The sequence below is a fragment of the Variovorax rhizosphaerae genome, assembly GCF_037889975.1.
Taxonomy (GTDB): domain Bacteria; phylum Pseudomonadota; class Gammaproteobacteria; order Burkholderiales; family Burkholderiaceae_C; genus Variovorax; species Variovorax rhizosphaerae.
Genome location: NZ_JBBKZT010000009.1, coordinates 225997 through 281580, shown reverse-complemented (window position 1 = coordinate 281580; position 55584 = coordinate 225997). Strand labels below are relative to the sequence as shown.

The window sequence follows — 55584 nt, the reverse complement described above, 5'->3', positions numbered from 1 at the left end:
GCAGCTTCAGGACCAGTCACGCCGCCAGCAAGCAGCACAGGCGCAACAGGCCCAACAGGCGCAAGCCCGTCAACGCCAGACGCAGCAGCAAGCCCAGCACCAACAGCAGATGCAGCAGCAGGCGCAGCGCCAGCAACAGATGGCCCAACAGCAGCAACGCCAGCAACAGGCTCAGCAGCAACAAGCGCAGCAGCTTGCACAGGCGCAGGCCCGCCAGGCCCAGGCGCAGCAGGCGCAACAGCATCGGGAGCAACAGGCGCGCGGCACCCCGGGCCGACCCGGCCAACGGCCGGACGATCCGAACAAGCCTTGACGCCGGCGTGAGCCAGCAACAGGCACTGCCTACCCCTTGCGCACGTGCTCCGGCCGCACCCCGATACCGACCGCATACGCCGGGATGCCCTGCAAGATCGGATAGCGCTGCGCGAGCCGCAGGATCCACGGCACCGTGAATCGCTTGCCCTTGGCCGCGGTACCCTGCAGTACCGGCGCGAGCACCCGGTTCTGCACGGCCACCTGCACCGCCTGCGTCACCTTGGCCGGAAATTCCCGCCGCGCCTGCACCGTTGGCAGCAGCGCCGTGATCGCATCCGCGCTCTCGTTCGGGTCGAGCAGCACATCGCGCAAGATGTTGGCCGCGGCCACAGCGTCCTGCACCGCGAGGTTGATGCCGACACCACCCACCGGTGACATCGCATGCGCCGCATCGCCGATGCACAGCAGACCCGGCTTCCACCATGTCTCCAGCCGGTCGACCGTCACGCTCAGGAGCTTCACGTCATCCCAACTCGCGATCTGGTCCACCCGGTCCGCAAAGGGCGGCACGATGGCCGCGACGTCGGCGCGAAAGGCCTCGATCCCGCGCGCCTGGATCGCCGCAATGCCGCCCTTGCCAATGACATAGGCGCACTGCCAATACGTCGTGCGGTCGATGGTCGCCATGAAGTGGCCCGCGTCGATGTAGCCGCCCGATCCATCGGGGTCGTCGGGATGCTTGGGCAGGCGCATCCACAGCACGTCGATGGGCGCGCCGATGTCGCGCACCACCAGCCCGGCCGCACCGCGCAGCACCGAGCGGCGCCCATCGGCGGCCACCACCAGGTCGCAGGCCATCTGCGACACGCCCTCCGCGGTCTTGACCTCCACGCCCACGACGCGTCCGTCACGCTCGACGAGTCCCGTGGCCTCGGTGTTCAGCATCAGCCGGAATTCGGGGTACCGCTCGCCTTCGTCGCGGATGAAATCCAGGAAGTCCCATTGCGGCATCAGCGCGATGAACTTGCAGCGCGTCGACAGGTGCGTGAAATCGGCCAGCCCGACCTCCTGTCCCGAAATGTGCGCGCGCAATCGATGCGCCTCGTCATGCGGCCGGGCCAGGAAGCGGTCGAGCAGCCCGAGTTCGGCCATCACGTCGAGCGTGGACGGATGCACCGTGTCCCTCCGAAAGTCGCGCAGGAAGTCGCCATGTTTCTCCAGCACGACCACCGGCACGCCGGCACGCGCCAGCAGGAACCCGAGCATCATGCCGGCCGGTCCGCCGCCGACGATGCAGCAGCGCGCCGGCGCCATGGCTTCACCGTGGCGATCTCTTGGGGCCATGCCGGATTGGGCCGCAACGCCGAACAACTGTCTGTCGGCGTGTACTGACAGCGTCATCGGTCATAAGATGGATCGAGGTCATCTTTCCAACCCGACGGAGACACCATGAGCACGCACATCTACAAGCACATCGAACTCACCGGCTCATCCCCGAGCAGCAGCGACGAGGCGGTGAAGAACGCGATCGCCAAGGCCAGCGAGTCGGTGCGCAACATCCAGTGGTTCGAAGTGCTCGAAACGCGCGGCCATGTGAAGGATGGGAAGGTCGCGCATTGGCAGGTGACGCTGAAGGTCGGCTTCACCCTCGAGTAGCCGTCACCCCCTCTCAGGGGCTGAAGCGCAGGCTGCGGAATGTTCGTTCCGCTGCCGGTCGTGCCTTGCACTCGACACCGCCGGTGGTCAGGCCGCCATCGTCGCTGAGCAGTTGCATCTCGCCGCTGCCCGGAACGGTGAACAGTGCCTCGGGGCGCAAGGTGCCGAGGTCCACGTTCTTCAGTGGGACGGGCCCATCCGCCGGCTGCCCCGACCAGCGGAAGAGCGCGAAGCTGCCCGCGTCGGCGGTCGGGCCTGCCACCAGCAGGTAGCCCGCGCCCATTGTTTCCATGCTGCGCAGGCCGCGCCGGCCCAGCGGCAGTTGAATCGGCGCGCCCCATGTGGACGGCCGGCCCTCCAGCACATCTTGCGGGTTCAGCAGCGGCATCACCAACGCTTCGCGCCCGATCAGCGGATTGCGAAATCCCACCAGCAGCGGCCCTTTCGGCGTGGCCGCCAGGCTCTCGATGTTGAAGCCGCCTTCCGCCTCCGGTGCGCGTTGCGCGGCTTGCGCCAGGCCCAGCCGCTGCCCTTCCGGCGTCGCCAGCAGGTCCGTCTGCAGCCCCGCATAGGCCTTGCCGACCGGCCGCAGAGTGGGTGGCGTGGTCGACACGTCGAAGTCGGTCGCGAAGAAGCGCTGTCGCGCCGGGCGTGGCTTGGCATTCTTGTTGCGCCCATGCGAGGTGATCCAGTAGATGCGGTTGCCGACCGTGGCCGCGCCCTCGATGTCGGATTCCTCGTCACCGCTGCCCAGGAACGCCGCGAGCGACAAGGTCGACACCGGCTCCGGCTGGCCGTGGCGGTAGATGCGCAGGATGTTGTCCTCGTCGCTCGCCATCACGAAGTGATCGGGGCCCAGCGCCGAGGCGGCCGATGCATCGCAGGTGCCCCGGTAGACCAGCACCTCCTGCGTCGGCGCCGCGGCAACACACAGCATCGCCATGCCCGCAAGAGCGAAGGAGACGCCACGCATCGCGAAACTGGCCATTTGCGGATGCTATGTCCCCGGTATATCCGCCGACTCCCCTGCAGAAGGGATGCCGAAAGGCGCCAGCACGCGCACGCTGGATGCTCCATTCACCCCATGTCGGCGGGCGGCATTGCCATGTCTCGAAAAAAGATTCTCTGGGTCGTGCACTGCGACGACGTCAACGGCTTCCTGGAAAGCGCGCGGCAGTACGGCGCAACCGGCGTGGCGATCCACGCCGACAACAATGTGAAGAAGGCCATCGGCGTGTTCCACGCGGCGGGTATGGCGGTGTACGGATGGCGCCGACCCTCGGCCCTGCGGGACGCGGCCATGCGGGAAGCGCGGCAGGCCGTCGACCTGTTCGCGCATGGCCTCGACGGCTATTACGTCGGCCCTGAAGGCGCGCCCGGCCAAGCCAACTGGGACTGGGACCGCCCAGGCCTGGCCGAGCTGGCCACCATGTTCTGCGAGACGGTATGCGGTGCGGCCAATGGCCGGCCTTTCGGTGTGACCTCGCACTACCGGGCCATGGCGAAACATCCTCACCTGCCCTGGGCCGCATTCTTCGAGCATGCGACGGTGCTGTTGCCGCAGGCGTGGTGGTGTGGCGGCCGGGGCAAGGCGGGCCATGGCAATCCGGCCGAGCACTACGCCCTGTCCATCAAGCTGTGGGAGGCGGCTGGCGGCGAACACGACCTGATCGTGCCGATGGCAGGCCAACTCGACAAGGCGACCGCGGCAGAGATCACCGCCTACGCGGCCAAGGCCACGTCGGAAGGCGTGGAAGACCTTCACTTCTACGCCGACCAGCCCTCCGTCAAGCCCGCCGTACGAGCGGCGGTACGCAAGGCCTGAGGGCTGGAACTAGTCGGGCGCCTGCATCACGCGATCGAATTCCTCGTCGATCGGCACATTGTCGGCATCGAGTTCGCTGGCATCGGTCAGGTCGATGCCGGTTTCCTCTTCCAACTCGCCGGCCAGGTCATCGTCGGACGCGTCCAGGCCATCGCCAAGCATGGGAACGTCGGGCGCGCCAGGGGGCGGTTTGACGGTACGGCGGGTAGATGGGGCCCTGCTCATGATCGTGCTCCTTGGATTTTTCCTCTCAGACCCCCCGATAGTGCGCCTGATTTGGCTCCAAAGGTTAAATCCGGGCAGGGTTCAATGTCGTCGGACGATACGCCGCGTGCGGTTCGCCATGGCCATGGCCGTGGTCATGGTCATGCCCGTGTCCACCGTGCGCCAGCCGGCTCACGCCTGTGACAAGCACGATGCCGACCGCCAGCCAGGCGATCTGCGTCACGGTCTGGCGCGTGGTCAGGCGCTTCTGCAACTGCGGGATCAGGTCGGCCAGTGCCACGTAGATGAAGCTGCTGCTGGCCAGCACCAGGAAGTAGGGCAGCAGGCCGTGCAGCGAATCGACCAACGCCCAACCGATCACGCCGCCCAGCGCCGTCATGGTGCCGGCCAGCGACACCTTCACCAGCGCCGCACGCGGATTGGCCGAGGTCTGGCGCAGCACCACCAGGTCGCCGATGTGGTGCGGCACCTCGTGCGCCAGCACCGCCAGTGCGGCGACCATGCCCAGGCGCAGGTCGGCGATGAAGGCCGAGGCGATCAACACGCCATCGCCGAAGCAATGCACGCTGTCGCCGGTCAGCACGGCCCAGCCTCCCGAACGCGGCGCAGGGTCGTGGTGGTGATCCGCGTGGCCGTGATCGTGCCCGCGATGCGCGTCGCCATGATCGTGGTGGTGCTCATGGCCGTGATGCCACAGTTCGGCCTTGTCGAGCAGGAAGAACACCACCAGCCCGAACAGCAGCATCGCGAACAGCGTGGCCGGCTCCAGGCCGCTTTCGAAAGCCTCCGGCAGCAGGTGCATGAAGGCCGTGGCCAGCAGCGCGCCTGCCGCCAGGCTCAACAGATATTGCGCGCCCTGGGCGCTGTCGTCGCGCTGCACGCCCAGGCGCAGCAGCAAGGCGGCGATCCAGACGCTGCCGATGCCGGCGACCAGGGTGGCAACGATGATGGCAATGAGATTCATGGGTCAAAACAAAAGCCGCCCCGAAGGACGGCTCATATGCGCTCAGCGCGAATGCCGTGGGTGGCAATTGTCGTCGTCAGCCCACGCCGTTGGCCTGGAACCACTCCACCGCGCGCCGCCAGCCATCGTCGGCCGCGCTCTTCACGTAGCTTGGGCGGTAGTCGGCATGGAAGGCGTGGCCCGCTTCGGGGTACACGACAAATTGCGAGGCCCTGGCAGCCGGCGTGCCGATCGCCAGGACGGATTTCATCTTATCAATCGTGTCAAGCGGGATGCCCTGGTCCTTGCCGCCACAGAGGCCCAGCACCGGCGCCTGCAGCATCGCGCCGATCTCGACCGGCTGCTTCGGCGTCAGTGTGCTCTCCTGCCCTACCAGCCGGCCATACCAGGCCACGCCGGCCTTGACCTTGCCGGTGGCCGCATAGAGCCACACGATGCGCCCGCCCCAGCAGAAGCCGGTGATCCCCGCCTTGGCCACGTGCCCGCCATTCGCGCCGGCAAAGGCAATCGCGCCGTCCAGGTCGGCGATCACCTGCGCATCGGGCACCTTCGAGACGATCTCGCTCATGAGCTTCGACGTGTCGGCGACCTTGCGCGGGTCGCCTTGGCGCGCATACAGCTCCGGCGCGATCGCGAGGTAGCCCAAGTGGGCGAAGCGGCGGCAGGTATCGGCGATGTAGTCGGTCACGCCGAAGACCTCCTGGACCACCACGATCACCGGCAGGTCCGTCTTGCCGGCGGGCGCGGCCATGTAGGCCGGCACGTCGAAACCATTGACCGTGTACTTGACCGGTCCGGCCTTCAAGCCTTCGCTGGCCGTGTGGATGACTGTCTGCGCCGCAACCGGCAACGTGGCCGCTGCATAGCCCACGCCGATCGCGATCTTGAGCGCGGTGCGGCGCGATGCGCCTGCTTCGTTCGAGTTGCCGGGGTGCAGTGAATCGAACTCGTTCTTCAGGTCTGGAAGCAGCATCGGCGTTCCTTTGCGCGGGGGATCTGCCCCGCATCATGAGAATTGGTAGTCCGCATCCTTTCAGCCATCCGCACCGGACGATCAGTGCGCCTTGTCCCAGTTCGGCCCGAAGCCGATCTCGGCCAGCAGCGGCACCTTGAGCGCTGCAACGCCAGCCATGATGCGCGGGATCTCGGTGCGCACCCAGTCGGCCTCGGCCTCGGGCACTTCGAAGACCAGTTCGTCGTGCACCTGCATGATCATCTTCGTGGCGCGCTGTTCAGCGTCCAGCACACGCTGCACCTCGACCATGCTGAGCTTGATGAGGTCGGCGGCAGTCCCCTGCATCGGCGCGTTGATGGCCGCGCGCTCGGCGCCGCCGCGGCGCGGGCCGTTGGGCGAATTGATCTCGGGCAGGTAGAGGCGCCGGCCGAACACGGTCTCGACATAGCCCTTCTCCTTGGCCAGCGCCTTGGTCTCGTCCATGTAGACCTTCACGCCCGGATAGCGCTGGAAGTACTTGTCGATGTACGCCGCGGCCGCCTTCGTCTCGATGCCCAGGTTGCGCGCCAACCCGAAGCTGCTCATGCCATAGATCAGCCCGAAGTTGATCACCTTCGCATAGCGCCGCTGCTCGCTCGACACCTGGTCCGGCGTGCTGCCGAACACCTCGGCGGCGGTGGCGCGGTGCACGTCGATGCCGTCGGTGAACGCACGCAACAACGACGCGTCATCGCTCAGGTGCGCCATGATGCGCAGCTCGATCTGCGAGTAGTCGGCACTGGCGATCACGCTGCCGGCCGGCGCCACGAAAGCCTCGCGCACGCGGCGGCCTTCGGGCGTGCGGATCGGGATGTTCTGCAGGTTGGGATCGTTGCTGCTCAGGCGCCCGGTCACCGCCACGGCTTGCGCGTAGTGCGTGTGCACGCGACCGCTTCGCGGGTTGGCGAGCTGGCCCAGCTTGTCGGTGTAGGTGCCCTTGAGCTTCGACAGGCCGCGGTGCTCAAGGATCTTCGCCGGCAGCGGATAGTCCTCGGCCAGCTTCTCCAGCACTTCCTCATCCGTGCTCGGCGCGCCGCTCGGCGTCTTCTTGATCACCGGCAGGCCGAGCTTGTTGAAGAAGATGTCGCCGATCTGCTTGGGCGACCCAAGGTTGAAGGGCTGCCCCGCGATCCCGTAGGCCTCCTGCTCCAGCGCCATGATGCGCGTTCCGAGCTCGTGGCTCTGCGCCGACAACTGCGCCGCGTCGATCAGCACCCCGTTGCGTTCGACGCGATACAACGCCTCGCTGCTCTGCATCTCCAGCTGGTAGACGAAGTTCAGCTTCTCGTCGGCCTGCAATTGGGGCCACAGCGCGAGGTGCACGTCGAGCGTCTGGTCGCTGTCCTCGCACGAGTATTCGGCGGCCTTGTCGATCGACACCTGGCTGAACGAGATCTGGTGCGCGCCCTTGCCGCACAAGTCTTCGTAGTCGATGCCGCTGCGACCCAGATGCCGCTCTGCCAGGCTCGCAAGACCATGCGGCTTGTGCACTTCGAGCACGTAGCTCTGCAGCATCGTGTCGTGCGCATAGCCCTGCACCTCGATGCCGTGGTTCGCGAACACATGGCGGTCGTACTTGACGTGCTGGCCCAGCTTCTTCTTCGCGCCATTCTCGAGCCAGGGCTTCAACTTCGCCAGAACCTCGTCGCGCGGCAGTTGCTCCGGCGCATCGGGATAGTTGTGACCGACCGGGACATAGGCCGCCTCGCCCGGCTTCACGCTGAAGCTGATGCCGACGATCTCGGCGCGGCTCTCGTCAAGCGAGGTGGTTTCGGTGTCGATCGCGACCAGCTCCGCCGCCTCCACCTTCGCCAGCCACGTATCGAACAGCTCCCAGGTCATGACCGTGTAGTAGGCCAGGTTGCTGACCTTCTCGGCGGCCGCCATCGCCGGCTCGTCGAACAAGCCGGGATTGGGGTTGGCAGACTTCTGGCCCTTGTTGCTTTCCTCGATGAGTTCTGGCGGGACGGCATGCGTTTCAAGCGTCTTCACCAGGCTCTTGAAACCGTACTTTTCGTAGAAGGTCTTCAATTCTTCGACCTGCTGAGCACCCGGCACCAGCGCATCGAGCGCCGGCAGGCCGGCCACATGCTTGGCCAGGTCGCAATCAGTGCGGATCGTGACAAGCCGCTTGCCCTGCGGCAACCAATCCAGCGCCTTGCGCAGGTTCTCGCCCGCCTGGCCCTTCACCTCGGAAGCCCGCGCGATCAGCCCATCGAGCGACCCGTATTCCAGCAACCATTTGGCGGCCGTCTTCGGCCCGACCTTCTCCACGCCCGGCACGTTGTCGACCGAATCGCCGACCAGCGTCTGATAGTCGATCATCAGCTTCGGCGGCACGCCGAATTCCGCCGTGACGCCGGCCACGTCGCGCTTCTTGCCGTTCATCGTGTCGATGATCGTGATGTGCTCGTCGACCAGCTGGCTCATGTCCTTGTCGCCGCTCGACACAATGACTTCCACTCCCTGGTCCGCGGCCGTGCGGGCCAGCGTGCCGATCACGTCGTCGGCCTCCACGCCCGGCACCACCATCACCGGCCAGCCCAGCAGCCGCACCACCTCGTAGATCGGCGCCACCTGGCTGCGCAGGTCGTCGGGCATGGGCGAGCGGTTGGCCTTGTATTCGCCATACCAGTCGTCGCGGAAGGTCTTGCCCGGCGCGTCGAAGATGCAGGCGGCGTAGTCGGCACGTACCTCACGCTTGAGCGCCTGGGTCATGTTGATCATCCCGCGGATCGCGCCGGTCGCGGGGCTGGTCGCGTCGCCGGGCACGGCGCGCAGGTCCGGCATGGCATGGAAGGCACGGTAAAGGTAGCTCGATCCGTCGACGAGCAGCAGCGTTTTCTTGTCGGTCATCGGCCCATTTTGCCCCGCGCCAGAAGCGCCTCCGGCCGCCATCGGCCACTGGCACCTTCTTACAACGCGGGCATGCACAGCGGCCTACAATCCCGCCCATGCGCCGACTCCATTTGCTGCCCGTTCGCCATACCCTTGCGGTATTCGCCTGTGTATTGCCGCTGGCCGGCGCGCAGGCCCAGACCCCGCCCACGGCGCCCGCACAGGCCGCGCCGCAACAGTCGACCGTTCCCGCCGGCGTTCCAGGCCGACCGGACCAGAAAATCGAGAACATCCGCATCGAGGACAGCAACGCCACCGTCGATGAAGTGCGCTACGGCGGCCAGACCCAAAGCATCACCGTCAAGCCCAAGGGCACTGCCCCCGAGTACGAGGTGCTGCCGGGCACCGGCGCCCGCTCGCAGCAGAACCAGCCTGGGCAGTCCGACGCCGGGGGCAATGGTCCGCGGGTCTGGAACGTCTTCAAGTTCTGAACGTCCGTGGCTGTCTTCACGGAAGTCGCGCCGGATGAAGCGCGCGCGCTGCTCCAGCGCCTGGACCTGGGTGAACTGCGCGAGTTGCGCGGCATCCAGGGCGGTATCGAGAACACCAACTACTTCGCCACCACCGACCGCGGCGAGTACGTGCTGACGCTGTTCGAGCGCCTGCACTTCGACCAGCTCCCCTACTACCTCTGCCTGATGCAGCACCTGGCGGAGCGCGGCATTCCGGTGCCCGCGCCAGCTGCTGATCCGGCCATCCATCTCGCGCCGATGGGCCATGCGCTGGAACGCGCTGCCAACGCGCCTTGCGAGCTGCTGCATACGGTGCAGGGCAAGCCCGCCGCCGTGGTGCAGAAGCTGGCCGGCCACAGCGAATTCCAGCCCACCGCCGCACATTGCAACGAGCTGGGCCGCCTGCTCGCCCGCATGCACATCGCGGCGCGCGACTTCCCGCGCATCCAGCCCAACCTGCGCGGACTGCCGTGGTGGAACGAAACCACCCCGGTCGTGCTGCCCTACCTGGACGCCCCTCAGGCCGCCCTCCTGCAGAGCGAACTGGCCTACCAGAACCATGTGGCCGAGTCTTCCGCCTACCAGGCCCTGCCGCGCGGGCCGATCCATGCCGACCTGTTCCGTGACAACGCCATGTTCTCGGTGGACGACGACGGTAATCCGCACCTGACGGGTGTCTTCGACTTCTATTTCGCGGGCACCGACACCTGGCTGTTCGACCTCGCCGTGTGCCTCAATGACTGGGCCATCGACCTGCCCACCGGCACGCCCGACGCGCACCGTTCCGCCGCGCTGCTCGACGCCTACTGCGCCGTGCGCCCCCTGAACCCGGCCGAACGCAAGCTGCTGCCCGCCATGCTGCGCGCCGCCGCGCTGCGCTTCTGGATCTCGCGCCTGTGGGACTTCCACCTGCCGCGCGAAGCCAGCATGCTCAAGCCGCACGACCCCACACACTTCGAGCGCGTCCTGCGCCAGCGCGTCCGACAACTGGACGCTCCGATCCACGTGCGGCCCCCATTGCAAGCCGCCTGACCATGAAACTTCACCTCGTACCCGCCCGCTCAGGCGTCGAATGGGTCCGGCTTGGCCTGCGTACCTTCTGGGGTCAGCCGCTGGCCTTCATCTCGCTGTTCTTCGCCTTGATGGCACTGATCTCGATCGTCGCGCAAGTGCCCTTACTCGGCGGTTTCCTGCCCTTCCTGTTCGTTCCCGTCCTGACGCTGGGCATGATGGTTGCCGCCTCGGTGGCAAGCAACCCCGAGACACCGAAGCCCATCGGTCCCGCCATGTTCCGCGCCGCCATCGAGGCCTTGCGCCTGCGCTGGCGGCCGATGATGGTGCTGGGCGTCATCTCGGCCCTGTATTTCGCGGTCGTGGTCGGGTTGTCCGCCATCATCGACGGCGGCCTGGTCGCGGGCGCCTACCTGCTCAACAACAACCTCACGCAAGAAGTCATGGCCGGCAAGCGCTTCCAGCTGGCCCAGTTGTTCGTGATGTGCCTCAACCTGCCGCTGTCGCTGGCCATGTGGCATGCGCCGGGGCTCGTGCATTGGCACGGCGTCGAGCCGGTCAAGAGCCTGTTCTTCAGCCTGGTGGCGCTGTTTCGCAACTTCAGCGCGTATGCGATGTTCCTGCTGTGCTGGTTCGGCGTCTGCATGATCGCCGCGGTCGGCTTTGCGCTGATTGCGACGCTGCTGGTGGGTGTCGGCGCGCTGGCGCTGGGCGACGCGGCTTCGGTACTCGGCGGCGCGTTGATGATCGCCTGCGCGCTGTCGCTGGCGGCGATGCCGCTCAGTTCCACCTGGTTCAGCTTCCGCGACACCTTCAACGCGGATTAGCCCACCCCCGCGGCGCCACGGGCGGCCGGCATAGCCAGCTGCTATGCGGGCCGTCCAAACCTGCGCAGGCAGGCTTGGAGCCGCGGCCCCCAGCCCTCAAGGGGGCGCACGCGGTGGCCCGGCAAAGCCGGTTCCACGGGTGCCCGCGAACAGAGTACGACGATTGTTCAGCCTGGCAAGAGGGGCGCGGTCAAACCGGCGTCAACTTGGCCACCGACAGCGCCAGCCACTTGATCCCGTGCCGCGAGAACTTGATCTGCGCGCGCGCATCGTCCCCGCTGCCTTCCAGCGCCATCACCGTGCCTTCACCGAACTTGCTGTGGAACACCTGCTGGCTGATGCGCAAGCCGTGCGAGGGTGCGGCTTTCTGCACCGGCACGGGGCCGCTGCCATAGGTTTCGGGGGCGCGGCTGCCGCCGCCGTAGCCACCGCCGTAGCCGGAACCCGATCCATAGCCTGATCCCGACCCGTAGCGGCTACCCGACCCACCGCCACCCGCACGCCCCGCGCCCGCCGAGCCACCGTATTGCCCGAAGCCCTGCTGCTTCGGCGTCAGCCACTTGAGCGCCCCCTCCGGAAGCTCCTCGAAGAAGCGGCTGCGAAGGTTGTACCGCGTCTGGCCATGCAGCATCCGCGTCTGCGAATGACTCAGGTACAGCCGCTTGCGTGCACGCGTGATCGCGACGTACATCAGCCGGCGTTCTTCCTCCAGGCTGTCGCGATCGCTCATCGAGTTCTCGTGCGGAAACAGCCCCTCTTCCATGCCGGTGATGAAGACGCAGTCGAATTCCAGCCCCTTGGCCGCATGCACTGTCATGAGCTGCACCGCGTCCTGCCCGGCCTTCGCCTGGTTGTCGCCGGACTCCAGCGCGGCATGCGTCAGGAACGCGGCCAGCGGGCTCAGCGTTTCGCCGGTATCGGCGTCGGGCGCAAGGTCCGCCAGCGGGATGTCCAGCAGCGGCCGGCTCGGATCAATGCCCTGGCTGGCGGCGCTCTGGCGCAGTTCATCCACCGGCAACGCGATCGCGTCGCGGCCAAATCCTTCCTGGGTGACGAAGCTCTCCGCCGCGTTCACCAGTTCGTCCAGGTTCTCCAGCCGATCTGCGCCTTCGCGGTCGGCCTTGTAGTGCTCGACCAGCCCGCTGTGGTCCAGCACCAGCTCGATGATTTCCTTGAGCGAGATGCCCTGCGTCTGCTCCCGCAATACGTCGATCTTCGCGACGAAGGCGGACAAGTTGGAGCCCGCCTTGCCCGGCAACGCCCCGACCGCGTCGTGCAACGACTGCCCGCGCGCCCGCGCCGCGTCCTGCAACAGCTCGATGCTGCGCGCGCCGATGCCGCGCGGCGGAAAGTTCACCACGCGCAGGAAGCTGGTGTCGTCATCCTTGTTCTCCAGCAGGCGCAGGTACGCCAGCGCATGCTTGATTTCCGCGCGCTCGAAAAAGCGCAAGCCGCCGTACACCCGATACGGCACCGACGCATTGAACAACGCCGTTTCAATGACCCGGCTCTGCGCATTGCTGCGATACAGCACAGCCATCTCGCTGCGGTCGTAACCGTCGCGCACCAGCTGGCGCATCTCTTCCACCATCCATTGCGCCTCGGCGAAATCGCTGGTCGATTCATACACACGCACCGGCTCGCCCGGGCCCTGCTCGGTGCGCAGGTTCTTGCCCAGGCGCTTGGTGTTGTGGCCGATCAGCGCATTGGCCGAGTCGAGGATGTTGCTGTAGCTGCGGTAGTTCTGCTCCAGCTTGATCTGCTGCTGCACATCGAACTCGCGCACGAAGTCGGCCATGTTGCCCACGCGCGCGCCACGGAAGGCATAGATGCTCTGGTCGTCGTCGCCCACCGCCACCACGCTGTTGCCGCCGGGCCGGAAGGTGCCTTCGACGGTCGCACCGGACAGCATCTTGATCCAGGCGTACTGCAGCCGGTTCGTGTCCTGGAATTCGTCGATGAGGATGTGGCGAAAGCGGCGCTGGTAGTGCTCGCGCACCGGGTCGTTGTCGCGCAGAAGCTCGTAGCTGCGCAGCATGAGTTCGCCGAAATCGACCACGCCCTCGCGTTGGCATTGCTCTTCGTAGAGTTGGTAGAGCTCGACCTTCTTGCGGTCATCCTCGCTGCGCACTTCGACGTCGCGCGGACGCAGGCCGTCTTCCTTGGCGCCGGCAATGAACCACTGCGTCTGCTTGGCCGGAAAGCGCTCGTCGTCGACGTTGAACTGCTTCATCAGCCGCTTGATGGCCGAGAGCTGGTCCTGCGTGTCGAGGATCTGGAAGGTGGATGGCAGGCCGGCCAGTTTCCAGTGCGCGCGCAGGAAGCGATTGCACAGGCCATGGAAGGTGCCGATCCACATGCCGCGCACATTCACCGGCAGCATGGCCGACAGCCGCGTCATCATTTCCTTGGCGGCCTTGTTGGTGAAAGTCACGGCCAGGATGCCGCCCGAAGACACCTGCCCCGTCTGCAGCAGCCATGCGATGCGCGTGGTCAGCACTCGGGTCTTGCCCGAACCGGCGCCGGCCAGGATCAGCGCGTTGCCCGCGGGCAAGGTGACTGCGGCCAGTTGCTCCGGGTTGAGGTTCTGGAGCAGGGGCGAGCCAGTCTGTGGCGCAAGATCGGTGAGCATCCTTCGATTGTAGGAAGCGCTGCCGCCCCGGTCGCGGCGCATCTGCGCGACGTATAGGGGGTATACGACGCGGCCTTTGGCCCACCCCGCCGCGGGGGCGTAGAATCAGACACCGGGCCCAAGTTTCTTGCGCCCGGTTTTTTGTGGGCGTCCCTTCGCGGGGCGCCGCAAAGACCGGCCGGACCAAGCGCTCATTCGTTCAATCAAACGATCCTTTCAGGAGCCTGGTTCATCATGGAAATATTCGACTACGACAACATCCTTTTGCTCCCGCGCAAGTGCCGCGTGGAAAGCCGTTCCGAGTGCGACGCCAGCGTCGAGCTGGGTGGCCGCAGCTTCCGCATCCCGGTCGTCCCGGCCAACATGAAGACGGTGGTCGACGAGACCATCTGCCTCTGGCTTGCGCAGAACGGCTACTTCTACGTGATGCACCGCTTCGACCTCGACAACGTCAAGTTCGTCCAGGACATGCAGGCCAAGGGCGTGTTCGCCTCCATCTCGCTCGGCGTCAAGAAGGCCGACTACGAAACCGTCGACCAGTTCGTCGCCAAGGGATTGGTGCCCGAGTACATCACCATCGACATCGCCCACGGCCATGCCGACAGCGTGAAGAACATGATCGGCTACCTCAAGGAGAAGCTGCCGAAGTCCTTCGTCATCGCCGGCAACGTCGGCACGCCGGAAGCCGTGATCGACTTGGAGAACTGGGGTGCGGACGCGACCAAGGTCGGCATCGGCCCGGGCAAGGTCTGCATCACGAAGCTCAAGACCGGCTTCGGCACTGGCGGCTGGCAACTGTCGGCGCTCAAGTGGTGCGCACGCGTGGCCACGAAGCCCATCATTGCCGACGGCGGCATCCGCGACCACGGCGACATTGCAAAGAGCATCCGATTCGGCGCTTCGATGGTGATGATCGGCTCGCTGTTCGCCGGCCACGAGGAATCGCCCGGCAAGACGGTCGAGGTCGACGGCGTGCTCTTCAAGGAGTACTACGGCTCGGCCAGCGACTTCAACAAGGGCGAGTACAAGCACGTCGAAGGCAAGCGCATCCTGGAGCCGATCAAGGGCAAGCTGGCCAACACGCTCGTCGAGATGGAGCAGGACGTGCAGAGCTCCATCAGCTATGCCGGTGGCAAGAAGCTGATGGACATCCGCAAGGTCAACTACGTCACCCTCGGCGGCGACAACGCCGGCGAACACCTGCTCATGTAGCTTGCAGGAGCTCCATCGACAGTTGATGGAGCCTGTGGTCCGGGTTGGCCAGCGCGTCGACGATGCTGAAGTGGTCGAGCCCGGGCAACGCCTCGCAGACCGGAACGGTTTGCGCGCCCCAGGCATCGCGGATCAGTGCGTTGTGGCGCAGGAACTCTTCGCTCTCGTTGCCGCCCACCACGCTGTAGAGCGCCCCGCTGTCAGGCGCCGGCCACAGGGCCGGGCTGGCGCGGCGCACGTCTGCTTCGTTCAGCCGCAGGGCACCCTGCAATGACGGCGTGAACATCAGGGGCTCCAGGTCGAACAGCCCCGAGATGGACAGCGCGTTGCGCACCGTCCTCGCAGGCAGCCCGAGGGACTGCCAGTCGCAGGCCAGCACCATCGCCGCCAGGTGACCACCGGCCGAGTGCCCGGCGACAGTGATGCGCGCCGGATCGCCGCCATGTTCGGCGACATGCCGTGAAGTCCAGGCCAGCGCCTTGACCATCTGCAAGGCGATGCCGGGGATCGTCACCGGCTGCTCGACGGTTCCAGGGCATAGCGCGTAGTTGGGCACCACCACGCAAACGCCGCGCTCGGTGAACGCGCGTGCGATGAACGAATGGTCGCTCTTGTCGAGTGATCGCCAGTAGCCGCCGTGGATGAAAACCAGCACCGGCGCATCGGATTCTGCGGCGCGAAAAACGTCGAGCGTTTCGTTCACGCCGTCGCCGTAGGGCAGGCCCATCCACTCAGGGTTAGCCGCCCGCACCGCAGCAGACTCGGTCGCCCACCGCGCGAAATACTCGGGATGCTCCGGCACCCGCGCGCGGTTGTTGTACATGCGGTCGAGCCAATCCGGATCGTCGAGCGGCACCATGCGTCAGTCCTTCTGAATCCCAAAGTGCCACGATCCTCGCATGCATCACAAAAGTAGTGAATCGCGCTACACTCGCACCGCGTTGGGGGGGTAGCTCAGCTGGGAGAGCGCCGCGTTCGCAATGCGGAGGTCGTGAGTTCGATCCTCATCCTCTCCACCAACGAATCCAGAAGGCCTTGGCATCCGCCAGGGCCTTTTTCTTTTTTCCAGTCCTTTGTCAGTCCAGCAGCAGGTGCTGCCCGTGCACCGCCGCCGCGCCCGCCGACGCAAGGTACGCAACGGTCTGCGCGGCGACCGCCGTAGACACCCAATCGGCGGGATTAGCATCCGGCATCGCCTGCCGATTGGCCGGCGTGTCCAGGATCGTCGGCGCGATGCTGTTGACGCGGATGCCATGCGGCTTCAGTTCCGCCGCCGACGCTTCAACCAGCCGCTGCAGCGCGCTCTTCGATGCCACATACGCTGACATGGCAGCCAGGCCGCGCGATGCCGACCCGGCAGTGACCGCGACCACGCAACCACTCTTGCGTTCGATCAACGCCGGCACGAAGGCCTGGCTCACCGCGACGAAGGACCAGGCATTGAGGTTCATCATGCGATCCCAACTCGCGCGCTCCAGCGCATGCACCGACGCCCCCATCTCGAAGCCTCCCGCAACGTGCACCACCGTGTCGACGTGCTGGAACGACGCCAGCACTTTCGCCGACACCTCCTGCATCGATTGCGTCGAGGTCACGTCGCAGGCCATCATCAAGTGGTGCGAGTTGTCGAGCCCGGGAAAGGCCTCGGCCAACTTGTCGGCATGGTGATCGAGCAAGGCAATGCGTGCGCCCATGTCGAGGAACTGTTGCGCCACCGCACGGCCCAGTGCGCCTGCGGCGCCCGTCAACACGACGTGCGCGGGAGTGGAAGAAGATTCGGTCATGCGGGCATCCTTGAAGTGATGGTGTGGCAAAGGTGTGGCAAAGGCGCGCATCGTAGCGCTGCGCCTCTCATGCCCGACGTCGGATGCGATGTCGAACCGGATGCTCCCGCATGCGCCGCGTCACGCAAGGCCGGATGCCGTCCGTTCGAAATTTGTGAGGCGCGGACGGCCAGAGACTTGGCCTCTTATAAAACCATGCTATACTAGCGGGCTTGGATGAACAGCAAGCTGTACTTGTTACGGCACTGTGAATTCAGGGGCTCTTAGCTCAGTTGGTAGAGCAGCGGACTCTTAATCCGTAGGTCGAGTGTTCGAGTCACTCAGGGCCCACCACCAACAAACCCTTGTGGTACTTGAAAAGCCTGCTATCAAAACGGTAGCAGGCTTTTTTCAATGGCCGGCGACACGTCCGATGCGGCCTCGCAACCACGATACCTCGGGCTGCTCCCGAACGCCCTACCGCCGGGGAAAACGCCTGAGCATACTGCGCCCCAGCGACGTGATCGAAGCCACCACCGCGGGCGGCTGGTCGTACCCATCCAGCGTTCGCACCGGCTTCGGGATGGACGCCTTGATGTGCCCGGCAAGCGTTAATACCCGCACCGCATCCACATCCCGTCCATGCGTGACGGCGACTGGAAGCTTCTGTTCAGACAAGCGGTGCAAAAGGTTCAGGGGCACGACGCCAGTATGCTGGCGAATTCATTGTTTCCTTGTCCAAACTTGGTCAATTGATCAAGTTGGAGGGCCATTTCATTGAACTTGTTAACCAAAGACCACGGATGCGAACCGGACATGTTGGAAGCCCGCATCTCTGAGCTGCGGGAGGCCACGCCGAAAGGCGCCGACGCCTGATCTGCGACGTGGTTTGGCGTCCTGCGCACGTTGCGCGAGCACCTGAAGATGGGCGCGGTGTTTGTCTCCGAGTTCGTGGACAACCGGCGCGTATCCGGCGTTTCCGGCGCGTGGAGACAAGCGACCCATTGAAGTCGGCCAGTCCGATCCGCTTGAACAAAGCTTATGCCAACGCGTCATCGACCGCCGCCCGCCGAGCAGGGCGGACAATGGTGCCGACCACGCCACCTCGGCTGGCCTGCCCGAAACGCCCTTCCCCGTCGGCGCACACCTGAGCACACCCATCATCCTGAACGATGGCCACGCGTTTTACGGCACGCTCTGCTGCTCCAGCTACGCCCCCAACGACGAACTCACGCAACGCGACCTAAAAAACTCGAGACTCGGCCCAGCTCGCCGCGCGTCGCATCGACCAGGAGCACGCGCGCGCAACCGAACGGGCCACGGCCAACCGGTCGCTCGAACCACTGGAAGAACTTGCGCGTCGGCGCTGAGTTCTAGAACGCGGGTACGGCGTCAGAACGCAAAGGTCGCAAAGGTCGCAAAGGTTTCTCGGAAGACGCAAAAGAGAAACCCTGAATCACCGACTTCCTTCTGCGACCTTCGCGTGCTTTTGCCTCCCTTCTGCGTTCGGCTGTCCGTATTCAAAAGCGCCAAATGAACAAAGGCCCGCTCCTTTCGGAAGCGGGCCTTTGTCATGGGTGCTGTCGCTGATCAGCGGCTGGGCTTGAAGCCACGCTTCTGCTGCGCGTCGCGCGGCACGAAGACCTTGCCGCCGCCGTTGCCACGGGGCGCGCCGCCGAAGCCTTCATTGCGGCCACCGCCACCGAAGTTGCCACGCGGCGCGGCGTTGTCGCCCCAGCCCGGCTTGCGGCCGAACCCGCCTTCGTCACGCTCGCGGCCACCGCCGAAACCGGCGTTGTGACCGCCGCCACCGAAACCACGCGGTGCCGGAGCGCCACCCATCGGGGGACGCGAGCCGCGGTCGTTGAAGCCGCTGGCACCGCCGTAGCCGCCGCTCGGGCCGCTGCGATGACCACCGCCATTGCCGCCGCCGAACTTGCGGTCACGCGAATGGAAGTCGCCACGCGGAGCGCCACGGTCACGGTCGCCGCCGAAGCCTTGCGGGCGCGATTGCGGCATGCGTTGTTGCGGTTCCAGGCCAGGAATCGTCTCGGCCTTGAAGTTCTGGTGGCTGTAGTGCTCGATGTCCATGATCTTGCGGCGATCGCGGAACTCGGCAAACGTGACGGCGATGCCGTCGCGGCCAGCACGGCCGGTGCGGCCGATGCGGTGGGTGTAGTCCTCGGCCTTCATCGGCAGGCCGAAGTTGAACACGTGGGTGATGGTCGGCACGTCGATGCCGCGGGCAGCCACGTCGGTCGCGACGAGGATCTGAACCTGGCCTTGGCGCAGTGCCATCAGGCGACGGTTGCGCAGGCCCTGGCTCAGCGCGCCGTGCAACGCGACAGCGCTGAAGCCGTCTTGCTGCAGGTCGTTGGCGAGGCCGTCGCACTCGACTTGCGTGCTGGCGAAAACGATGGCCTGGTTGATCGTGGTGTCACGCAGCCAGTGGTCGAGCATCTTGCGCTTGTGGACCATGTTGTCGGCCCAGTACAGCGACTGCTTGATGTTCGCGTGCTTCTCTTGCGGCGAATCGATCTGCACCTTTTGCGGCGCGCGCATCACGCGGGCGGCCAGTTGCTGGATGCGCGGCGCGAAGGTGGCGCTGAACATCATCGTCTGCTTGCGCTCGATGGTCAGTTGGTTGACTTCGGCCAGGTCGTCCGAGAAGCCCAGGTCGAGCATGCGGTCGGCTTCATCGACGACGAGGAATTGCACCTGGTCGAGCTTGATCTGCATCGAGCGTTGCAGGTCCAGCAGGCGACCCGGCGTGGCGACCACGAGGTTGGCGTTCTGCAGCTTGGCGATCTGCAGCTGGTACGGCATGCCGCCGACCACGCTGGCGACGCGCAGGCCGCGGCAGTGGCGAACCAGGTCGATGGCGTCATGCGCGACTTGCTGCGCCAGTTCGCGCGTCGGGCACAGGATCAGGGCGCCCGGCGTGGCGGCCTTGAAGTTGCGGCTGTTGGTCGGGTCCTTGCGCTTGGCCTTCTTCGGGGGCGCTTCGCCGCGGGCGATGGCTTCTTCGGAGAGGCGCTGGAATTCGGCCTTGGCGGCGGCTTCGGCTTCGGCTTCCTGCTTCAGCAGGGTGTGCAGCACGGGCAGCAGGAAGGCGGCGGTCTTGCCGCTGCCGGTCTGGCTCGAGACCATCAGGTCGATGAACTTGGCGGCGCCGTCAGCGCTGCCCATGGCCAGGGGAATGACCTTGTCCTGCACGGTGGTCGGCTGTTCGAAGCCGAGGTCGGAGACGGCAGCAACCAGCTCTTGGGCCAGGCCAAGGCGGATGAAGCCGTTGGGCGCCTTGGGCGCGGCTTCGACTTGTTCTTCGGCCGCGACGTCGAGCGTGTCGAGCAAGGTGATGTCGGAATGCGATTCGGCAGGCGCGAAATCGTTGTTGGAAGCGGATGCGGATTGCACAGGCGCGAACTCGCCCTGCACTTCAAAAGCGTCAGTCATGTAACTTTTTTCTCTACGCGAGCGCTACCGTAGGCGGCGCCCCGTCGGGTGGTTAAGAACATCAACCATCCAACGACATACAGCGATCGCTTTCGCGAAGGCCGGGCCCATTCGTTTGGGCGCTAGTGCAAGACGGGGAGATGCAAGAAGTCGCTACAACGTGTAGCGAAGACTTCGATTATGACACAAATCCGGGTATTTACCTAATCAATCAAGCTTCAGTAACGTTTGTCGATAGTGAACTAGTTCATCGATCGACTCATGAACGTCCGCCAGCGCCGTGTGAGCCTGCTGTTTCTTGAAGCCGTTGTAGGCCGCCGGCTTCCAGCGCTTGGCGATTTCCTTGAGCGTGCTGACGTCGAGATTGCGGTAGTGGAAGTAGGCCTCCAGCCTTGGCATGAACTTGACCAGGAAGCGACGGTCCTGGCCGATGGTGTTGCCGCACATGGGCGAGCCCTGCTTGGGGATGTAGGCCTTGATGAACTCCAACAACTGTTCCTCGGCAGTGGCCTCATCCAGCGTGGATGCCTTGACCTTGTCGATCAGCCCGCTGCGACCGTGCGTGCCCTTGTTCCAGGCGTCCATTGCGTCGAGCACCTCGTCGGCCTGGCGGATGACGAGCACGGGGCCCTCGATGCGCGGCGTGAGGTCGGGGCCCGTGACGACCACGGCGATTTCCAGCAGGCGTTCCTTCTCGGGGTCGAGGCCGCTCATTTCGCAGTCGAGCCAGACGAGGTTCTGGTCGCTTTTCTTCAGGGTCGGGGGAGTCTGTTCAGTCGATTCGGGCATCGTGGGATTGTCGTCGAAGGCTCGCCGACGCCGGTCGCGACGACTAAACTCGGCGGCCCATGAATGCCTCCCTCGTTTTCACTTCCGCCTTCGCGGCCGCACTGGTGGTCGACCTGCTGCTGAAGTTCTGGCTCGCTTCGCGGCAGATCCGCCACGTCGCGCAACATCGAAACGTCGTGCCTGCCGACTATGCCTCGGCGATCTCGCTCGAGTCGCACCAAAAGGCGGCCGACTACACCATCGCCAAGGCGCGCTTCGGCCTGATCGAAGTGGCCTGGGGCGCTGCGCTGCTGTTGGCATGGACACTGCTCGGCGGCGTCGACCTGCTCAACAAGGTGCTGCTCGCCTGGCTGGGCGGCGGCATGCTGCAGCAACTGGCGCTGCTCGGCGCGTTTACGCTCATCGGCAGCCTGCTCGAACTGCCGTTTGCCCTGTGGCACACCTTCGTGCTGGAAGAGCGCTTCGGCTTCAACAAGATGACGTTGAAGCGCTGGGTGCTGGACCTGCTGATCAAGACCGGTTTGTTCATTGCGTTCGGGCTGCCGATCACCGCGCTGGTCCTGTGGCTCATGGGCGCGACCGGCGCCTTGTGGTGGTTCTGGGCCTGGGCCGCGGTTGCCATCTTCATGCTGCTTGCGCAACTGATTTATCCCAACCTGATTGCGCCGCTGTTCAACAAGTTCAAGCCGCTGGACGACCCGACCATCAAGGCGCGCGTCACCGCCTTGTTGAAGCGCTGCGGCTTCGTAGCCAAGGGCCTGTTCGTGATGGACGGCAGCACACGCAGCACCCATTCCAACGCCTACTTCACCGGCTTCGGCGCCAACAAGCGCGTCGTGTTCTACGACACGTTGCTGCGGCAACTCAGCGCCGGTGAAATGGAAGCAGTGCTGGCCCATGAACTCGGCCACTACAAGCGGCACCACATCATCAAGGCGCTCGTGCTGAGCTTCACGATGAGTCTCATCGGATTCGCCCTGCTGGGGTGGCTCTGCGCGCAGTCCTGGTTTTACACGGGACTGGGCGTCCAGCCGAACATGAGCGCGCCCAACAATGGCCTTGCGCTTCTGCTGTTCATGCTGGCGATTCCGGTGTTCACCTTCCTCATCGGGCCGCTGTTCGCGCAGTTCTCGCGGCGCAACGAGTTCGAGGCGGATGCCTATGCCGTGGCCCAGACCAACGGCAACGACCTGCGCGCCGCCCTGCTCAAGCTCTATGACGACAACAAGGCGACGCTGACACCCGACCCGGTGTTCGTGAAGTTCTACTACTCGCACCCCCCCGCTTCCGAGCGCCTGGCGCGCATGGCCGCGCCCACTTGATCCGAACGGAACCCCGCGAATGTCCACCAGCATGTTCAAGGCCAAGGAATGGAAAGGCCAGCCGCGCCGGGCGCTGAGCGCCACCGAAGTCGTCGCCAGCCTCGCGCGTCTCGATGGTTGGAGGCTCACCGGCGACGGCGCCAACGTGGCGATCGAGAAGACCTACACCTTCGCCAACTACTTCGAGACGATCGCCTTCGTCAATGCGCTGGCGATGATTGCGCACCGCGAGGATCATCACCCCGATCTCTCCGTGCACTACAACCGCTGCGTGGTCCGCTTCAACACGCACGATGTGGGCGGCATCTCGTCGACCGACTTCGACTGCGCTACGCAAGCCGACGCGCTGCTCGCACCTTGACCACCGCTGCGACCATGGAACACGCCGGTGGCTAAACAGCACAGTGCGCCAGCGATGGCGGAGCTGGACGTCGGCATCGTGATCGCCAGCCATGGCCGGCACTGCGTGGTCGAGACGCCCGATGGCGAGCAGGTGATCTGCCACCCGCGCGGCAAGAAGAGCCAGGCCGTCGTGGGCGACCGCGTGCGCTGGCAGGCGAGCGAGGACGAAGGCACGATCGAGCGCGTCGAGACGCGCCGCAACCTCTTCTATCGCCAGGACGAGATCCGCACCAAGTCCTTTGCCGCGAACCTCGACCATGTGCTGATCCTGATCGCGGCCGAGCCGGAGTTTTCCGAGCATCAACTGGCCCGTGCGCTGATCGCGGCCGAGGCCGAGCGCATCGCGCCGATCATCGCGCTCAACAAGAGCGACCTCGTCGCGCCCTTCGAACGCGCCTGGGCCCGGTTGGCGCCGTACCGACGCATGCACCACGGGGTGCTGCCGCTGTCGCTGAAGGCCTCGGGCGAGGTGGACCACGCGTCGTTGCTCAAGCTTCTCGCCGGCAAGACCACCCTGGTTCTCGGGCCGTCGGGCGCGGGCAAGAGCACCCTCATCAACTTGCTGGTGCCGGGCGCGCTCGCGCAGACCGGCGAGATCTCCAGGGCGCTCAACTCCGGCAAGCACACGACCACCAGCACCAGCTGGTACTGGGTCGACAAGGCTGGCGAGACGGCATTGATCGATTCGCCGGGCTTCCAGGAATTCGGGCTCAACCACATCGAGCCGATGCGGCTGGCCAGCCTGATGCCCGACATTGCCGAGCATGCGTCGAACTGCAAGTTCTACAACTGCACGCACTTGCACGAGCCCGGCTGCGGCGTGATCCCGCAGGTGGAAACGGCGGCCAGTCCGGGGCCGATCAGCGCGACGCGCTATCGGATCTACGGCGAGTTGTTTGCCGAGCTGAGCCAGCGACGATTTCCCTGAGCGTGCGCCTTGAACCCTTGCGAGGGGGCCGTCCAGTCACGACCCGGACCAAGCGTTCAGCCAGCGAGGATGTCGTTCAACGCATCGACAAGCGCGCCGCACTGGTCGCGCGTCCCTATGCTGATTCGCAGGTACTGCGCGATCCGCGGCGCTCGAAAGTGCCGCACCAGCACGGCCCGCTCCCGCAGCGCGGCGGCAAGCTCGCCAGCGTCACGTTGCGGGTGCCGTGCGAACACGAAGTTCGCCTGCGATGGCAGCACCTCGAAGCCCAGGTCCTCCAACTGCAGGCTCAACCCTTCGCGCGTGTCCATCACCGCCTTGCGGGTCTGGTCGAACCAGGCTTCATCCTCCAATGCGGCCACGGCGCCTGCCAGCGCGGGACGCCCCAGCGGATACGAGTTGAAGGTGTTCTTGCAGCGCGTCATGGCCTCGATCAGGTGCGCCTGGCCGCATGCGAAGCCGACGCGCAAGCCCGCCAATGAACGCGACTTGGACAGCGTCTGCACCACCAGCAGGTTCGGATATTTCGCAATCAGAGACAGCGCGCTGTCGCCGCCGAAATCGACGTACGCCTCGTCGACCAGCACCACGCGATGCGGGCAAGCCTGCAGCAGGCGTTCGATCTCGGCGAGCGGCAGGCCGATGCCGGTCGGCGCGTTCGGATTGGCCAGCACGATGCCGCCACAACCGCGAGCGGCGCGGGCCACCAGTGCGTCGACATCAATGCGCAAGCCATCGTCCACCGGAATCAACTCGCACGCGATGTCGTAGCGCTGCGTGTAGACGCGATAGAAGCTGTAGGTCACGTCCGGGAACAGCAGCGGCTCGCTCTGGCGAAAGAACGCGAAGAAGGCATGCGCCAACACTTCGTCGGACCCGTTGCCGGCAAACACCTCGTCGGCGGCGAGGCCGTGCCGCCGGGCCACTGCCTCGCGCAAGGCCAGCGACTCCGGATCGGGATAGCGCTCCAGCCCCTCGGCCGCAGCCCGCTGGACGGCGTCGATCGCCAAGGGCGACGGCGGGTACGGGTTCTCGTTGGTGTTCAGCTTGACAAGGTTGGCGATGCGCGGTTGCTCGCCGGGAACGTAGGGTTCGAGCGCAGCCAGGCGCGGGCTGTAGAAGCTCGGCAAGGATGCGGCCATCGATCAGCCGAGCAGGCGGGCCAGGGTCAGCAGCGCCAGCAGCAGCATCCACATCACGACCGAGCGCCAGACCAGCCCCACCACGCTGCGCAGGTGTCCCGGCTCCGGCTCGCGACCGGGCGTGCTGCCGCTGTCCACCCCATGGATGCTCGCGACCGACTCGCCGGCCTGGGCGCGCGAGAGCGGGTCTGTCACCGGCGCGGGCCGCAACCCGCCGCCGCCGAGTCGAACGTTGACCGCACCCGAAGTCGCAGCCAGGATCACGCCGTCGTTGATGTCCGGGAAGCGGCTGGCATCGTTACGCCAGCAGTCGATCGCATCCTCGAAGCTGCCCACCACCGCGAAGCCCAGCGCCGTGATGCGCGCCGGCACCCAGTCGATCGCACGCCACGCGCGCACCGACGAGCGCTGGACCCACACGCTGGATGGCTGCACCGAAGCGCCATCCTTGTGAACCCAGTAGCGCGCCACAAATTCGCTCATGCGGTAGAACACTGCGCCGGCCGGCCCCAGGCCGAAGGCCGCAAGAATCGAGAACCAGGCCAGCACGCCGAACACATGCCGATGCGCTGCGATCACCGAATGCTCGATGACCCGCCGGATGACTTCGCTGCGCGACAGGTTGGCGGCATCGACACGTTGCCATTGCGCCAGCAGCGATCGCGCGAGCGGGTCATCGCCACTGTCGAGCGCATCGCGAATGCCGGTGAAGTGATGGCTGAACTGCCGGAATCCCAAAGTCGTGTAGACCACCGCAATGCTCCACAGCACCGCAAAGGGCAGGCCCAGAGTGAGCACCAACGACCAGTAGATGCCGAATGAAAGCAGCGTCGGCAGGCCGACCGCCAACCCCCAGGCAATCCAGCCGTGATGCGGCTTGCCAGCGTCGAAGTTGCGGCTGACCCAACGCGTCCAGGCCAGCACGCCGCCATAGACAGGGTTGTGGTACGCAAGAGGCCGCACCTGCTCGATCAGTAACGCGCACAGGATGGCGAAGAAGCTCATGATTCGATGATAGCGAGCGCGGTCAATTTTCGGATCGAGGACGGATCCGGCAACTGCTGCGGCCATTCACGGCAGGCGAACAGAAGGCGGAGCCTGCTCGTGAGCACACGTGGAACCGGCTCTGCCGGGCCACCGGGTGCGCCCCCTTGAGCCCCGAAGGCGCATTCGGGGGTGGGCCCATTGCATCAGGCGATGAGGAAGCGATACAGGTTGCGCAACATCCCAGCCGTGGCGCCCCAGACGAATCGTTCGTTCGCACCATCCTGGTAGGGCATCGAATACCACTCTCGCGCCTTGCGCTCGGCGTCTGGCATCGCATGTCGACGATGATTGGCGGGGTCCATCAGGAACGCGAGCGGCACCTCGAAGGCATCGGCGACTTCGTCGGGATTGGGCAGCAACGAAAAACCCGGTTGCACCAGCGCGACCACCGGCGTGACGATGAACGAGGTCACCGTGGTGTAGGTCGGCAGGCTGCCCAATACCTCGACGTACCCGGCCGACAGCCCTACCTCTTCCCAAGCCTCGCGCAACGCAGCGGCCGCGACGTTGGCATCTTCCGGATCGACCCGCCCCCCCGGAAAGGCGATCTGGCCCGAATGCGTCGTCATGCGCGACGCGCGCTCGGTGAGCAGCACCGTGGGTTCGCCGTCATGCAGCACGATCGGCACCAGCACCGCGGCCTGGGCCGGCGCGCGATCCATCAGGCGCGGCTCACGCCGCAGTTCCGGCACCCAGTGGGGAGGCGTGGCGAAGCGTGCACGCAAGGCCTCAGGCGTCAGCTCGGCGCGCGCAACCGCGGGCAGGTCGCGGTCGACCGCAATCACCGGCACGGCGCGCGGGTCGAAGGAAAGCAACGACGCAGGCGCAACAGTGGTAGCGGGTTCGACAACAGCAGCGGACGCCGTCGGTGATCGGTCGGTCAGGTGAGACTCCTTGGAATTTCAGAAAGCAAGTGATGGGCCGGGCCCAATGCAAAAAGCCGCCCTTGTCGGCGGCTTCTTGGCACCACGGCGCAGCAGCAGATTACTGGGCGGCAGCAGCGTTGCTCGACTTGCCCGGCAGCTTTTCCTTGATGCGTGCCGAACGGCCGCTGCGCTCGCGCAGGTAGTACAGCTTGGCGCGGCGCACATCGCCACGACGCTTGACTTCGATGCCGGCGATCAACGGGCTGTAGGTCTGGAACGTACGTTCCACGCCTTCGCCGCTGGAGATCTTGCGCACGGTGAAGCCGCTGTTGAGGCCGCGATTGCGCTTGGCAATGACGACGCCTTCATAGGCCTGGACGCGCTTGCGCGAGCCTTCGACGACGTTCACGCTCACGATGACGGTGTCACCGGGCATGAAATCGGGGATCTTCTTGTTGAGCCGGGCGATTTCTTCCTGCTCGAGGGTCTGGATGAGGTTCATGATTTCCTGTGTTTGATCTTGTCCGCGCTGCACTAAAGGCGTTCGCTGATCGAATCCAGCAAAGTGGATTTGATGCGGACGCGGCCGGCCAGAGGATCGGAGAGCCAAAGATTATAGCTTTTTTTTGAGAAGGGCCTCATCGGCCTTGTTCAGGCGGCCGGCGGCGCGGGCCGCTTCGATCAGTTCGGGCCGGCGCGCAGCGGTGAGGCCCAGGCTTTGGTCACGCCGCCAGCGCTCGATCTGGGCATGATGCCCCGACACCAGCGGTGCCGGCACCGGCCGGCCCTGCCATTGCTCCGGTCGGGTGTAGTGCGGGCAGTCAAGCAGGCCATCGAGCGCGGGATTGAAGCTGTCCTGCACGTGGCTGGCTTCATCGCCGAGCACGCCGGGCTGCAGGCGCGCGACAGCATCGAGCAAGGCCATGGCGGGAATCTCGCCGCCCGACAAGACGAAGTCGCCCAAGCTGACCTGGTGCGTGACGCGGGCGTCGATGAAGCGCTGGTCGATGCCCTCGTAGCGGCCGCAGATGAGCACCGCGCCTGCGGCGGCCGACCATTGCTCGACCGCCGCGTGATCCAGCTTTGCGCCGATGGGAGAGAACAGCACGACCGGCACGGGCGCTGGCGCGTCGCCACGCGCGGCCAGCACCGCGTCCAGGCAGGCAGACAGCGGCTCGGCCATCATCACCATGCCCGGGCCACCGCCAAAGGGCCGGTCGTCCACGCGCTTGTAGTTGCCTGCGGCGTAGTCGCGCGGATTCCACAGCACGACCTCGACCTGCTTCGATTCGTAGGCGCGCCGCGTCACGCCACTCACCAGGAAGGGCGCGAACAGTTCAGGAAAAAGCGTGATGACATCGAAGCGCATGTGCGCCGGATGCCTAGTAGTCAGGCTGCCAGTCGACCGTGATGGTCCGGCCAGCCAGGTCGACGCCGTCGACGAATGCGGAGACGAAGGGCACCAGCCGCTCGACCGCGACGCCACCCTCTTCCGCTGCCAGCACCAGCGTGGTCTGTGGACCGGCGGCGAGCAGTTCACGCACCGTGCCCAGCTTGATGCCTTCGCGGTTGACGACTTCCAGGCCGATCAGGTCGACCCAGTAGTACTCGTCGGTGCCAGCCGTCGGAAAGCTCGAACGCGGCACGAACACGCGCGCGCCGCGCAGCGCTTCGGCCGCGGTGCGATCCACCACGTCTTCGGAGCAGGCGACGATGCAGTCGGAATGATCTTTCGCTTCGCGGATGGGCAAGCGGAAAACGCCGGCGGCTGCACCGGGGGCTTGCAGGAACCAGCGTTTGGAAGAAAAAAGCGCCTCGGGTTGGGCGCTGTGGGGCAGGACCTTGAACCAGCCCTTGATGCCCCAGGCATCGGCGATGCGCCCCACCTCGATCGCATCCGCCGGCAATTCGGCGGCTTCGAGTGTCGGCAACATCGCCTGGACAGCTTAGGCTGCTGCCGCGGGAGCCGCAGCGGCGGCTTGCTTGATCAGGCGTGCCACGGTGGGCGAAGCCTGGGCGCCGACGCTCTTCCAGTAGGTCAGGCGGTCTTGCGCAATGCGGATGCTTTCTTCGTTTTCCTTGGAGATCGGGTTGTAGAAACCCAGGCGCTCGATGAAACGGCCATCGCGGCGAACGCGCTTGTCCGACACGACGATGTTGAAGAACGGACGGCCTTTGGAGCCGCCGCGGGAGAGTCGAATGACGACCATGTTTTATCCTTGGGGTGGTGGAATTTCTTCCAGCGAGTTCTTTCAGCGTTGAGACACGCGCAATGACCACCCGGCCAGCGACACGCTGAAAAGCCTTCTATTATAGCCGGCTCCGGCAATGGCTCCTTTTTCCCGTTTTCAGCTTCCCCATGCCTACCATTCGCCCGAGCCGCGACGAAGACGTCGCCGCCATCACCGCCATCTACGCCCACCACGTCCTGCACGGCACCGGCACCTTCGAAACCGAGCCGCCGACCGAGGCCGACATGGCCGCCCGCCGTGCCGATGTGCTCGCGAAAAACCTGCCTTACCTGGTCGCAGAGAAAGACGGCGAAGTGCTGGGCTTTGCCTACTGCAACTGGTTCAAGCCGCGTCCCGCGTACCGCTTCTCGGCAGAAGATTCGATCTACCTGGCCGACTCAGCACGGGGTCAGGGTCTGGGCGCCAGACTGCTCGCCGAATTGTCGAAGGCGGCCGAAGCGGTCGGCGTGCGCAAGTTGATGGCGGTGATCGGCGATTCCGCCAATCTCGGCTCGGTCGGCGTGCATCGCGCACAGGGCTTCAGCCACGTCGGTGTGTTCAAGGATTGCGGCTGGAAGTTCGGCCAATGGCGCGACATCGTACTGATGGAAAAAGTGATCGGCGAAGGCAGCACGACAAGCCCTGAATGAAAAACAAGACCCTGGCCGCCTGGCTCGCCTTTCTCGGCGGGCCGCTGGGCCTGCACTGCTTCTACCTGCGCGGCATCGCCAGCCTGCCCGGTTGGTTGCTGCCCATCCCGACCGCGCTGGGCGTCTACGGCCTGGAGCGCGCCCGGATGTACGGCATGGACGACGCATGGAGCTGGGTGCTGGTGCCGCTGCTCGGCTTCACCATCGCAGGCTGCGCCTTGACGGCCATCGTCTACGGACTGATGACGCCGGAGAAATGGAATGCCCGCTACAACGCCGGCGCGCCGCTCGATGCGCCACAGGGCCGCACCCAGTGGCTGACGATCGGCGCGGTGGTGTTGGCCCTGCTATTCGGCAGCACCATCCTGATGGCCAGCATCGCGTTCAGCTTCCAGCGCTATTTCGAATACCAGGTCGAGGAAGGCCGGAAGATTTCGCAGTAGGGCCCTTTGGGCGCCTTGAGAATGCGTGAAGATTTCGCAGCAAGGGCACCGCGGTCGGGTCGCGGAGCGGCATTGCGCGCAGCGTGGTCATGCCGGAGCCAACCCCAAAGGCCCGAGATCAGTGGCCGCAATAAAAGGATTCACTCCTTCTTCAGAACAGCTTCAAGCTGAACCAATACGCAACCGCCGCCACGAAGGCCGAAGCCGGGATCGTGAAGATCCATGCCCACACGATCGTGCCCGCCACGCCCCAGCGCACGGCGCTGGCGCGCTGCGCCGAGCCCACGCCGACGATGGCGCCGGTGATGGTGTGCGTCGTCGACACCGGGATGCCCAGCGCAGTGGCCAGGAACAAGGTCAGCGCCCCGCCCGTCTCGGCGCAGAAGCCACCCACCGGCTTGAGCTTGGTGATCTTCTGGCCCATGGTCTTCACGATGCGCCAGCCACCGAACATGGTTCCCAGCGCGATCGCCGCATAGCAACTGATGATGGTCCAGTTCGGCGGGCTGGGATCCGAGGCGTTCGCATAACCGGTGGCGATCAGCATCATCCAGATGATGCCGATGGTCTTCTGCGCATCGTTGCCGCCGTGACCCAGGCTGTAGGCGCCCGCCGAAACGAGTTGCAGCCGGCGAAACCAGCCGTCCACGCGTGACGGCGTGGACTTGCGGAAGATCCAGGCCACCGCCACCATCATCATCGAGCCGAGGAAGAAGCCCAGCAGCGGCGAAACGAAGATGAAGGCCACGGTCTTCCAGATGCCCGCAGCGACCAGTCCACTGGAGCCGGACTTGGCGATCACGGCGCCGACGATGCCGCCGATCAGCGCATGCGAGGAACTGCTGGGGATGCCGTAGTACCAGGTCACGAGGTTCCAGCTGATCGCCCCGACCAGCGCCCCGAACACCACGTGCACGTCGATGACACCCGGGTCCGCGATGCCCTTGCCCACGGTCGCGGCCACGCTCAGGTGAAAGATGAAGATCGCGATGAGGTTGAAGAAGGCCGCGAACACCACGGCCTGGCCCGGCTTGAGCACGCCGGTCGACACCACGGTGGCAATGGAATTGGCCGCGTCGTGGAACCCATTCATGAAGTCGAAGCCGATCGCGAGCGCGACCAGCAGGGCGACCACCCAGAAACTGACCTGGACCGCTTCCATCAGGAGTTCTCGAGGATGATGCCTTCGATGACGTTGGCCACGTCCTCGCACTTGTCCGTGATGGTTTCGAGCAATTCGTAGATTGCCTTGAGCTTGATCACTTCGCGAACGTCAGGCTCTTCGCGGAACAACTTGCTCATGGCGCTGCGCATGACGCGGTCGGCGTCGGATTCGATGCGATCGATTTCCTCGCAGCCCTTCAGCGCCGCCTCGGCAATGGCCGGTTCTGCGATGCGGCCCAGGTGCTTGACGGTGTCCTTGAGCTTGTCGCAGCATTTCACGCTCAGCGCGGTGAGGCGCACGATCTCATCGGTCATGTGACGCACGTCGTAGAGCGCCATGGTTTCGGCCGAGTCCTGGATCAGGTCGGCCACGTCGTCCATCGTGTTGATGAGCTTGTGGATCTGCTCGCGATCGATCGGCGTGATGAAGGTCTTGTGCAACATCCGGTTGACGTCGTGCGTCACGCGATCAGCGGCACGCTCGGCATTGTCAACGTCGCGGTTGTACTGCTCACGCAGGTGCACGTCGTTGTAGTTGGCAACCAGTTGCTCGAAAGCGCGTGCCGCTTCCACGATGCGCTCGGCATGCTGGTTGAACATCTCGAAAAAATTCCCCTCGCGGGGCAGCAGCTTGCCGAACATTGGCCTCTCCTGGGGGTGGGGCGGCTACCAAACGTCAGTGACGCCGCTGTGAAAAACCGCGCAAGTGTAATAGGGTTAGGCCGGAGCCCTGGACGTTGACAACGACCCCGCTTGCGTGTAACAAAATGAAAACAGTCGTTACCCAACCCAAATTCATGCCGGAATCCGCTCGATGAGTTGCCCCGCCACTGCCGCAATCTGCTGCGGCGTGACCAGGTCCGGTGCGATCTCCGCAAGGGGCAGCAAGACGAAGGCGCGCTGATCCATGCGCGGGTGCGGCAGCGTCAACGAGGGCGTGTCGAGCACAGCGTCCCCGTGCAACAGCAGGTCGAGATCGAGGGTACGCGGCGCATTGCGGTAGGGGCGCTCGCGGCCGGCCTGCAATTCCAGCCGCTGCAATTCGGCCAGCAGGCCGAGTGGGTCCAGCCCCGTTTCGAGGGCTGTGACGGCGTTGAAGAAGTCCGGACCGGTGGCCTCGAACGGCGCGCTTCGGTACATCGAGGAACGGGCCACGACGCGCGTCTGCGCAAGGCCGTCCAGCGCCACCATGGCCTGTTCCACGGTGGCCTTCGCGTCGCCCAGGTTGGCGCCGATGGCGACGTAGGCGCGCACGCTCACTCGCTTGGTGACGAGGCTTGGTCTCCGCCACCGCCCTCCGGTCGCGGTTTACGGCGACGCCTGCGCTTGCGCGGCGCGACGGCCTCGCCGTCAGGCGGCACGGCCATTTCCGGCTCCGGCATGGACGCGGACGCTGGCGCGGCCGCGCGAGGCTGCGACTGCCCCTGCTTCGGCTGCTGCGCCTGCGGCGAACGCACACGCACGCGCGGCCCCTTCTTCTGCTCGTCGCGCACCTGGTCCATCAGGTCCTGCCGCCGCAGGTCATCGGCAGTGCTGAACTCCTGCCACCACTCGCCAATTTCCTCGCTCACTTCGCCCACGTCGGCGCGCAGGCGCATGAAGTCGAAGCCGGCACGGAAGCGCGCCTGCTCGACCAGGCTGTAGGGCGTGGCGCCGATGCGCTTGTCGAAACGCGGCTGCATCATCCAGATCTCGCGCATGTCGGCGGCCAGCTTGCCGCGGCCCGACACATCGCCGATGCGGGAATTGAACACGTCGTCAATCGCGTCCTGCAGCGCCGGGTACGAGGGCTGACCGCGCTGGCCGTGCTGGCCCGCAATGCGCGCGGCCCAGCCGTCGCGCACGTCGGCCCACAGCACGCAGGCGAGCAGGAAGCTCGGCGCGACCGGCTTGCCTTCGCCGACGCGGCGGTCGGTGTCCTGCAAGGCGGCGGTGACGAACGGTTGGTCTGCACGCTCGACGACGACGTCGAGCAACGGATAGATGCCGGTGCTCAGGCCCAGCTTCTTGAGCTGGGCGATGGTCGCGATCGAGTGACCGGTCTGCAACAGCTTGAGCATCTCGTCGAACAACCGGCTTTGCGGCACGTCGGACAGCAGCTTGCTCGAATCGACGAGCGGGGCCTTGGTCTTGGGCTCGAGCGTGAAGCCGAGCCCATCAAGCTTGGCCGAGAACCGGATGGCGCGGATGATGCGCACCGGGTCTTCGCGGTAGCGCGTGGCCGGGTCGCCGATCATGCGCAGGGTGAGCTTCTTCGCGTCCTTGATGCCGTTGTGATAGTCGACCACGACCTGGTTCGCCGGGTCGTAGTACATGGCGTTGACGGTGAAGTCGCGGCGCGCGGCGTCTTCCTCCTGCGGGCCCCAGACGTTGTCGCGCAGCACGCGGCCGGACGAATCCACCGCATGCTTCATGCTCGCCAGCTCGCCCTTGCTGGTGCGCTCGTTGCCCTTGACCTGCTCGGCCGCGGCGTTGTCCATGTAGGCGCGGAAGGTCGAGACTTCGATGACCTCATGCTCGCGGCCGCGCCCGTACACCACGTGCACGATGCGAAAGCGCCGGCCGATGATGAAGGCGCGGCGGAACAGGTTCTTGACCTGCTCCGGCGTGGCATTGGTGGCCACGTCGAAGTCCTTCGGCCGCAGCCCCAGCAGCAGGTCGCGCACCGCGCCACCGACCACATAAGCCTCAAAGCCCGCTTGCTGCAAGGTGGTGACGACGTTCTTCGCGCGCTCGTCGACCAGCGCCGGGTCGATGCCGTGCACGCTGGCCGGGACTTCCTGGCGTTTGCCGAAGCGCGTGGCCCCGGAAGATTTGCCAAGGAGCTTGTCGATGAATTTCTTGATCATGGGTTCTGTTCGCGGCTTGCGCCGCTCATTCGTTCTCTAGCATCGCCCGGATCAGCGGGATCGTGATGGCGCGCTGGGTGCGCAAGGCGAAGCCGTCGAGCAGCTCAAGCAACTCCATCAGGCTGCCCAGGTCACGGCTGAAGCGATGCAGCATGTAGTCGAGCACCTCGTCGGACAGGATGACACCGCGCGCGTCGGCGGCCCGACGTAGCACGGCGCGGCGCTCAGCCTCGCTCAATAGTTGCAACTGGAACACATGACCCCAGGCGAGACGCGTGCGCAGGTCTTCGCGCAACGCCAGGTCGGCCGGCGGCAAGCCACCCGCAGCCACCACGCCGCGCTGCAGGCTCTGCGCGTTGACGAACCAGTTGAAAGCCGCGTGCTGCTGCACCGCCGAGTAGAGGTGCACGTCGTCCATCAACACGGCGACCCAGCGTTCGTCGAAATCGGGCGGCTCCGCGAGGCCCGCATGCAACCAGCCCACCGTGCCGCCCTGCTCATGCAGCGCGGCGGACACGGCCTCCAGCAGGTGCGTCTTGCCGCAGCCGCCCTCGCCCCACAGGTACGTGGGCACCGGCGAATGCAAGGCGTGTGCGCCCTCGCCGACCCACACCTGCAGGTGGCGCACGGCAGCCTCGTTTGGACCGGCGACGAAGTCGGCCAGGGTCGGACCCGTGTCCAGGCCGATGTCGAGCGCGAGTTGTTTCATGCCCCGACGCGGCAACGCTGTACCGTGCCGTGACCGGCCAATTCAATCGTGGGCGCTGTACTGAGGTTCATGGAGGAGAAAGAGGCGCGGGCCGGCGGCCCTTAAAATCGTGTCGAATTCTATCGGCCCGGGCATCGCGACCGGCGCCACCTCCCACTCCCTCGGCTTCCCGCTGTCCCGCTCACACCATGACCTCGAACTCGCCCGCCCCTCTCAGCTACAAGGATGCAGGAGTCGACATCGACGCGGGCGATGCCCTGGTCGACCGCATCAAGCCGCTTGCGAAGAAGACCATGCGCGAAGGCGTGCTGGCCGGCATCGGTGGCTTCGGTGCGCTGTTCGAAGTGCCCAAGCGCTACAAGGAGCCGGTGCTGGTGAGCGGCACCGACGGCGTCGGCACCAAGCTCAAGCTGGCCTTCGAATGGAACATGCACGACACGGTCGGCATCGACCTGGTCGCGATGAGCGTGAACGACGTGCTGGTGCAAGGCGCCGAACCGTTGTTCTTCCTAGACTATTTCGCTTGCGGCAAGCTGGAAGTCGACACCGCCGCGGCGGTCATCGGCGGCATTGCGCGCGGTTGCGAACTGAGCGGCTGCGCCTTGATCGGCGGCGAAACGGCCGAGATGCCCGGCATGTACCCGGCCGGCGAATACGACCTGGCAGGCTTCGCGGTCGGCGCGGTCGAGAAGTCGAAGATCCTCACCGGCCAGGGCGTGAAGCCGGGCGACGTGGTGCTGGGGCTTGCCTCGGCCGGCGTGCATTCGAACGGCTTCAGCCTGGTGCGCAAGGTGATCGAGCGCGCGGGCAACGACCTGCCCGCCACGCTGGACGGCCAACCTTTCAAGCAGGCAGTGATGGCGCCGACGCGCTTGTATGTGAAGCCGGTACTCGAAGCGCTCGGCCTGCATCCGATCAAGGCACTGGCCCACATCACCGGAGGTGGTTTGCTGGAGAACATCCCTCGCGTGCTGCCGGAAGGCACGGCCGCCCACTTGCAAAAGGGCAGCTGGCCGCAAACTGAGCTCTTCGCATGGCTGCAGAAGGTGGCCGGCATCGACGACATCGAGATGAACCGTACTTTCAACAATGGCATCGGCATGGTGGTGGTGATCGACCCTGCACACGCGCCGGCCTGCGCCGCGACGCTGCGCGCGGCTGGCGAATCGGTCCACGAGATTGGCGTGATCGCCGAGCGCGGCGAAGGCGCGGCGGTGGTGGTCCGCTGACGTGAGCGAAGTCCGGCCGCAACCCGTCACAGCCAAGGAGAAGCGCGCTGCCGCCTCGGCGAACGCTGAATTGCGCGAAGTGACGGGCCGCGGAACGCCGGCCTCACGCAACGTCGTGATCGCCAGCTACCTGCTGATCGCAAGCGGCCTGCTGCTGGTACTGTGGCAGAACCTGTTGCCGGGCTTGCTGTTCGTCTGCATCGGCTTCCTGGCCACGCGGCGCCTGTCGCGCCTCTTTCACGGTGCATTGCGTCGCAGCTGGACCTCCGGCGACGCCACGCGACAGGGCTCCTGGGCAGGTGGTGTCGCGGCCGCGCTGGTGATGCTCGCGCCCATCGGTCTGTTGGCGCTGGGCTACACCGAGGCACGCGAGTTCGTGCTCAACGCGCCGGAGCAGTACCAGGAACTGCTCGACTACATCGCACGCACCATCCTCGAATTGCGGCTCAAGCTCCCGGCCGAAGTCGCGATCTACCTGCCCGAAGGCTCGGGCGAGGTGCAGCGCATGGTGGCCAACTACCTGCGTGCGCAAGCTGGCGCGCTGGCCAACACCGGAAGGGCCTGGCTGGGCGGACTGCTCTTCGCTTATGTGGGCCTGATCGTCGGGTCGCTGGCGGGGTTGGCGCGCGACACCAAGCCTCAGGGCCCGTTGGCCAACGAGCTGCGCCGGCGCATCCGCTTGTTCGGCGAGGCATTCCGCCAGATCGTCGCGGCGCAGTTCTGGATCGCCGCCTTCAACACGATGCTGACGGCGCTGTTCCTGCTGCTGATCCTCCCGCTCTGGGACCTGGAACTTCCCTACGTGCCGGCGCTCATCACGCTGACCTTCGTGGCGGGCCTGGTGCCGATCGTGGGCAACCTGCTTTGCAATGTGGTGCTCACGCTGGTGGGGCTGTCGGTTTCGCCGATCGCGGCGGCCGCGTGCCTGGCCTTCCTGATCCTGATCCACAAGGCCGAATACGTGATCAATGCCAAGGTGGTGGGCAGCCGCACGCACATGGCGGTGTGGGAACTGCTGGCGGTGATGTTCGTGGCCGAGGCGGTGTTCGGCCCGGCGGGGCTGGTGGCGGCGCCGCTGTTCTACGCGTATCTCAAGAAAGAGCTGCAGGCGGCGAAGCTGGTCTAGAAGATGTGAATCTTTCTACTGCGGCCACCGATCTCGGGTCTGTGCTGTTCACGTACTGGAGTACGGTTCCGCTGCGCGAACCGGCCTCCCGGCTGGCGCCCTCGCTACGAGATCTTCACACCTTCCAAGGGCGCGGCGGACGCTTGACGTCCGTTATTGATCGGTTCGTGTCCTTTCTGGCTGGGACGCCGGGGTTGTCTCGAAGGAAGATCAGGCGCACCATCCACTTTGCCAAGCAAGGCGCGCCCATGAAAAGCTGTCTCATAGTGATCGACGTCCAGGAGTCGTTCCGCCATCGCCCCTATTCCACGGAGCGCGACATGGCGCCGTACCTGGCGGCGCAGAACGTATTGATCGAGGGCTGCGTCGCGGCCGATGTGCCGGTCGTGCGCGTGCTGCATTCGGACGGGCCGGAAGTCGCCGGCAACCCCTTCGCGCTGGCCTCGGGCCATGTGCGACCGCTGGAAGGCCTGGCCGAATTCCCGCCCGCCGCCACCTTCACCAAGCACCGCCACAGCGCGCTCGTCGGCACCGGGCTGGATGTGTGGCTCACGCAGAACGGCATCGGCAAGATCATCGTGAGCGGCATCCGCACTGAGCAATGCTGCGAGACGACCACGCGCCATGCCTGGGACAGCGGCTGGGAAGTCGACTACGTGCTCGACGCCACACTCACCTACGACATGGTGCAGCCGGACGGCCGGCCCCTGCTGGCCGCCGACATCAAGGCACGCACCGCGACCGTGCTGGAAGGCCGCTTCGCCCATGTCTGCACGGTGCCGGAAGCGCTGGGCCGGCTGGGCTGATGGCCGTGATGAAAGACGGCGATGAAAGGCAGGACGCCCATGGACTACGCGCTGTACGGGCATCCCGAATCCGGTCACTCCTACAAGGTCAAGCTCGCGCTCGAAGTGGCGGGCATTCCGCATGACTACGAGGTGGTCGACATTTCCGGACCGCATCTCGAGCGCCCCGAGCCTTTTCGCAGTCTGGCGCGGTACGGCGAGGTCCCTGTGCTGGTCTACCGGCAGCAGGCCTACGTGCAATCCAACGCGATCCTGCTGCTCCTGGCCGCGCAGACGCACCGCTTCGGCGGCGAGGACACCGTCCGCTTGGCGCGTGCGCAGGAGTGGCTTTTCTGGGAGGCGAACCGGCTGGGCCTGAGCCTGGCCCACCTGCGTTTCGCGCGGCGCTTCGATGCGCTGAGCTATCCGGAAGGCTCGCTGGTGTGGTTCGAGCGACGCTACGAACACGACATCCGTCGACTGGAGCAGGAGTTCAGCGACGGCCGCCGATTCATCCTGGATGACGCGCCGAGCATCGCCGACTTCAGCCTCTGCGGCTACCTGTACTGGGCCGACCAGGCGCAGGTCGAGGTGCCGCCGGGCGTGGCTGCGTGGCTCGAGCGGATCAGCCAGTTGCCGGGCTGGGGCCCACCGGACACCTTGCTCGCCGACAGGGAGGCAGTCGCCCATGTTTAAGGTGCTGATCCTGGCCTTCGACGGCGTCGAGGCGTTGGACTTCGCAGGGCCGTTCGAGGTGTTCACGACGGCGACCCGCATGCACCAGCGGCTGCATCCTGACGCGCGGCCCTTGTTGTGGGTGGCTTCGGTGGCCGACGTGGCGCATGCAGGGCAGGACGTGGCAGCGCGCGCCGGCCTGCGCTTGTTGCCGGACCACACGCTGGCCCGCAGCCCGCAGGCCGATGTATTGATCGTGCCCGGCGGTGTCGTCGACGCGCCAATTGCGAGCGACGCGACGCTGGCGTGGATCGCGCGGCAGGCCGGCGCGGCGCGCATCACGGCCTCCGTCTGCACCGGCGCATTCCTGTTGGCTGCGGCCGGTGTGGTCGGCGATGGCGATACGGTCACGACGCATTGGGAAGACGTGGCTGATCTGCGTCGACAGTTTCCGGCGCTGCGCGTGCAGCAAGGCCCGCGCTGGATCGACAACGGCCGTGTCGTCACGTCGGCCGGCATCAGCGCTGGGATCGACATGAGCCTGCACCTGGTCGAGCGGTTGGCAGGCCGCGCGCTGGCCGAGCGCACGGCGCTACAAATGGACTTCGAATGGACGCAGAACGAGACCGAAGCATCCGCGTAGTCTTCGTGCTGCAGGCGCGCAGCCTGGTGCTCGACTGGGCCGGCCCGGCCGAGGCCTTGCGCATCGCCAACCAGCAGTTGTTGACGAGCGGCAAGCCGGCACGGTTCGCGATGGAATTCGTCAGCACGCAGCCGGCATCGGTGACGTCGGTCGGCGTTGCCTTGCAAGGCCTGGCGCCGCTGCCGACGCAATGGGACGACCGCGCCACCTGGGTGGTGCTGGTCGGGCTGCCCGGCAACACCATCGACATCGAGAACGACGAAGCCCGCGCGCTGCTGCACTGGCTGCGCGGCCTGCGACTGGAGGCCGGACGGCTCGAACTGGTCACGATCTGCGCTGGCGCCGTGCTTGCGGCGCACGCGGGTCATCTGGCCGGCCGGCGCGCCACCACGCACCACCATCACCTCGACGAGCTGCAACGCATCGAGCCGCGCTGCGACGTGGTCGCCAACCGCGTGTTCGCGCTGGACCCACCGATCTACAGCAGCGCCGGCGTGACGACCGGCATCGACCTGGTGCTGCATCTCATCGGGGAGAACTGTGGTGAAGCACTGGCGGCCCACGTCGCGCAGACGATGGTGGTGGCGTTGCGGCGCGGCCCGCACGACCCGGAGCTGTCGCCCTTCCTCGCCTACCGCAACCACATGCATGCCGCGTTGCACCGTGTGCAGGACGCAGTGAGCGAGCAACCCCGCAACGACTGGGACGTTCCGCGCATGGCCGGTGTCGCCTTGACTTCGCCACGGCACCTGACGCGCCTGTTCGTCGAGCATGCGGGCGTGCCGCCGCTGGAGTACCTGCGCCGCATCCGCCTGGCCAGCGCGCAGCTCGCGCTGGGCTCCGGCGCCACGGTCACGCGCGCAGCGGAGCGGGCGGGATTCAGTTCCGATACGCAATTGCGCCGCGCCTGGCGGCAGTTCGGGCTGCCGGGATCGCCTTCGAGCCAGCCCGCGTCTGTGCGGCGCTGACCGACCCAGCGGCCTACAGGTAGCCGCAAAAACGCAACACGTGCCCGTCGGGCTCGCGGATGGCAAATTCGCGAAGGCCCCAAGGCTGCGACGTCGGCGGCTCGATCACATCGACGCCGCGCTTCAGGTAGGCCGCATGCAATCCATCAATGTCGTAGCCCACATGGATGACGATTTCTCCGCGCCATTGGCGGGTTTCCCGCGCATTGCATTGCCACAGGCGGATGTAGACGGCGTCGCCCTGGCCGTGACCGTCCGGCACGATGGCTGCTGGCCGCGCCAGATCGTGCCGCCCGCCTTGAACGTCCGCGTCGAAGGCGCTGGGCACATGCCGCACACGCGCATAGCTCGGCGGCTCGCCAGCGATGAAGTCCAGTTCGAAGCCGAGCACATCGCGGAAGTAGCGCGCCGCACGTGTGACGTCAGAGACGGGCAGCACGGGCTGGATGCCATGGAACTGGTGCCGGGTGCCCAGGTTGCTCGCGACACCGATGCCGAGCGCTGCGTGGGTCCTGCGCGGCAAGCCGAGCGGACCACCGTCCCGGTCCGCGGTCATCAGCTTTCGGCGCGGCGCAAGGCCGCGACACGCTCGGCAATCGCGTCAATGTCCAGCGCGTCTTCCACATGGGCCAGGTAGGTCTCGAGGTCGCGCACGGCGAGCGATGCATTGCCCTGCGCGGCATGCGCCAGGCCGCGGTCGCGATGTTCGCCCCAGGCCTCGGGCAGGAGCACGACGAGCCGGTCCTGCACCGCGATGGCACGCTGCCAGTCTTCCTGCGTGCGGTGCACTTCCTTGAGGTTGCGCAGCATGCGCGCAATGATGTCGCGCGGCGTGGCGGGTTGCAGGTACAGGCCGAGCGGCACATCGAAATCGCCGACCAGGCCGTTGCTGCGCTTGTAGGGTTCCAGCCGCTCGGTGAGTTCCTCGCGCGAGAGCGACCGGCCGGTGAAGGGATCGATCACAACCTGCCCCTTCGGCAGCGTCACCTTGAGCATGAAATGCCCCGGGAAGCCGACACCCCGCGCCTGCAGGCCGAGGCCCTGCGCAAGCTCCATCCACAGCACGGCCAGCGAGATCGGGATGCCGCGGCGCGTGCGCAACACGGCGTTCAGGTAGCTGTTGTCGGGGTCGTAGTAGTCGTTGACGTTGCCGCCGAAATTCAGGTCATGGAAAAAGAATTGATTGAGCAGGCGCAACCGTTGCAAGGGCGCTGCATCGGCCGGCAGGCGGCGCTTGAGGCGGGCCAGCAACTGGTCGATGTCGCCCAGCACCTGCTGCACGTCGAGGTCGGGATATTCGTCCTGCGCAAGGCTGGCGGCCGCCTCCAGCAGCGGGAAATGGTCGTCGCTCTCCACCAAGGTACGGAAGTACTCCAGGGCGGTGGGCGCGGAAAGGCTCAACGGCATGTGTCTTTGTAGTAGAGCGCGCGGAGAGCGTCAAGGCGGTGTACGCCACCCGGCGCACTTCCGAACTTCAGGCGGGCCTCAGCGGGGCATCAGCGCCGCATGAAACTCCGCAACTTGACGCCCGCCAGCGTGAGCACGCCGAAATACAGCACACCAGCCCCCGCAATGACGGCCGCCAGAAGGCCGATGCGCAACAAGCGATGCTCTCGCAGCGCGATCCAGTCGAAATAGCCGTTGGCCCAGACCAGCAATGCCCCCATCAGCAACGTGCCTGCGGTCACCTGCGCAAGGAAGAGCCACCAGCCCGCCGCCGGCTTGTAACTCCCGACTCGACGCAGCATCACGAGCAAGAGCGTAGCGTTCACCAGCTGCGCGAGGCCGATCGACAGCGTAAGCCCCGCGTGCTGCAGGTACGGCACCAACGCAATGTTCAGCACCTGAGTGAGCGCCAACGTGCCAAGGCTGATGCGCATCGGCGTGCGCATGTCGTGGCGCGCGTAGAAGCCTGCGGCCAGTACCTTGATCGAGACGATGCCCAGCAGCCCGGTGCCGTAGCCGACCAGCGCGTCGGCCGTGCGCAGCACGCTCGCGTCGTCGAAGGCGCCGTTGTGGAACAGCACCGCCACCAGCGGCTTGGCGAACACCAGCAAGGCCAGCGCACAGGGCACCGTGAGCAGCACGATGAGGCGCAGGCCCCAGTCGAGCATGGCAGAGAAGCGCGTTTCGTCCTTTGCGGCGCGGGCACTGGCGAGTTGCGGCATCAGGACAACGCCGAGGGCCACGCCCAGCATCGCGCTCGGAAACTCCATCAGCCGGTCGGCATTGGTGATCCAGGTGACGCTGCCCTCGGCCAGGTGCGAGGCGATCTGCGTGTTGATCAGCAACGAAATCTGCGCGCCGCTGACGCCGATGAGGGCCGGGAGCATCAGGCGCAGGATCTTGCGCGTCGTCGGATCGTTCCAGGCTTCCCGAATGGCCGCGATCCGCACGCCGATGCGCGGGAGCATGCCGATCTTCTTCAGCGCTGGCAGTTGCAGTGCAAGTTGCAGCACGCCCCCGACCATCACACCGACGCATTGCGCGTAGATCGGCTCGATGCCCCAGTGCTTGAACAGCGGCGCCCCGATGACGATCGACGTGATGAGCGCCACGTTCAGCAGCACCGGCGAAGCCGCCGGCACCACGAACTTACGCCAAGTGTTCAGGATGCCGCCCGCCAGCGCCACCAGCGACATGAAGCCGATGTACGGGAACATCCAGCGCGTCATGACCACGGCCCCGTCGAAGCCGCCTGATTTCTGCAGCCCGCTCGCCATCGCCCACACCATGAGCGGCGCCCCGACGACCCCGACGATGCACAGCACCACCAGCGTCCAGGTCAGCAGCGTCCCGACGTGGTCCACGAGATTCTTCGCGCCCGCCTCACCCTCCTCCGTCTTGCAGGCCGCCAGCACCGGCACGAAAGCCTGGCTGAACGCGCCCTCCCCCAATACCCGACGGAACAAGTTGGGTATACGAAAGGCGACGTAGTAGGCGTCTGTCAGCGCGTTGACGCCGAATACCGAACTGAAGAGCACATCGCGGATGAGCCCGGTGATGCGCGAGGCAAGCGTCAACAGCGAGACGGTGGAGGCGGATTTGAATAGGGACACGGCGCCGAGGAGTTTAGGCTGCTCCGCCACGCCCTCTCCCCGGAGGCGACGGAAGCGAAGCCGGTTCGTGAAACACCTCGGAGCCGGCTTTCCGGAGCCATGGGTGTTACCCCGGAAGAGGGTCGGCGGGCCGGCGCGAAGTGGCGCGTTTCCTGCTGCGCGCTATAATCGCTGGCTTTGCTGCAACATCCCCAGACACAAGGATTAACTAATCATGGCATCAGCCAAACCCAAAAAGAAGAACCCGCGCCTCGCGTCGGGCCGCAAGCGCGTCCGCCAGGACGTCAAGCTCAACGCTGCGAACACCTCGCTGCGCTCCAAATACCGTACCGCTGTGAAGAACGTCGAAAAGGCCGTGCTGGCCGGCGACGTGACCAAGGCGAAGGACCTGTTCGCCAAGGCCCAGAGCATTGTCGACCTCGTCGCCGACAAGGGCATCTTCCACAAGAACAAGGCAGCTCGCGACAAGAGCCGCCTGTCGGCCAAGGTCAAGGCACTCGCCCTGGCCCCCGCAGCCGCCGCCTGACTTAAAGAGTCGGGCCAAGCCCGGATGATCGCCACAGTGCTTTCATCCGCCGTTTGACAGGGGTGCGCTGAAGCAAAAGTGAAAAACCGCCTTCGGGCGGTTTTTTCATGGGCGATCGCTTTGTCTTTATTCGGGCAGGATGCAGGCCTCGCCCACCGTCAAATCGTTGTCGCGGGCGAAGTTAATGACGAAGTCCCAAGCCATCACGTCATGGTCGCGCAGCTCGGGGCTGACGATCACGCACTTGACGTTGTTGATGGTCGTGGGCACGCACCATGGCGAGTAGCTCAGGTAACTGTCGGGCGTTGCGCCGCCGGGGCGGAACGAACTCATCACGCCGGCCAGGCGCTCGGCCCAGTCGCTCGGCCTGAAAGTCCGGCCGTCGTGGGTGACGCCCTGGATGAAAAGTTTCTTGGTGCTGGGAATGTCCATGGGGCGGGTTGGCGGCCGGCGAGGCGTTGTGCTGCGGCGCACAACGATTTTAGCTGGCGACCTTGCATGCGCCGTGCCAAGGGCATTGCTGTGATGCGCAATCCTCAGCAAAGCGCGAAGGTGGTCGCCCTAGAATTCGCTTCCCTTTTCGGAGATTCGAACAATGAGCGCCATTCCCCAGCCCACTTCGCCCCACGTCATGAACACCTACGGTCGCCTGCCGATCGCGATGTCGCACGGGCAAGGCTGCCGAGTCTGGGACACGAATGGCAAGGCCTACCTCGACGGCCTCGGCGGCATCGCCGTCAACACGCTGGGACACAACCACCCCGAACTGGTGCCCGCGCTGCAGGACCAGATCACCAAGCTGATCCACAGCTCCAACTACTACTACGTGCCGGGCCAGGAAGCGCTGGCGGCCAAGCTGACCGAGCTGTCGGGCCTGACCAATGCCTTCTTCTGCTGCACCGGCCTGGAAGCCAACGAAGCCGCGCTCAAGCTGGCACGCAAGTTCGGCCATGAGAAGGGCATCGAGAAGCCCGAGATCGTGGTCTACGAGAAGGCCTTCCATGGCCGCTCGATCGCCACGCTGTCGGCCACGGGCAACCCGAAGATCCAGGCCGGTTTCGGCCCACTGGTCGAGGGCTTCATCCGTGTGCCGCTGAACGACATCGAGGCGCTGAAGAAGGCCACGGAAGGCAATCCGAACGTGGTGGCCGTGTTCTTCGAGACCATCCAGGGCGAAGGCGGCATCAACCCGATGCGCTGGGACTACCTGAAGCAGGTGCGCGCCCTCTGCGACCAGAAGGACTGGCTCATGATGATCGACGAGGTGCAGTGCGGGATGGGGCGCACCGGCAAGTGGTTCGCGCACCAGTGGGCCGGAATCAAGCCGGACGTCATGCCGCTGGCCAAGGGCCTGGGCTCGGGCGTGCCGATCGGCGCTGTCGTCGCGGGCCCGAAGGCGGCGAACCTGTTCCAGCCGGGCAACCACGGCACCACCTTCGGCGGCAATCCGCTGGCCATGCGCGCGGGCATCGAGACCATCCGCATCATGGAAGAGCAGAACCTGCTCGAGAACGCCGCGACCGTCGGCGCGCACCTCAAGTCGGCGCTGGAACGTGAGTTCTCGCGCATGCCGGGCGTGAAGGAAGTGCGCGGCCAGGGGCTGATGCTGGGCATCGAACTGGACCGCCCCTGCGGCATCATCCTGAATCGCGCCTGCGAGGCCGGCCTGCTGCTGAGCGTGACCGCCGACAGCGTGATCCGCCTCGTGCCGCCGCTGATCCTGACGATCGCGGAAGCCGACGAGATCGTGGCCATCCTGGCGCCGATCGTGAAGGCCTTCCTGGCGGAGCCCAAGGCATGACGGAAGTCCGGCACTACCTTCAGTTCTCCGACTTCACGGCCGACGAGTACGCGCACCTGTTCGAGCGCGCGGCCTTCATCAAGAAGAAGTTCAAGGCCTACGAGCGGCACCAGCCGCTGGTCGACCGCACGCTGGCGATGATCTTCGAGAAGGCCTCGACCCGCACGCGCGTGAGCTTCGAGGCCGGCATGTACCAGCTCGGCGGCAGCGTGGTGCACCTGACCACCGGCGACAGCCAGCTGGGCCGCGCCGAGCCCATCGACGACAGCGCCAAGGTCATCAGCCGCATGGTCGACCTCGTGATGATCCGCACCTACGAGCAGACAAAGATCGAGAAGTTTGCCGAGCACTCGCGCGTGCCGGTCATCAACGGCCTGACCAACGAGTTCCATCCCTGCCAGATCCTGGCGGACATCTTCACCTTCATCGAGCACCGCGGCTCGATCAAGGGCAAGACGGTCGCCTGGGTCGGCGACGGCAACAACATGGCCAACACCTGGCTGCAGGCCAGCGAGATCCTCGGCTTCAAGGTGCATGTGAGCACGCCGAGCGGCTATGAGGTGGACCAATCGGTGGCGGGCATCCGGTCGAATGACAGCTACAAGGTCTTCAAGAACCCGATGGAAGCCTGCCGCGGTGCCGACCTGGTGACCACCGACGTGTGGACCAGCATGGGCTATGAGGCCGAGAACGAGGCGCGCCGCAAGGCCTTCGCCGACTGGTGCGTGGACAGCGAGATGATGGCTGTCGCGCAGCCGGATGCGCTGTTCATGCACTGCCTGCCGGCGCATCGCGGCGAAGAGGTCGAGGCGGATGTGATCGATGGACCGCAATCGGTGGTGTGGGACGAGGCGGAGAACCGGATGCACGCGCAGAAGGCGCTCATGGAGTTCCTGCTGCTCGGCAGAGTCAACGCCTAGAAGGCCCAAGCCCCCAACTGGTAGTAGTCGAAGCCGGTGCTTCGACCACCCAGGCAACTTGCCAGGAAGTCCTCGGTCTTGCGGTACATCGTGAGGTTGTTCGGCCACTTCTGGTTGCCGTGCCCGTCGCCCTTGAAGGTGACGAACTCCACCGTCTTGTTTGCCGCGCGCAAGGCTTCCACCATGCGCTGCGACTGTTCCAGCTTGACGCGCGGATCGTTGACGCCGTGCATCACCAGGATCGGCCGCTGCGCACGTTGCGCCATGTAGACGGGTGACTTGGCATCCATCACCTTGCGCTGCGCCGGGTCGGCAGGATCGCCGACGTAGCGGCGCCACCAGTGCAGGCCAAACTCCCAATACGGCGGCACGGTTTCCAGCAGCCTCGCCAGATCCGAAACGCCGACGACATCGACAGCACAGGCGAACACCTCCGGGGTGAAGGTCGCACCGACCAGCGCGGCGTAGCCACCGTAGCTGGCGCCATAGATCGCCACGCGTCGGGGGTCAGCGACGCCGGTGTCGACCGCCCAGCGCACGCCGTCGATCAGGTCGTCGTGCATCTTCCCGGCAAATTCCCCGATGGCTTTTTCCATGAAAGCGCGACCATAGCCCGACGACCCGCGATAGTTGACTTGCAGGACCGCATAGCCGCGGTTGGCAAGAAACTGCTTCAACGATCGGCTCGGGCTTTCCTCGGCCCACCGGTCGCGCAACATCGGCCCGCCGTGAACCAGCAAGACCATCGGGAGCGGTCCTGGTGGAACGCCCTGCGGCAGCGTGAGATAGCCGTGGACCGTGAGACCGTCGCGGCTGACGTACGCGATCGGTTTCGTCGTCGCCAATAACGATGCGATCAAGCTGAGTTGCGATTCGCCGAGCAGTTGAGGTGGCGCCTCCTTGCCTGCCAGCAGGAACGTCCGGGTACCCCGCTCCGTGGTGACCGTTGCCGTCAACACCTGGTCGGCGTCATCGCGGCTGCTCACCGCGATTTCCGCCGGCCCTCCGTCGCTCAGCGCGGCGAGACGAGCGCGCAACGCGGCGTCGAATACCGCGAGACGCGGGTAATCCGGCAACGAGTACGCCGCCATCGGCAGCCTGGACGACTTGGCGAGCAACGCGTTGTCCCCATCGACTTCCGGGGCGGCGTATTCCACGGCCTCGGCGCCTGTCGCCAAGGTCAGCTTGACAAGCGCGGTCTTGTCGCGGCCACGGTTCGAAAGCGCCCAGGCGGCCGCTCCGCCGTCGGTGAAGTCCAGCACCCTCAGCCCTGAATCGCGGTCCCAGCTGGCCGTTGTGCGCCAAGCGGAAGGGGTGGCCTGCGGATCGGGCAATTGCAGCATGCTGCGCTCGCCCTCCAGCACCAATCTTGCGCGCAACACGCCGGCACGATCGAATCCCCACCATGCCACGGTGCCGGGGTTTTCGACAATGCGTGTGAGCTTTCCGGTCTCCAGGTCGAGCCGGTACGGGTCGAAGACCTTCTTGTCCCGCTGATTGGTTTCGATGATCAAGGCTGCCGTGTCGTCGATAACACGATTGACCCCAGCCCGGGTTTTCGCGAAAGGCGTACGGTCAATGAAGCCCGCCGAGCCGTCGACAGCCGCGACATGGACATGCATGTCCTCGTCTCCGGCCGGGTCGACGAGCGCCACGAGGAAACGACTGTCCCCCGACCAGACATAGTGCCGGGCGCGAATGGGGAACGCCTTGTCGTCCGTGCCACCGATGGTCTTCACCCAGATGGCCGGCACGACGCCGGAGACGCCCATCCATGCGAGCTTCTTGCCGTCGGGCGACACGCGATAGGCGCCGGTCGCTTGCCGATTGGCGACGAATTCGCGAACCGGAATGAGCTCCGGCAGGGCCGCACCGATCAATGCCGGGTGCGAGGGTGCAATGGCACAGCCGCCCAGCGCGGCGAGCATCAGCGTCAACAGGATGCGATACATCAACAGTCCTCCCATGTGCGACTGATTGTCGCGGTCTCGACTCGAGCGCAGCCAGGGACCGCGGCGCCTTTTTTTGGCGTCGCTTGTTCCCGCGCCTGCTGAAGGGCCTTCAGTCGAACCCGTACACATCCTCCAATGATGTGTACAGTGTTCACATCATTCCGACTGGAGGCCCGATTGAACTACCCCGAGATCGTCTCCCGCGCCGACTGGCAAGCCCAGCGCGACGAATTGCTCAAGGCCGAGAAGGAACTCATGCGCTCCCACGACGCGCTGAACGCCCGGCGACGACGCCTGCCCATGACCGAGATCGTGCACGACTATCGCTTCGCCTCGCCCACTCGCAACGACCTGCGCCTCATCGACTTGTTCGACGGCCGCGACCAGCTCATCGTCTATCACAACATGCTGAACGACGGCTCGGACCACATCTGCCCGGGCTGCTCCAAGTACAGCGACAACCTGATGAACAACTTCGCGCACCTGCATGCGCGGCGCACCACTTTCACGATGGTGGCGCGCGCGAAGGTGCCGCAGATCGAGCAGGTGAAGGCGCGCATGGGCTGGACCTTTCCGTGGGTGTCATGTCATGGCTCGACCTTCCATGAAGACATGGTCACGGCGCAGGACAACGCATCCTTCGGCCTGTCGGTGTTCATCCGCCGGGGCGAGCGCGTGTTCCAGGGCTGGTTCACTTCGGGCCGCGGCGTGGAGCAGGCCAGCAACACCTTCGGCCTGCTCGACCTCACGCCATGGGGCCGGCAGGAAGCCTGGGAGCAATCACCCGCGGGCTGGCCGCAGGAGCCGACCTACGGCTGGCTGCGGTTGCACGATGAATACCCCGCCAGCGAGTCACCCGCTCGCCAGCAGGGCGCGCTTCACTTGGCCGCGGCTGGCAATGCGTAGGCGATGAGGTAGTCGCCACGGTCGCGTGGGTTGTGCGGCGCACCGGAAGCATTGACCAGCACGATCTGCCGCCCAGACGCCTTGTCGATGTAGGTGAGCGGCGTCGCCTCGCCGCCGGTGGGCAGCGCACCCTTCCACAGTTCCTTGCCGGTCTCGACGTCATACGCGCGCAGGTAGTAGTCCTGCGTGCCGGAGATGAAGACGACGCCGCCCTTGGTGGCGACCGTGCCGCCCAGCGTCGGCATGCCGACGTTGAACGGCACGCCCATGCGGAGACCGAACGGCCCGACCTCCTTGGTGGTGCCCACCGGAACCTGCCAGACGATCTTGCGCGAGACAAGATCGATCGCGGTCATCGTTCCGTAGGGCCCCTGCATGCACGGCACTTCCATCGGCGAGAGGAAGTTGACGAGATACATGCCGAAGCGCGTGCCGATCATCTTGGAATAGGTGCCGTGCGCATCCACGTCGGGCAGCGCGTCGGCTTCGGCGCGTGAGATGAAGTGGGCGGAAATCGGCATGCGGATGTCGTTGACGATCAGCAGGTTGCGCGACTGGTCGACCGACGCGCCACCCCAGTTGAACCCGCCGTTGTTGCCCGGCGAGAACAGGTAGGGCTTCACGTCGGGCGGGGTGAAGTCACCGTGGTAGATGTGCGACTTGAACTTGATGCGGCAATAGAGGTGATCCAGCGGCGTCATGCCCCAGGTCCGGTCCTCGCGCAGGGGTTCGGCACCGATCGCCGGCATCCCCACGGAGTAGGGCTGCGTCTTGGCGTAGTACTGGCCTTCCGTGTGACCTTGGGGCACCGGGCGTTCTTCCACTTCGGCAATGGGCGCGCCGGTCCGGCGGTCGAGCATGAAGATCTGGCCGCGCTTGGTGATCTGGATCAGCGCCGGGATCTTCTCGCCGTTCTTGCCAGGCACATCGACCAGCGACGGCGGCGCCGGCACGTCGTAGTCCCACTGGTCCAGGTGGGTGGTCTGGAACTTCCACTTTTCCTTGCCGGTGTTGAGGTCGAGGGCGACGACGGCGGATGCATATTCGTTGTCGAACGGCCGGCGATGCTCGACCACGTAGTCGGGCGTGGCATTGCCGGTGGGCAGGTACACCAGGCCGAGCTTCAGGTCGTAGCTCATCGTCGTCCAGACGTTGGGCGTGCCGCGGGTGTAGGTCTGGCCCGCGGGCGGCAGCTTGGTGATGGCGGGGTTGCCCAGGTCCCAGGCCCAGGCCAGTTCGCCGGTGGCGGCATCGAAGGCGCGGATCACGCCGGAGGCTTCCCCGACCATGACGTTGTCGCCCACCCATCCGCCCATGATGATCTTGTTGCCGGCGATCATCGTCCCGCTGGTCTGCATGTACAGGCCGGCCGGCGAATCGCCGATGCCCGTCATCAGGCTGACAGTGCCCTTGTCGCCAAAGGTCTCGCAGAGTTGCCCGTCCTTGGTACGCACGGCAAGCAGGCGCGAATCGATGGTGGCCAGCACGATGCGCGGACCGCAGGAGTCGCCCGGGCCCGGGTCGTAGTAGGAAACGGCGCGGCAGCGATGCCAGAAAGGCGCCTTGGCCTTGGGATCGAACTGCCACTTGATCTTGCCGGTGGCGCCGTCGAGCGCCGTCACGATGTCGCTGGGCGAGCAGTGGTAGAGGCTGCCGTCGACATACAGCGGGGTGTTCTGGTTCTCGTTGCCGTAGGTCGCAATGTCCCCGTGCCGTGCGGTCCAGAGGACTTCCAGCTTGTCGACGTTGCTGCGGTTGATCTGGTCGAAGGGCGCGTAGCGGGTCTGCTCGCCGGTGCGGCCGTAGTCGCGCCATTCGTCACCCGCCGCCGCGGTCGTCGCGGACACCTCGCCAGGGGTGATGGCTACGTCCTTGTTGTAGACCATGCCGTGCGGAAAGAGCAGGGAGATCACCATGGCGAGAAGGGCCAGAACCAGGGCGCTGCCCCCAAGAAGCGAGGCTTTCTTGACCGAGGCCGATGGCGCGGTCTTGCGAAACAGGGGCACGAGGAACAACGCGAGGAAGGCCAGTCCCGCTGGCGCAAGGGTCCGCGGCACCCACCCCCAGACATTGAGGCCCGATTCCCAGAGCGTCCACAGTACCGTGAAGCCGAACACGGCGAGATAAAGGCCGACGCCCTTGAGCCGATCCTGCGAAATCCAAACGCCTGACAGCAGCGTCCCGGCCCCCGCAATGAGGTAATACCACGACCCGCCCAAGGTGACGAGATAGAGGCCACCGGCAGCCAGCAAGGCCCCGACCACCCCCAGAAGCAGCCCGAACCAGACCAGGCCGGCATGTGTCTTCGAACGTCTTGAATATGTTTGCACGATGGCTCTCCCTGTTGCTTGAATATGTAGTGCATGGCGCCCGCGCGATGCGGGGCGAGACTTCCGGCGGAGGCTGCTGCGCGATGCAGCGCCTTCGCGAAAGGTTCAGGCGATGTGGAAGGCGCGACGCAAGGTGGCACGGCCGCGACTCGCATGGAACGTCCTCCGGATGCGGCGAATCGTTCCGTCGGCGAGCGCTGTCCGGCACGTTGCGTCGAACGCTCGCAGCCTCATCCCGTCCCGGGAGGGCCGCCGCGCTGTCCGAAATGGCCGGGATCGGGGACTGAATCCCAACCCCTGGCTGTGAAAGGCTGGCCGTGGCAAGGGCAAACCCTGCGAACGGCTCCAAGGTGCATCTGCGTTTGCGATGTCATTGTTCTTCCCCCCTGACACGATCCTGCGCGACCAGCGGCACACCGGGAACAGTTCGCAAGAACCGCTGCCCGCCACCGGATGCAGATGAACGCCCTGTCCAAAAGCATTCACCGTGCAAGCGATTGATTCTGCCGGAATGCGGCGCGCAAATCTGCCGCGCCAACCCGATCGTTACGTATCAATGAGGCTTTTGGTTGTCATGGGCGGCCCCGTGAAACTTACGCCGCAGCTTCATTTCGTGACGCGGTCGTTGGGAATAACCGACACCATGACATCGCGTACGGCGCTACCTTTGCGCCCATGACATTTCCTGCACCCCGCCTCTGGGACATCTCGCCACCGGTGTACGTCGGCGCGCCGGTATTCCCCGGTGACACGCCGTACCAGCAACGCTGGGCTGCGAGCATCGGACCCGGCTGCCCGGTGAACGTGAGCGAGATCACGATGTCGCCGCACGTCGGCGCGCATGCGGATGCACCGTTGCACTACGACCCGGCCGGCGCGACGATCGGCGACGTGGACCTCGGGCCCTTTCTCGGGCCGTGCCGCGTGATCCATGCGATCGCGCGCGGCCCCTTGATCGAGTGGGCGCACATCGAGCACGCCGTCGCCGCCTTGCCGCCTCGCGTGCTGGTGCGCACTTACCAACGTGCGCCCGTCCATCAGTGGGACGGTGCCCTTGCCGCGTACGCACCTTCGACCATCGAACGCCTTGCCGCGCTCGGCGTGAAGCTCATCGGCATCGACACCGCCAGCATCGACCCGGCCGACAGCAAGACGCTCGACAGCCACCAGGTCATTCGCCGCCTCGGCTTGCGCGTGCTGGAGAACCTGGTGCTCGACGACGTGCCCGAAGGCGACTACGAACTCATCGCGCTGCCGCTCAAGCTGGTCAGCGCCGATGCCTCCCCCGTCCGCGCAGTACTGCGCGAGAGATGAAACCCACCCCCGAATGCGCCTGCGGCGCTCCCCCTCAAGGGGGCGCACCCAGCGGCCCGGCAAAGCCGGTTCCGCGGGTGCCCACGAACAGGCATTGCTCGCCCTCGTTCACGCATCGCGGGTCACGCGATCGCGTGGTGGACAACTGACAAGAAACCGAAAATGACTCTTGACGACTGCCGCGCACTCGATGCGCAAGACCCGCTGGCCGCATTGCGCGACCAATACATCCTGCCTAAAGGCGTGATCTACCTCGACGGCAACTCGCTCGGCGTGCTGCCCAAGGCCGCGCCCGCGCGCATCGCAGAGGTGGTGGCGAAGGAATGGGGCGAAGGCCTGATCCGCTCCTGGAACAGCGCCGGCTGGTTCGACCTGCCGCAACGCCTGGGTGACAAGGTCGGCCGGCTCATCGGCGCCGCACCGGGCGAAGTGGTGTGCACCGACAGCACCTCGATCAACCTCTACAAGGTGCTGTTCGCCGCCCTCTCGCAGCAGGCCGCCACGGGGCGCAAGCTGGTGGTCAGCGAGCGCAGCAACTTCCCGACCGACCTCTACATCGCCGAGTCGATGTGTCGCGAGCGCGGTTTCACGCTGAAGTTGATCGACGCAAGCGAACTGCCCGCCGTGCTGACCGATGAAGTGGCCGTGCTGATGCTCACGCACGTCAACTACCGCACCGGCGCGATGCACGACATGAAGGCCATCACGGCTGCCGCGCACGCGGCCGGCGTGCTCACCGTCTGGGACCTGGCGCACAGCGCGGGCGCCGTGCCGGTGGCGCTCAACGACAGCGATGCCGACTACGCCATCGGCTGCGGCTACAAGTACCTCAACGGCGGCCCCGGCGCACCGGCGTTTGCGTGGGTGCATGCGCGGCATGCGGACAAGTTCGTCCAGCCCTTGTCCGGCTGGTGGGGCCATGCGGCGCCCTTCGAAATGACGCCGCACTACCGCCCCGCAGCGGGCGTCTCCCGATACCTGTGCGGTACACAGCCCATCGTGGCGCTCGCGGGCCTGGAATGCGGACTCGACACCGTGCTGGCCGCCGAGCCGCTGGGCGGCATGGCGGCGTTGCGCAAGAAGTCGCTGGCGCTCACCGACCTGTACATTCAATTGGTCGAACAACGCTGCGGCGGGCATGGCCTGTCGCTGGTGACTCCCCGCGCGCATGCCGAACGCGGTTCGCAGGTGTGCCTGAGCCGCGCCGAGGGCGCCTATGCCATCGTGCAGGCGCTGATCGCGCGCGGCGTGATCGGCGACTACCGCGCCGGCGACGACCAGGCGCCGGACATCCTGCGATTCGGCTTCACTCCGCTGTACCTGGGCTTCGAAGACGTATGGAATTCGGTGGAGCATCTGTTGCAGGTGTTGGAGACGGCCGATTGGAAGCGCGCTGAGTTCAACGCGAAGAATGCAGTGACGTGAACGGCCCCATGAACATCGCCCGGCCGCCCGCCCAAGCGCGTTCTCACCGCAGCGCGCAGCATGAAGGTTCTGATGAGCACTGAAAAAATCGTCCACGAGGAAAAGGCGCAACTCGACTTCAGCGAGTCGATGAGCTATGGCGACTACCTGCATCTCGACGCAGTGCTGAACGCGCAGCATCCGCTTTCGCCCGCGCATGACGAGATGCTGTTCATCGTGCAGCACCAGACCAGCGAGCTGTGGATGAAGCTGATGCTGCACGAACTGCACGCGGCCATCCGCTGCGTCGCCGCCGACCAGTTGCCCGACGCCTTCAAGATGCTGGCGCGAGTGACGCGCATCATGGAACAGCTGGTGAGCGCCTGGACCGTGCTGTCGACCATGACGCCGCCCGAGTACAGCGCGATGCGGCCCTACCTTGCCAAGTCCAGCGGCTTCCAGAGCGCGCAATACCGTTGCATCGAGTTCGCGCTGGGCAACAAGAACGCGGCCATGCTCAAGCCGCACGAGCACCGGCCCGACCTGCTGGCGCGCGTGGACGCCGCCTACCGCTCGCCCTCGCTCTACGACGAGGCCTTGCGGCTGATGGCCCGCCATGGCTTGCCCGTTCCCGCGAACCATCTCGACCGCGACTGGACCTTGCCGTACGAAGCCAGCGACGAGGTCGAACAAGCCTGGCTGGTGGCCTATCGCGACCCGCACAAGCATTGGGAGGTCTACCAGCTCGGCGAGAAGCTCACCGACATCGAGGACGCCTTCCGTCTCTGGCGCTTCCGGCATGTGACCACCGTGGAGCGCGTGATCGGTTTCAAGCGCGGCACCGGCGGCACCGGCGGCGTGAGCTACCTGCGCAAGATGCTGGACGTGGTGCTGTTTCCGGAGATCTGGAAGCTGCGCACGGATCTTTGATCAGGCCAGCAAGGCCAACGCGCTTTCGACCCACGCATAGCCGATGCGCTCCTGCTCCAGGCGCAGCCTTGGACGCAGGCGGTTGTCGCGCAGGTCGTCGTAGAGCGCCTGCTCTGGCGGACGGAGCCGTGGCAGGTCGCGCAAGGTCTGCGTGGCCTCCTCGACCCACTGCGTCTCATGGGCCATCAAGGTCGCGCGGTCCATGAGGAACGAGTCGACATGCGCGAAACGGGCACGCAGCTGGTCGAGGATCGCGAATCCATGTGTGTCGATGTCACCCCAGTAGTGAACACGCGTCCTGTTC

55 protein-coding genes and 2 tRNA genes (2 of these 57 cut by a window edge) are annotated in these 55584 nt (G+C 65.6%); 27 read left to right on the top strand and 30 right to left on the bottom strand.

All coding sequences use genetic code 11. From position 1 onward, the window contains the following. On the top strand, nt 1–313 hold the 3' end of the coding sequence (locus WKW82_RS20860) for a DUF3300 domain-containing protein (protein WP_340344244.1). Its footprint begins 1460 nt before the window's first position; the window shows 313 of its 1773 coding nt (coding positions 1461–1773); the start codon falls outside the window, past its left edge; the stop codon is at nt 311–313. Between the two features lie 29 nt (nt 314–342). On the opposite strand, the gene WKW82_RS20855 is transcribed toward WKW82_RS20860, so the two are convergent. Further along, nucleotides 343–1599 carry an FAD-dependent oxidoreductase gene (locus tag WKW82_RS20855; RefSeq protein WP_340344243.1) on the bottom strand — a complete coding sequence of 419 codons (1257 nt, stop codon included), beginning with the start codon at nt 1597–1599 and terminating at the stop codon, nt 343–345. Between the two features lie 105 nt (nt 1600–1704). On the opposite strand from WKW82_RS20855, the gene WKW82_RS20850 reads away from it, so the two are divergent. After that, a complete protein-coding gene (locus WKW82_RS20850) occupies nt 1705–1911 on the top strand; it encodes a dodecin (RefSeq protein WP_340334187.1) in 207 nt (68 codons plus the stop codon). Nucleotides 1912–1924: 13 nt separating this feature from the next. On the opposite strand, the gene WKW82_RS20845 is transcribed toward WKW82_RS20850, so the two are convergent. Continuing rightward, a complete protein-coding gene (locus tag WKW82_RS20845) occupies nt 1925–2899 on the bottom strand; it encodes a DUF3616 domain-containing protein (protein ID WP_340344242.1) in 975 nt (324 codons plus the stop codon). A gap of 117 nt (nt 2900–3016) precedes the next feature. On the opposite strand from WKW82_RS20845, the gene WKW82_RS20840 reads away from it, so the two are divergent. Beyond that, nucleotides 3017–3736: a hypothetical protein gene (locus WKW82_RS20840; protein ID WP_340344241.1), complete on the top strand. Its 720-nt coding sequence runs from the start codon at nt 3017–3019 to the stop codon at nt 3734–3736. 9 nt (nt 3737–3745) lie between these two features. Here WKW82_RS20840 and WKW82_RS20835 read toward each other — a convergent pair whose 3' ends face one another. From WKW82_RS20835 to polA, 4 genes are all read right to left on the bottom strand, one after another. Beyond that, nucleotides 3746–3961: a hypothetical protein gene (locus tag WKW82_RS20835; protein ID WP_340344240.1), complete on the bottom strand. Its 216-nt coding sequence runs from the start codon at nt 3959–3961 to the stop codon at nt 3746–3748. 64 nt (nt 3962–4025) lie between these two features. Next, nucleotides 4026–4925, bottom strand: coding sequence for a ZIP family metal transporter (locus tag WKW82_RS20830; RefSeq protein ID WP_340344239.1), 900 nt, complete (start codon nt 4923–4925; stop codon nt 4026–4028). A gap of 76 nt (nt 4926–5001) precedes the next feature. After that, complete coding sequence (locus WKW82_RS20825) at nt 5002–5898, bottom strand: dienelactone hydrolase family protein (protein ID WP_340344238.1); 897 nt, start codon at nt 5896–5898, stop codon at nt 5002–5004. Between the two features lie 81 nt (nt 5899–5979). Beyond that, nucleotides 5980–8775, bottom strand: a complete 2796-nt coding sequence (gene polA, locus WKW82_RS20820; protein WP_340344237.1) for a DNA polymerase I — start codon at nt 8773–8775, stop codon at nt 5980–5982. A gap of 98 nt (nt 8776–8873) precedes the next feature. Between polA and WKW82_RS20815 the strand changes: the two genes are divergently transcribed. Genes WKW82_RS20815 through WKW82_RS20805 form a run of 3 tightly spaced genes read left to right on the top strand, consistent with a single transcriptional unit; the run spans nt 8874 to nt 11107 of the window. Further along, nucleotides 8874–9248, top strand: a complete 375-nt coding sequence (locus WKW82_RS20815) for a hypothetical protein (protein WP_340344236.1) — start codon at nt 8874–8876, stop codon at nt 9246–9248. 6 nt (nt 9249–9254) lie between these two features. After that, the gene (locus tag WKW82_RS20810; protein ID WP_340344235.1) at nt 9255–10301 is read left to right on the top strand and encodes a homoserine kinase; all 1047 of its coding nucleotides are present in this window, start codon (nt 9255–9257) and stop codon (nt 10299–10301) included. 2 nt (nt 10302–10303) lie between these two features. Then, nucleotides 10304–11107, top strand: a complete 804-nt coding sequence (locus WKW82_RS20805; RefSeq protein ID WP_340344234.1) for a BPSS1780 family membrane protein — start codon at nt 10304–10306, stop codon at nt 11105–11107. A gap of 190 nt (nt 11108–11297) precedes the next feature. Here the strand turns inward: WKW82_RS20805 and WKW82_RS20800 are convergent, their stop codons facing one another. After that, nucleotides 11298–13739 (bottom strand): UvrD-helicase domain-containing protein, encoded by a 2442-nt coding sequence (locus WKW82_RS20800; RefSeq protein WP_340344233.1) that lies wholly within the window; start codon nt 13737–13739, stop codon nt 11298–11300. Between the two features lie 234 nt (nt 13740–13973). Here WKW82_RS20800 and WKW82_RS20795 point away from each other — a divergent pair, with 234 nt between their 5' ends. Beyond that, entirely contained in the window at nt 13974–14951 is a 978-nt protein-coding gene (locus tag WKW82_RS20795; protein ID WP_340344232.1) for a GMP reductase, read from the top strand. Here the strand turns inward: WKW82_RS20795 and WKW82_RS20790 are convergent. Further along, complete coding sequence (locus WKW82_RS20790; RefSeq protein WP_422823531.1) at nt 14944–15810, bottom strand: alpha/beta hydrolase; 867 nt, start codon at nt 15808–15810, stop codon at nt 14944–14946. The genes WKW82_RS20795 and WKW82_RS20790 overlap by 8 nt on opposite strands. An 84-nt stretch (nt 15811–15894) precedes the next feature. Here WKW82_RS20790 and WKW82_RS20785 point away from each other — a divergent pair. Continuing rightward, nucleotides 15895–15970 (top strand) — tRNA-Ala (locus tag WKW82_RS20785). A gap of 57 nt (nt 15971–16027) precedes the next feature. Here WKW82_RS20785 and WKW82_RS20780 read toward each other — a convergent pair. Continuing rightward, nucleotides 16028–16735: an SDR family NAD(P)-dependent oxidoreductase gene (locus WKW82_RS20780; protein ID WP_340344231.1), complete on the bottom strand. Its 708-nt coding sequence runs from the start codon at nt 16733–16735 to the stop codon at nt 16028–16030. A gap of 257 nt (nt 16736–16992) precedes the next feature. Here WKW82_RS20780 and WKW82_RS20775 point away from each other — a divergent pair. Beyond that, a tRNA-Lys gene (locus WKW82_RS20775) sits at nt 16993–17068 on the top strand. Between the two features lie 1236 nt (nt 17069–18304). Here WKW82_RS20775 and WKW82_RS20770 read toward each other — a convergent pair. Continuing rightward, entirely contained in the window at nt 18305–20170 is a 1866-nt protein-coding gene (locus tag WKW82_RS20770) for a DEAD/DEAH box helicase (protein ID WP_340344230.1), read from the bottom strand. 207 nt (nt 20171–20377) lie between these two features. Beyond that, nucleotides 20378–20959 carry an oligoribonuclease gene (gene orn / locus WKW82_RS20765; protein WP_340344229.1) on the bottom strand — a complete coding sequence of 194 codons (582 nt, stop codon included), beginning with the start codon at nt 20957–20959 and terminating at the stop codon, nt 20378–20380. Between the two features lie 59 nt (nt 20960–21018). Between orn and WKW82_RS20760 the strand changes: the two genes are divergently transcribed. From WKW82_RS20760 to rsgA, 3 genes are read left to right on the top strand one after another with little or no spacing between them, the layout of a single operon-like run. Then, nucleotides 21019–22281, top strand: coding sequence for a M48 family metallopeptidase (locus tag WKW82_RS20760; RefSeq protein WP_340344228.1), 1263 nt, complete (start codon nt 21019–21021; stop codon nt 22279–22281). A 19-nt stretch (nt 22282–22300) separates the two neighbouring features. Continuing rightward, the gene (locus WKW82_RS20755; protein ID WP_340344227.1) at nt 22301–22642 is read left to right on the top strand and encodes a 4a-hydroxytetrahydrobiopterin dehydratase; all 342 of its coding nucleotides are present in this window, start codon (nt 22301–22303) and stop codon (nt 22640–22642) included. Between the two features lie 54 nt (nt 22643–22696). After that, nucleotides 22697–23611, top strand: coding sequence for a ribosome small subunit-dependent GTPase A (gene rsgA / locus WKW82_RS20750; protein ID WP_340344343.1), 915 nt, complete (start codon nt 22697–22699; stop codon nt 23609–23611). A gap of 56 nt (nt 23612–23667) precedes the next feature. Here rsgA and hisC read toward each other — a convergent pair whose 3' ends face one another. From hisC to rpsP, 7 genes are all read right to left on the bottom strand, one after another. Next, the gene (gene hisC / locus WKW82_RS20745) at nt 23668–24753 is read right to left on the bottom strand and encodes a histidinol-phosphate transaminase (protein ID WP_340344226.1); all 1086 of its coding nucleotides are present in this window, start codon (nt 24751–24753) and stop codon (nt 23668–23670) included. Between the two features lie 3 nt (nt 24754–24756). Next, nucleotides 24757–25758 (bottom strand): CobD/CbiB family protein, encoded by a 1002-nt coding sequence (locus WKW82_RS20740; RefSeq protein WP_340344225.1) that lies wholly within the window; start codon nt 25756–25758, stop codon nt 24757–24759. A 185-nt stretch (nt 25759–25943) separates the two neighbouring features. Then, a complete protein-coding gene (locus WKW82_RS20735; RefSeq protein WP_340344224.1) occupies nt 25944–26615 on the bottom strand; it encodes a CoA pyrophosphatase in 672 nt (223 codons plus the stop codon). A 169-nt stretch (nt 26616–26784) separates the two neighbouring features. Continuing rightward, entirely contained in the window at nt 26785–27168 is a 384-nt protein-coding gene (gene rplS, locus WKW82_RS20730; RefSeq protein ID WP_340334208.1) for a 50S ribosomal protein L19, read from the bottom strand. A gap of 111 nt (nt 27169–27279) precedes the next feature. Beyond that, a complete protein-coding gene (gene trmD / locus WKW82_RS20725; RefSeq protein WP_340344223.1) occupies nt 27280–28035 on the bottom strand; it encodes a tRNA (guanosine(37)-N1)-methyltransferase TrmD in 756 nt (251 codons plus the stop codon). A 13-nt stretch (nt 28036–28048) separates the two neighbouring features. Continuing rightward, nucleotides 28049–28600, bottom strand: a complete 552-nt coding sequence (gene rimM / locus WKW82_RS20720; protein ID WP_340344222.1) for a ribosome maturation factor RimM — start codon at nt 28598–28600, stop codon at nt 28049–28051. 12 nt (nt 28601–28612) lie between these two features. Continuing rightward, a complete protein-coding gene (rpsP, locus tag WKW82_RS20715) occupies nt 28613–28876 on the bottom strand; it encodes a 30S ribosomal protein S16 (protein WP_340344221.1) in 264 nt (87 codons plus the stop codon). Nucleotides 28877–29025: 149 nt separating this feature from the next. Between rpsP and WKW82_RS20710 the strand changes: the two genes are divergently transcribed. Together WKW82_RS20710 and WKW82_RS20705 are read left to right on the top strand one after the other, a co-directional pair. Beyond that, nucleotides 29026–29547, top strand: a complete 522-nt coding sequence (locus WKW82_RS20710; protein ID WP_340344220.1) for a GNAT family N-acetyltransferase — start codon at nt 29026–29028, stop codon at nt 29545–29547. Beyond that, the gene (locus WKW82_RS20705) at nt 29544–29990 is read left to right on the top strand and encodes a TM2 domain-containing protein (RefSeq protein ID WP_340344219.1); all 447 of its coding nucleotides are present in this window, start codon (nt 29544–29546) and stop codon (nt 29988–29990) included. Before WKW82_RS20710 ends, WKW82_RS20705 begins: the two co-directional genes overlap by 4 nt. A gap of 151 nt (nt 29991–30141) precedes the next feature. On the opposite strand, the gene WKW82_RS20700 is transcribed toward WKW82_RS20705, so the two are convergent. From WKW82_RS20700 to hda, 5 genes are all read right to left on the bottom strand, one after another. Further along, nucleotides 30142–31152, bottom strand: a complete 1011-nt coding sequence (locus tag WKW82_RS20700; RefSeq protein ID WP_340344218.1) for an inorganic phosphate transporter — start codon at nt 31150–31152, stop codon at nt 30142–30144. After that, nucleotides 31152–31796 (bottom strand): DUF47 domain-containing protein, encoded by a 645-nt coding sequence (locus WKW82_RS20695; protein WP_340344217.1) that lies wholly within the window; start codon nt 31794–31796, stop codon nt 31152–31154. The genes WKW82_RS20700 and WKW82_RS20695 overlap by 1 nt, the downstream gene beginning before the upstream one ends. Nucleotides 31797–31949: 153 nt before the next feature. Continuing rightward, entirely contained in the window at nt 31950–32408 is a 459-nt protein-coding gene (gene folK / locus WKW82_RS20690; RefSeq protein WP_340344216.1) for a 2-amino-4-hydroxy-6-hydroxymethyldihydropteridine diphosphokinase, read from the bottom strand. Between the two features lie 2 nt (nt 32409–32410). Further along, nucleotides 32411–34003, bottom strand: coding sequence for a polynucleotide adenylyltransferase PcnB (gene pcnB, locus WKW82_RS20685; RefSeq protein ID WP_340344215.1), 1593 nt, complete (start codon nt 34001–34003; stop codon nt 32411–32413). A 25-nt stretch (nt 34004–34028) separates the two neighbouring features. Beyond that, a complete protein-coding gene (hda, locus tag WKW82_RS20680; RefSeq protein ID WP_340344214.1) occupies nt 34029–34712 on the bottom strand; it encodes a DnaA regulatory inactivator Hda in 684 nt (227 codons plus the stop codon). A 188-nt stretch (nt 34713–34900) separates the two neighbouring features. Between hda and purM the strand changes: the two genes are divergently transcribed. The 6 genes from purM (at nt 34901) to WKW82_RS20650 (ending at nt 40138) form a co-directional block, all read left to right on the top strand. Then, complete coding sequence (gene purM / locus WKW82_RS20675) at nt 34901–35941, top strand: phosphoribosylformylglycinamidine cyclo-ligase (protein ID WP_340344213.1); 1041 nt, start codon at nt 34901–34903, stop codon at nt 35939–35941. A 70-nt stretch (nt 35942–36011) separates the two neighbouring features. Next, the gene (locus WKW82_RS20670; protein WP_340344342.1) at nt 36012–37067 is read left to right on the top strand and encodes an AI-2E family transporter; all 1056 of its coding nucleotides are present in this window, start codon (nt 36012–36014) and stop codon (nt 37065–37067) included. A gap of 248 nt (nt 37068–37315) precedes the next feature. After that, nucleotides 37316–37873 (top strand): cysteine hydrolase family protein, encoded by a 558-nt coding sequence (locus tag WKW82_RS20665; protein WP_340344212.1) that lies wholly within the window; start codon nt 37316–37318, stop codon nt 37871–37873. A 39-nt stretch (nt 37874–37912) separates the two neighbouring features. After that, nucleotides 37913–38548 (top strand): glutathione S-transferase family protein, encoded by a 636-nt coding sequence (locus tag WKW82_RS20660; RefSeq protein WP_340344211.1) that lies wholly within the window; start codon nt 37913–37915, stop codon nt 38546–38548. Next, entirely contained in the window at nt 38541–39170 is a 630-nt protein-coding gene (locus WKW82_RS20655; RefSeq protein WP_340344210.1) for a DJ-1/PfpI family protein, read from the top strand. The genes WKW82_RS20660 and WKW82_RS20655 overlap by 8 nt, the downstream gene beginning before the upstream one ends. Further along, nucleotides 39137–40138 (top strand): GlxA family transcriptional regulator, encoded by a 1002-nt coding sequence (locus tag WKW82_RS20650; protein ID WP_340344209.1) that lies wholly within the window; start codon nt 39137–39139, stop codon nt 40136–40138. The genes WKW82_RS20655 and WKW82_RS20650 overlap by 34 nt, the downstream gene beginning before the upstream one ends. A 13-nt stretch (nt 40139–40151) precedes the next feature. Here WKW82_RS20650 and WKW82_RS20645 read toward each other — a convergent pair whose 3' ends face one another. From WKW82_RS20645 to murJ, 3 genes are all read right to left on the bottom strand, one after another. Further along, complete coding sequence (locus WKW82_RS20645; protein ID WP_340344208.1) at nt 40152–40694, bottom strand: VOC family protein; 543 nt, start codon at nt 40692–40694, stop codon at nt 40152–40154. After that, nucleotides 40694–41545: a SirB1 family protein gene (locus WKW82_RS20640; RefSeq protein ID WP_340344207.1), complete on the bottom strand. Its 852-nt coding sequence runs from the start codon at nt 41543–41545 to the stop codon at nt 40694–40696. Before WKW82_RS20640 ends, WKW82_RS20645 begins: the two co-directional genes overlap by 1 nt. An 89-nt stretch (nt 41546–41634) precedes the next feature. Continuing rightward, nucleotides 41635–43197: a murein biosynthesis integral membrane protein MurJ gene (gene murJ, locus WKW82_RS20635; protein ID WP_340344206.1), complete on the bottom strand. Its 1563-nt coding sequence runs from the start codon at nt 43195–43197 to the stop codon at nt 41635–41637. A 214-nt stretch (nt 43198–43411) separates the two neighbouring features. Here murJ and rpsT point away from each other — a divergent pair, with 214 nt between their 5' ends. Then, nucleotides 43412–43723, top strand: a complete 312-nt coding sequence (gene rpsT, locus WKW82_RS20630) for a 30S ribosomal protein S20 (protein ID WP_213955532.1) — start codon at nt 43412–43414, stop codon at nt 43721–43723. A gap of 126 nt (nt 43724–43849) precedes the next feature. On the opposite strand, the gene WKW82_RS20625 is transcribed toward rpsT, so the two are convergent. After that, the gene (locus WKW82_RS20625; RefSeq protein WP_340344205.1) at nt 43850–44155 is read right to left on the bottom strand and encodes a DUF3579 domain-containing protein; all 306 of its coding nucleotides are present in this window, start codon (nt 44153–44155) and stop codon (nt 43850–43852) included. Between the two features lie 163 nt (nt 44156–44318). Between WKW82_RS20625 and WKW82_RS20620 the strand changes: the two genes are divergently transcribed. Then, on the top strand, nt 44319–45524 hold the full coding sequence (locus tag WKW82_RS20620; RefSeq protein ID WP_340344204.1) for an aspartate aminotransferase family protein: 1206 nt from the start codon (nt 44319–44321) through the stop codon (nt 45522–45524). Then, complete coding sequence (gene argF, locus WKW82_RS20615; RefSeq protein ID WP_340344203.1) at nt 45521–46444, top strand: ornithine carbamoyltransferase; 924 nt, start codon at nt 45521–45523, stop codon at nt 46442–46444. Before WKW82_RS20620 ends, argF begins: the two co-directional genes overlap by 4 nt. Here argF and WKW82_RS20610 read toward each other — a convergent pair. Beyond that, on the bottom strand, nt 46441–48372 hold the full coding sequence (locus WKW82_RS20610) for a S9 family peptidase (protein ID WP_340344202.1): 1932 nt from the start codon (nt 48370–48372) through the stop codon (nt 46441–46443). The two genes, argF and WKW82_RS20610, sit on opposite strands and share 4 nt — an antisense overlap. Nucleotides 48373–48573: 201 nt before the next feature. Here WKW82_RS20610 and WKW82_RS20605 point away from each other — a divergent pair, with 201 nt between their 5' ends. Next, nucleotides 48574–49302, top strand: a complete 729-nt coding sequence (locus WKW82_RS20605; RefSeq protein ID WP_340344201.1) for a DUF899 domain-containing protein — start codon at nt 48574–48576, stop codon at nt 49300–49302. On the opposite strand, the gene WKW82_RS20600 is transcribed toward WKW82_RS20605, so the two are convergent. Continuing rightward, nucleotides 49275–51632 carry a membrane-bound PQQ-dependent dehydrogenase, glucose/quinate/shikimate family gene (locus WKW82_RS20600; RefSeq protein ID WP_340344200.1) on the bottom strand — a complete coding sequence of 786 codons (2358 nt, stop codon included), beginning with the start codon at nt 51630–51632 and terminating at the stop codon, nt 49275–49277. The genes WKW82_RS20605 and WKW82_RS20600 overlap by 28 nt on opposite strands. 675 nt (nt 51633–52307) lie before the next feature. Between WKW82_RS20600 and kynB the strand changes: the two genes are divergently transcribed. From kynB to kynA, 3 genes are all read left to right on the top strand, one after another. Then, nucleotides 52308–52946: an arylformamidase gene (gene kynB / locus WKW82_RS20595; RefSeq protein ID WP_340344199.1), complete on the top strand. Its 639-nt coding sequence runs from the start codon at nt 52308–52310 to the stop codon at nt 52944–52946. Between the two features lie 162 nt (nt 52947–53108). Next, nucleotides 53109–54371: a kynureninase gene (kynU, locus tag WKW82_RS20590; RefSeq protein WP_340344198.1), complete on the top strand. Its 1263-nt coding sequence runs from the start codon at nt 53109–53111 to the stop codon at nt 54369–54371. 60 nt (nt 54372–54431) lie between these two features. Further along, entirely contained in the window at nt 54432–55280 is an 849-nt protein-coding gene (kynA, locus tag WKW82_RS20585) for a tryptophan 2,3-dioxygenase (RefSeq protein WP_422823530.1), read from the top strand. On the opposite strand, the gene WKW82_RS20580 is transcribed toward kynA, so the two are convergent. Next, nucleotides 55281–55584, bottom strand: partial view of a Wadjet anti-phage system protein JetD domain-containing protein gene (locus tag WKW82_RS20580; protein WP_340344196.1) — the end only. Its footprint extends 869 nt past the window's final position; 304 of the gene's 1173 nt are visible here — the last part of the coding sequence; its start codon lies beyond the right edge, outside the window; its stop codon occupies nt 55281–55283.

Coding starts and splice junctions, on each gene's coding strand:
- WKW82_RS20805 (WP_340344234.1), top strand. CDS start 10,304: ATGAAACTTCACCTCGTACCCGCCCGCTCAGGCGTCGAATGGGTCCGG.
- pcnB (WP_340344215.1), bottom strand. CDS start 34,003: ATGATCAAGAAATTCATCGACAAGCTCCTTGGCAAATCTTCCGGGGCC.
- WKW82_RS20695 (WP_340344217.1), bottom strand. CDS start 31,796: ATGTTCGGCAAGCTGCTGCCCCGCGAGGGGAATTTTTTCGAGATGTTC.
- WKW82_RS20780 (WP_340344231.1), bottom strand. CDS start 16,735: ATGACCGAATCTTCTTCCACTCCCGCGCACGTCGTGTTGACGGGCGCC.
- WKW82_RS20610 (WP_340344202.1), bottom strand. CDS start 48,372: ATGCTCGCCGCGCTGGGCGGCTGTGCCATTGCACCCTCGCACCCGGCA.
- WKW82_RS20795 (WP_340344232.1), top strand. CDS start 13,974: ATGGAAATATTCGACTACGACAACATCCTTTTGCTCCCGCGCAAGTGC.
- WKW82_RS20705 (WP_340344219.1), top strand. CDS start 29,544: ATGAAAAACAAGACCCTGGCCGCCTGGCTCGCCTTTCTCGGCGGGCCG.
- rplS (WP_340334208.1), bottom strand. CDS start 27,168: ATGAACCTCATCCAGACCCTCGAGCAGGAAGAAATCGCCCGGCTCAAC.
- WKW82_RS20770 (WP_340344230.1), bottom strand. CDS start 20,170: ATGACTGACGCTTTTGAAGTGCAGGGCGAGTTCGCGCCTGTGCAATCC.
- WKW82_RS20840 (WP_340344241.1), top strand. CDS start 3,017: ATGTCTCGAAAAAAGATTCTCTGGGTCGTGCACTGCGACGACGTCAAC.
- purM (WP_340344213.1), top strand. CDS start 34,901: ATGACCTCGAACTCGCCCGCCCCTCTCAGCTACAAGGATGCAGGAGTC.
- rsgA (WP_340344343.1), top strand. CDS start 22,697: ATGGCGGAGCTGGACGTCGGCATCGTGATCGCCAGCCATGGCCGGCAC.
- WKW82_RS20830 (WP_340344239.1), bottom strand. CDS start 4,925: ATGAATCTCATTGCCATCATCGTTGCCACCCTGGTCGCCGGCATCGGC.
- WKW82_RS20850 (WP_340334187.1), top strand. CDS start 1,705: ATGAGCACGCACATCTACAAGCACATCGAACTCACCGGCTCATCCCCG.
- polA (WP_340344237.1), bottom strand. CDS start 8,775: ATGACCGACAAGAAAACGCTGCTGCTCGTCGACGGATCGAGCTACCTT.
- hisC (WP_340344226.1), bottom strand. CDS start 24,753: ATGGCCGCATCCTTGCCGAGCTTCTACAGCCCGCGCCTGGCTGCGCTC.
- WKW82_RS20620 (WP_340344204.1), top strand. CDS start 44,319: ATGAGCGCCATTCCCCAGCCCACTTCGCCCCACGTCATGAACACCTAC.
- WKW82_RS20790 (WP_422823531.1), bottom strand. CDS start 15,810: ATGGTGCCGCTCGACGATCCGGATTGGCTCGACCGCATGTACAACAAC.
- WKW82_RS20835 (WP_340344240.1), bottom strand. CDS start 3,961: ATGAGCAGGGCCCCATCTACCCGCCGTACCGTCAAACCGCCCCCTGGC.
- WKW82_RS20665 (WP_340344212.1), top strand. CDS start 37,316: ATGAAAAGCTGTCTCATAGTGATCGACGTCCAGGAGTCGTTCCGCCAT.
- kynA (WP_422823530.1), top strand. CDS start 54,432: ATGAAGGTTCTGATGAGCACTGAAAAAATCGTCCACGAGGAAAAGGCG.
- WKW82_RS20760 (WP_340344228.1), top strand. CDS start 21,019: ATGAATGCCTCCCTCGTTTTCACTTCCGCCTTCGCGGCCGCACTGGTG.
- WKW82_RS20855 (WP_340344243.1), bottom strand. CDS start 1,599: ATGGCCCCAAGAGATCGCCACGGTGAAGCCATGGCGCCGGCGCGCTGC.
- WKW82_RS20815 (WP_340344236.1), top strand. CDS start 8,874: ATGCGCCGACTCCATTTGCTGCCCGTTCGCCATACCCTTGCGGTATTC.
- WKW82_RS20710 (WP_340344220.1), top strand. CDS start 29,026: ATGCCTACCATTCGCCCGAGCCGCGACGAAGACGTCGCCGCCATCACC.
- WKW82_RS20800 (WP_340344233.1), bottom strand. CDS start 13,739: ATGCTCACCGATCTTGCGCCACAGACTGGCTCGCCCCTGCTCCAGAAC.
- WKW82_RS20645 (WP_340344208.1), bottom strand. CDS start 40,694: ATGACCGCGGACCGGGACGGTGGTCCGCTCGGCTTGCCGCGCAGGACC.
- trmD (WP_340344223.1), bottom strand. CDS start 28,035: ATGCGCTTCGATGTCATCACGCTTTTTCCTGAACTGTTCGCGCCCTTC.
- WKW82_RS20640 (WP_340344207.1), bottom strand. CDS start 41,545: ATGCCGTTGAGCCTTTCCGCGCCCACCGCCCTGGAGTACTTCCGTACC.
- orn (WP_340344229.1), bottom strand. CDS start 20,959: ATGCCCGAATCGACTGAACAGACTCCCCCGACCCTGAAGAAAAGCGAC.
- WKW82_RS20700 (WP_340344218.1), bottom strand. CDS start 31,152: ATGGAAGCGGTCCAGGTCAGTTTCTGGGTGGTCGCCCTGCTGGTCGCG.
- hda (WP_340344214.1), bottom strand. CDS start 34,712: ATGAAACAACTCGCGCTCGACATCGGCCTGGACACGGGTCCGACCCTG.
- WKW82_RS20740 (WP_340344225.1), bottom strand. CDS start 25,758: ATGAGCTTCTTCGCCATCCTGTGCGCGTTACTGATCGAGCAGGTGCGG.
- WKW82_RS20650 (WP_340344209.1), top strand. CDS start 39,137: ATGGACGCAGAACGAGACCGAAGCATCCGCGTAGTCTTCGTGCTGCAG.
- rpsP (WP_340344221.1), bottom strand. CDS start 28,876: ATGGTCGTCATTCGACTCTCCCGCGGCGGCTCCAAAGGCCGTCCGTTC.
- WKW82_RS20625 (WP_340344205.1), bottom strand. CDS start 44,155: ATGGACATTCCCAGCACCAAGAAACTTTTCATCCAGGGCGTCACCCAC.
- rpsT (WP_213955532.1), top strand. CDS start 43,412: ATGGCATCAGCCAAACCCAAAAAGAAGAACCCGCGCCTCGCGTCGGGC.
- WKW82_RS20655 (WP_340344210.1), top strand. CDS start 38,541: ATGTTTAAGGTGCTGATCCTGGCCTTCGACGGCGTCGAGGCGTTGGAC.
- WKW82_RS20660 (WP_340344211.1), top strand. CDS start 37,913: ATGGACTACGCGCTGTACGGGCATCCCGAATCCGGTCACTCCTACAAG.
- WKW82_RS20845 (WP_340344242.1), bottom strand. CDS start 2,899: ATGGCCAGTTTCGCGATGCGTGGCGTCTCCTTCGCTCTTGCGGGCATG.
- argF (WP_340344203.1), top strand. CDS start 45,521: ATGACGGAAGTCCGGCACTACCTTCAGTTCTCCGACTTCACGGCCGAC.
- rimM (WP_340344222.1), bottom strand. CDS start 28,600: ATGTTGCCGACACTCGAAGCCGCCGAATTGCCGGCGGATGCGATCGAG.
- kynB (WP_340344199.1), top strand. CDS start 52,308: ATGACATTTCCTGCACCCCGCCTCTGGGACATCTCGCCACCGGTGTAC.
- kynU (WP_340344198.1), top strand. CDS start 53,109: ATGACTCTTGACGACTGCCGCGCACTCGATGCGCAAGACCCGCTGGCC.
- WKW82_RS20825 (WP_340344238.1), bottom strand. CDS start 5,898: ATGCTGCTTCCAGACCTGAAGAACGAGTTCGATTCACTGCACCCCGGC.
- WKW82_RS20755 (WP_340344227.1), top strand. CDS start 22,301: ATGTCCACCAGCATGTTCAAGGCCAAGGAATGGAAAGGCCAGCCGCGC.